Source organism: Ancylobacter sp. Lp-2 (genome assembly GCF_020523795.1).
In the GTDB taxonomy this organism is placed as follows: Bacteria; Pseudomonadota; Alphaproteobacteria; order Rhizobiales; family Xanthobacteraceae; genus Ancylobacter.
Genome location: NZ_JAJALI010000001.1, coordinates 227355 through 284036 on the forward strand (window position 1 = coordinate 227355; position 56682 = coordinate 284036).

At 69.4% G+C, this 56682-nt stretch carries 51 protein-coding genes (2 of these 51 running past the window's edge); 25 read left to right on the forward strand and 26 right to left on the reverse strand.

Annotated elements, in window-relative coordinates; genetic code table 11:
- Together LGR54_RS01105 and LGR54_RS01110 are read left to right on the forward strand one after the other, a co-directional pair.
- Window positions 1-502, forward strand: the 3' end of a protein-coding gene (locus tag LGR54_RS01105) for an efflux RND transporter periplasmic adaptor subunit (protein WP_230360144.1). Its footprint begins 770 nt before the window's first position; only the last 502 of its 1272 coding nucleotides appear in the window; its start codon lies off the left edge, out of view; its stop codon occupies window positions 500-502.
- Window positions 502-3681, forward strand: coding sequence for an efflux RND transporter permease subunit (locus LGR54_RS01110; protein WP_230360145.1), 3180 nt, complete (start codon window positions 502-504; stop codon window positions 3679-3681). Before LGR54_RS01105 ends, LGR54_RS01110 begins: the two co-directional genes overlap by 1 nt.
- A 79-nt stretch (window positions 3682-3760) precedes the next feature.
- On the opposite strand, the gene LGR54_RS01115 is transcribed toward LGR54_RS01110, so the two are convergent.
- The 3 genes from LGR54_RS01115 to LGR54_RS01125 form a co-directional block, all read right to left on the reverse strand.
- A complete protein-coding gene (locus tag LGR54_RS01115) occupies window positions 3761-4432 on the reverse strand; it encodes an LON peptidase substrate-binding domain-containing protein (protein WP_230360146.1) in 672 nt (223 codons plus the stop codon).
- 79 nt (window positions 4433-4511) lie between these two features.
- On the reverse strand, window positions 4512-5435 hold the full coding sequence (trxA, locus tag LGR54_RS01120; protein ID WP_230360147.1) for a thioredoxin: 924 nt from the start codon (window positions 5433-5435) through the stop codon (window positions 4512-4514).
- Between the two features lie 71 nt (window positions 5436-5506).
- Complete coding sequence (locus tag LGR54_RS01125; RefSeq protein ID WP_230360148.1) at window positions 5507-6052, reverse strand: prolyl-tRNA synthetase associated domain-containing protein; 546 nt, start codon at window positions 6050-6052, stop codon at window positions 5507-5509.
- Between the two features lie 94 nt (window positions 6053-6146).
- Here LGR54_RS01125 and LGR54_RS01130 point away from each other — a divergent pair, with 94 nt between their 5' ends.
- Together LGR54_RS01130 and LGR54_RS01135 are read left to right on the forward strand one after the other, a co-directional pair.
- Window positions 6147-6608: a DUF1801 domain-containing protein gene (locus LGR54_RS01130; protein WP_230360149.1), complete on the forward strand. Its 462-nt coding sequence runs from the start codon at window positions 6147-6149 to the stop codon at window positions 6606-6608.
- Window positions 6609-6704: 96 nt separating this feature from the next.
- Window positions 6705-7505, forward strand: a complete 801-nt coding sequence (locus tag LGR54_RS01135; RefSeq protein ID WP_230360150.1) for a gamma-glutamyl-gamma-aminobutyrate hydrolase family protein — start codon at window positions 6705-6707, stop codon at window positions 7503-7505.
- A 26-nt stretch (window positions 7506-7531) separates the two neighbouring features.
- Here LGR54_RS01135 and LGR54_RS01140 read toward each other — a convergent pair whose 3' ends face one another.
- Window positions 7532-8206, reverse strand: a complete 675-nt coding sequence (locus LGR54_RS01140) for a GntR family transcriptional regulator (protein WP_230360151.1) — start codon at window positions 8204-8206, stop codon at window positions 7532-7534.
- A gap of 181 nt (window positions 8207-8387) precedes the next feature.
- Here LGR54_RS01140 and LGR54_RS01145 point away from each other — a divergent pair, with 181 nt between their 5' ends.
- Window positions 8388-8609, forward strand: a complete 222-nt coding sequence (locus LGR54_RS01145) for a Trm112 family protein (RefSeq protein ID WP_230360152.1) — start codon at window positions 8388-8390, stop codon at window positions 8607-8609.
- Window positions 8610-8627: 18 nt separating this feature from the next.
- On the opposite strand, the gene LGR54_RS01150 is transcribed toward LGR54_RS01145, so the two are convergent.
- Window positions 8628-9878 carry a ubiquinone biosynthesis hydroxylase gene (locus LGR54_RS01150; protein ID WP_230360153.1) on the reverse strand — a complete coding sequence of 417 codons (1251 nt, stop codon included), beginning with the start codon at window positions 9876-9878 and terminating at the stop codon, window positions 8628-8630.
- A gap of 84 nt (window positions 9879-9962) precedes the next feature.
- Between LGR54_RS01150 and tesB the strand changes: the two genes are divergently transcribed.
- From tesB to LGR54_RS01200, 10 genes are all read left to right on the forward strand, one after another.
- Window positions 9963-10856: an acyl-CoA thioesterase II gene (gene tesB / locus LGR54_RS01155; protein WP_230360154.1), complete on the forward strand. Its 894-nt coding sequence runs from the start codon at window positions 9963-9965 to the stop codon at window positions 10854-10856.
- Window positions 10857-11159: 303 nt separating this feature from the next.
- Complete coding sequence (locus tag LGR54_RS01160) at window positions 11160-11498, forward strand: P-II family nitrogen regulator (protein WP_213361593.1); 339 nt, start codon at window positions 11160-11162, stop codon at window positions 11496-11498.
- A gap of 52 nt (window positions 11499-11550) precedes the next feature.
- On the forward strand, window positions 11551-12903 hold the full coding sequence (locus tag LGR54_RS01165; protein WP_230360155.1) for an ammonium transporter: 1353 nt from the start codon (window positions 11551-11553) through the stop codon (window positions 12901-12903).
- A 443-nt stretch (window positions 12904-13346) separates the two neighbouring features.
- Entirely contained in the window at window positions 13347-14612 is a 1266-nt protein-coding gene (locus tag LGR54_RS01170) for an aminotransferase class I/II-fold pyridoxal phosphate-dependent enzyme (RefSeq protein WP_370638132.1), read from the forward strand.
- A gap of 39 nt (window positions 14613-14651) precedes the next feature.
- Complete coding sequence (locus tag LGR54_RS01175; RefSeq protein ID WP_230360157.1) at window positions 14652-17276, forward strand: DNA translocase FtsK; 2625 nt, start codon at window positions 14652-14654, stop codon at window positions 17274-17276.
- Window positions 17277-17404: 128 nt separating this feature from the next.
- Window positions 17405-18085 carry an outer-membrane lipoprotein carrier protein LolA gene (locus tag LGR54_RS01180; protein WP_230360158.1) on the forward strand — a complete coding sequence of 227 codons (681 nt, stop codon included), beginning with the start codon at window positions 17405-17407 and terminating at the stop codon, window positions 18083-18085.
- Between the two features lie 160 nt (window positions 18086-18245).
- Complete coding sequence (locus tag LGR54_RS01185) at window positions 18246-19064, forward strand: exodeoxyribonuclease III (RefSeq protein ID WP_230360159.1); 819 nt, start codon at window positions 18246-18248, stop codon at window positions 19062-19064.
- A 108-nt stretch (window positions 19065-19172) separates the two neighbouring features.
- A complete protein-coding gene (locus LGR54_RS01190) occupies window positions 19173-19388 on the forward strand; it encodes a lipoprotein (protein ID WP_230360160.1) in 216 nt (71 codons plus the stop codon).
- Between the two features lie 48 nt (window positions 19389-19436).
- Window positions 19437-20705 (forward strand): diaminopimelate decarboxylase, encoded by a 1269-nt coding sequence (gene lysA / locus LGR54_RS01195; protein ID WP_230360161.1) that lies wholly within the window; start codon window positions 19437-19439, stop codon window positions 20703-20705.
- A gap of 193 nt (window positions 20706-20898) precedes the next feature.
- Complete coding sequence (locus tag LGR54_RS01200) at window positions 20899-23646, forward strand: TIGR02302 family protein (protein WP_230360162.1); 2748 nt, start codon at window positions 20899-20901, stop codon at window positions 23644-23646.
- 485 nt (window positions 23647-24131) lie between these two features.
- Here LGR54_RS01200 and LGR54_RS01205 read toward each other — a convergent pair whose 3' ends face one another.
- From LGR54_RS01205 to LGR54_RS01225, 5 genes are all read right to left on the reverse strand, one after another.
- On the reverse strand, window positions 24132-25169 hold the full coding sequence (locus LGR54_RS01205; protein ID WP_230360764.1) for a proline racemase family protein: 1038 nt from the start codon (window positions 25167-25169) through the stop codon (window positions 24132-24134).
- A 134-nt stretch (window positions 25170-25303) separates the two neighbouring features.
- Window positions 25304-26404: a cis-3-hydroxy-L-proline dehydratase gene (locus LGR54_RS01210; protein ID WP_230360163.1), complete on the reverse strand. Its 1101-nt coding sequence runs from the start codon at window positions 26402-26404 to the stop codon at window positions 25304-25306.
- Window positions 26405-26433: 29 nt separating this feature from the next.
- Window positions 26434-27435 carry a 4-hydroxyproline epimerase gene (locus LGR54_RS01215; RefSeq protein WP_230360164.1) on the reverse strand — a complete coding sequence of 334 codons (1002 nt, stop codon included), beginning with the start codon at window positions 27433-27435 and terminating at the stop codon, window positions 26434-26436.
- An 18-nt stretch (window positions 27436-27453) separates the two neighbouring features.
- Window positions 27454-28692: an FAD-binding oxidoreductase gene (locus LGR54_RS01220; RefSeq protein WP_230360165.1), complete on the reverse strand. Its 1239-nt coding sequence runs from the start codon at window positions 28690-28692 to the stop codon at window positions 27454-27456.
- A 329-nt stretch (window positions 28693-29021) separates the two neighbouring features.
- On the reverse strand, window positions 29022-29918 hold the full coding sequence (locus LGR54_RS01225; protein ID WP_230360166.1) for a dihydrodipicolinate synthase family protein: 897 nt from the start codon (window positions 29916-29918) through the stop codon (window positions 29022-29024).
- Between the two features lie 377 nt (window positions 29919-30295).
- On the opposite strand from LGR54_RS01225, the gene LGR54_RS01230 reads away from it, so the two are divergent.
- Both LGR54_RS01230 and LGR54_RS01235 read left to right on the forward strand, forming a co-directional pair.
- On the forward strand, window positions 30296-30979 hold the full coding sequence (locus tag LGR54_RS01230) for a GntR family transcriptional regulator (RefSeq protein ID WP_230360167.1): 684 nt from the start codon (window positions 30296-30298) through the stop codon (window positions 30977-30979).
- Window positions 30976-32001 (forward strand): aldose epimerase family protein, encoded by a 1026-nt coding sequence (locus LGR54_RS01235; protein WP_230360168.1) that lies wholly within the window; start codon window positions 30976-30978, stop codon window positions 31999-32001. The genes LGR54_RS01230 and LGR54_RS01235 overlap by 4 nt, the downstream gene beginning before the upstream one ends.
- Here the strand turns inward: LGR54_RS01235 and LGR54_RS01240 are convergent.
- Window positions 31998-32891 carry a LysR family transcriptional regulator gene (locus LGR54_RS01240; protein WP_230360169.1) on the reverse strand — a complete coding sequence of 298 codons (894 nt, stop codon included), beginning with the start codon at window positions 32889-32891 and terminating at the stop codon, window positions 31998-32000. The two genes, LGR54_RS01235 and LGR54_RS01240, sit on opposite strands and share 4 nt — an antisense overlap.
- Before the next feature lie 113 nt (window positions 32892-33004).
- Here LGR54_RS01240 and LGR54_RS01245 point away from each other — a divergent pair, with 113 nt between their 5' ends.
- On the forward strand, window positions 33005-34498 hold the full coding sequence (locus LGR54_RS01245; protein WP_230360170.1) for a CoA-acylating methylmalonate-semialdehyde dehydrogenase: 1494 nt from the start codon (window positions 33005-33007) through the stop codon (window positions 34496-34498).
- A 550-nt stretch (window positions 34499-35048) separates the two neighbouring features.
- Here LGR54_RS01245 and LGR54_RS01250 read toward each other — a convergent pair.
- Window positions 35049-35192 (reverse strand): hypothetical protein, encoded by a 144-nt coding sequence (locus LGR54_RS01250; RefSeq protein ID WP_230360171.1) that lies wholly within the window; start codon window positions 35190-35192, stop codon window positions 35049-35051.
- A gap of 96 nt (window positions 35193-35288) precedes the next feature.
- Complete coding sequence (locus LGR54_RS01255) at window positions 35289-35723, reverse strand: hypothetical protein (protein ID WP_230360172.1); 435 nt, start codon at window positions 35721-35723, stop codon at window positions 35289-35291.
- A 96-nt stretch (window positions 35724-35819) separates the two neighbouring features.
- Here LGR54_RS01255 and LGR54_RS01260 point away from each other — a divergent pair, with 96 nt between their 5' ends.
- Both LGR54_RS01260 and LGR54_RS01265 read left to right on the forward strand, forming a co-directional pair.
- The gene (locus LGR54_RS01260) at window positions 35820-36563 is read left to right on the forward strand and encodes a YafY family protein (RefSeq protein WP_230360173.1); all 744 of its coding nucleotides are present in this window, start codon (window positions 35820-35822) and stop codon (window positions 36561-36563) included.
- Between the two features lie 74 nt (window positions 36564-36637).
- Window positions 36638-37048, forward strand: a complete 411-nt coding sequence (locus tag LGR54_RS01265; RefSeq protein WP_230360174.1) for a VOC family protein — start codon at window positions 36638-36640, stop codon at window positions 37046-37048.
- A gap of 237 nt (window positions 37049-37285) precedes the next feature.
- On the opposite strand, the gene LGR54_RS01270 is transcribed toward LGR54_RS01265, so the two are convergent.
- The 3 genes from LGR54_RS01270 to LGR54_RS01280 are packed head-to-tail and all read right to left on the reverse strand — an operon-like array spanning window position 37286 to window position 40322.
- A complete protein-coding gene (locus LGR54_RS01270; protein WP_230360175.1) occupies window positions 37286-38221 on the reverse strand; it encodes a prephenate/arogenate dehydrogenase family protein in 936 nt (311 codons plus the stop codon).
- Entirely contained in the window at window positions 38211-39338 is a 1128-nt protein-coding gene (gene hisC / locus LGR54_RS01275; RefSeq protein WP_230360176.1) for a histidinol-phosphate transaminase, read from the reverse strand. The genes LGR54_RS01270 and hisC overlap by 11 nt, the downstream gene beginning before the upstream one ends.
- A 45-nt stretch (window positions 39339-39383) precedes the next feature.
- The gene (locus LGR54_RS01280) at window positions 39384-40322 is read right to left on the reverse strand and encodes a chorismate mutase (RefSeq protein ID WP_230360177.1); all 939 of its coding nucleotides are present in this window, start codon (window positions 40320-40322) and stop codon (window positions 39384-39386) included.
- A gap of 161 nt (window positions 40323-40483) precedes the next feature.
- Here LGR54_RS01280 and LGR54_RS01285 point away from each other — a divergent pair, with 161 nt between their 5' ends.
- Both LGR54_RS01285 and metW read left to right on the forward strand, forming a co-directional pair.
- A complete protein-coding gene (locus LGR54_RS01285) occupies window positions 40484-41719 on the forward strand; it encodes a homoserine O-acetyltransferase (RefSeq protein ID WP_230360178.1) in 1236 nt (411 codons plus the stop codon).
- Between the two features lie 35 nt (window positions 41720-41754).
- A complete protein-coding gene (gene metW / locus LGR54_RS01290; RefSeq protein ID WP_370638133.1) occupies window positions 41755-42387 on the forward strand; it encodes a methionine biosynthesis protein MetW in 633 nt (210 codons plus the stop codon).
- An 8-nt stretch (window positions 42388-42395) separates the two neighbouring features.
- On the opposite strand, the gene LGR54_RS01295 is transcribed toward metW, so the two are convergent.
- Window positions 42396-43136, reverse strand: a complete 741-nt coding sequence (locus tag LGR54_RS01295; protein ID WP_230360180.1) for a class I SAM-dependent methyltransferase — start codon at window positions 43134-43136, stop codon at window positions 42396-42398.
- A 329-nt stretch (window positions 43137-43465) separates the two neighbouring features.
- On the opposite strand from LGR54_RS01295, the gene LGR54_RS01300 reads away from it, so the two are divergent.
- Together LGR54_RS01300 and infA are read left to right on the forward strand one after the other, a co-directional pair.
- Window positions 43466-45091 (forward strand): DEAD/DEAH box helicase, encoded by a 1626-nt coding sequence (locus LGR54_RS01300; RefSeq protein ID WP_230360181.1) that lies wholly within the window; start codon window positions 43466-43468, stop codon window positions 45089-45091.
- A gap of 194 nt (window positions 45092-45285) precedes the next feature.
- Window positions 45286-45567, forward strand: coding sequence for a translation initiation factor IF-1 (infA, locus tag LGR54_RS01305; RefSeq protein ID WP_013168254.1), 282 nt, complete (start codon window positions 45286-45288; stop codon window positions 45565-45567).
- Between the two features lie 876 nt (window positions 45568-46443).
- Here infA and LGR54_RS01310 read toward each other — a convergent pair.
- The 9 genes from LGR54_RS01310 to ccmA all read right to left on the reverse strand — a co-directional run bounded on the left by LGR54_RS01310 (window position 46444) and on the right by ccmA (window position 54791).
- On the reverse strand, window positions 46444-47241 hold the full coding sequence (locus LGR54_RS01310; protein ID WP_230360182.1) for a GntR family transcriptional regulator: 798 nt from the start codon (window positions 47239-47241) through the stop codon (window positions 46444-46446).
- 90 nt (window positions 47242-47331) lie between these two features.
- Window positions 47332-48024 (reverse strand): thiaminase II, encoded by a 693-nt coding sequence (tenA, locus tag LGR54_RS01315; RefSeq protein WP_230360183.1) that lies wholly within the window; start codon window positions 48022-48024, stop codon window positions 47332-47334.
- Window positions 48025-48128: 104 nt separating this feature from the next.
- Window positions 48129-48545: a F0F1 ATP synthase subunit epsilon gene (locus LGR54_RS01320; RefSeq protein ID WP_230360184.1), complete on the reverse strand. Its 417-nt coding sequence runs from the start codon at window positions 48543-48545 to the stop codon at window positions 48129-48131.
- A gap of 97 nt (window positions 48546-48642) precedes the next feature.
- On the reverse strand, window positions 48643-50079 hold the full coding sequence (gene atpD / locus LGR54_RS01325) for a F0F1 ATP synthase subunit beta (RefSeq protein WP_230360185.1): 1437 nt from the start codon (window positions 50077-50079) through the stop codon (window positions 48643-48645).
- Window positions 50080-50114: 35 nt separating this feature from the next.
- On the reverse strand, window positions 50115-50993 hold the full coding sequence (locus tag LGR54_RS01330; protein ID WP_230360186.1) for a F0F1 ATP synthase subunit gamma: 879 nt from the start codon (window positions 50991-50993) through the stop codon (window positions 50115-50117).
- Window positions 50994-51033: 40 nt separating this feature from the next.
- On the reverse strand, window positions 51034-52563 hold the full coding sequence (gene atpA / locus LGR54_RS01335) for a F0F1 ATP synthase subunit alpha (protein WP_230360187.1): 1530 nt from the start codon (window positions 52561-52563) through the stop codon (window positions 51034-51036).
- Window position 52564: 1 nt separating this feature from the next.
- Window positions 52565-53119, reverse strand: coding sequence for a F0F1 ATP synthase subunit delta (locus LGR54_RS01340; protein WP_230360188.1), 555 nt, complete (start codon window positions 53117-53119; stop codon window positions 52565-52567).
- A 341-nt stretch (window positions 53120-53460) separates the two neighbouring features.
- A complete protein-coding gene (gene ccmB, locus LGR54_RS01345) occupies window positions 53461-54129 on the reverse strand; it encodes a heme exporter protein CcmB (RefSeq protein ID WP_230360765.1) in 669 nt (222 codons plus the stop codon).
- Complete coding sequence (gene ccmA / locus LGR54_RS01350; protein ID WP_230360189.1) at window positions 54129-54791, reverse strand: heme ABC exporter ATP-binding protein CcmA; 663 nt, start codon at window positions 54789-54791, stop codon at window positions 54129-54131. The genes ccmB and ccmA overlap by 1 nt, the downstream gene beginning before the upstream one ends.
- A 220-nt stretch (window positions 54792-55011) precedes the next feature.
- Here ccmA and acnA point away from each other — a divergent pair, with 220 nt between their 5' ends.
- Window positions 55012-56682, forward strand: the 5' portion of a protein-coding gene (gene acnA, locus LGR54_RS01355) for an aconitate hydratase AcnA (RefSeq protein WP_230360190.1). 1014 nt of this gene lie beyond the right edge of the window; only the first 1671 of its 2685 coding nucleotides appear in the window; its start codon is at window positions 55012-55014; its stop codon lies off the right edge, out of view.

Sequence of the window (56682 nt, forward strand, 5' to 3'; positions counted from 1 at the left end):
CGTCAAGGACGGCGCCATCGACCTCAATGCCGAGGTGCCGGAATCGGCGCTGCCGCGCATGAAGCCGGGCATGCCGGTGGCGGTGACGCCGGCCGGCTTCACCGCCCCGCTGGACGCCACGGTGCGCCTGGTCGGCGCCAAGGTCGACCCGGCCACCCGGCTCGCCCGCGTCGCCGTGGCGCTGGCCGACGACCCGCGGCTGCGCCCCGGCGCCTATGCGCGCGGCGACATCGAGCTCGCCCGCCATACCGGCCTCGCTCTGCCGCTCTCGGCGGTGCAGTTCGACAAGGACGGCGCCTTCGTGCTGGTGGTCGAGGGCGACACCGTGCACCGGCGCCAGGTGAAGACCGGACTGATGGGTGACGGCTTCGTCGAGATCGCCGAGGGCATGACGGACGGCGAGAACGTAGTCGCCCGCGCCGGCGGCTTCCTGCGCGACGGCGACCGGGTGAGCCCGGTGCCGCTCCAGGACAAGCCCGGCGCCGCGAAGGACGGTGTGTGATGGCGCTCAATATCTCCGCCTGGTCGATCCGCTCGCCGATCCCCTCCATCGTGCTGTTCGTGGTGCTGACCGCGCTCGGCCTCTACACTTTCGACCGGCTGCCGGTGACGCGCATGCCGAACATCGACGTGCCGATCGTCACCGTCACCGTCACCCAGCCCGGCGCCGCGCCCAGCGAGCTGGAAACCCAGGTGACCAAGCGCGTCGAGACCGCCATCGCCGGCACCCAGGGGGTAAAGCACATCACCTCCTCCATCACCGAGGGCGCCTCGGTGACCACGGTGGAATTCCAGCTGGAGACCCAGGTCGACCGCGCGGTGAACGACGTGCGCGACGCGGTCACCGGCATCCGCTCCGAGCTGCCGCAGGACATCGAGGAGCCGCTGATCCAGCGCGTCGATGTCGAGGGCATGGCCATCGTCACCTATGCCGCCTCGGCACCGCAGATGACGCCGGACGAGCTGTCCTGGTTCGTCGACGACACGGTGATCCGGGCGCTGCAGGGCGTGCGCGGCGTCGCGCAGGTGAAGCGCGAGGGCGGCGTCGACCGTGAGATCCGCATCTCGCTCAACCCGGACAAGCTGGCCGCGCTCGGCGTGACCGCCGCCGACGTCAACCGCCAGCTGGTCGCCACCAATGTCGACCTCGCCGGCGGACGCGGCGAGATCGGCACCCAGGAACAATCGGTGCGCACGCTGGGCGGCGCGCTGACCGTCGCCGATCTCGCCGAGACCCGCATTTCGCTGCCGGCGACCGCCACCTCCTCCTCGCGCCAGGTACGGCTCGCCGACCTCGCCACCGTCACCGACGGCGCCGCCGAGCCGCGCATCTTCGCCCAGCTCGACGGCAAGCCGGTGGTCGCCTTCGGCATCTACCGCGCCAAGGGCTATTCGGATGTCGACGTCGCCAACCGGGTGGAGGAGGCGCTGCGCCAGCTGGAGGCGGCGCATCCCGAGGCGCGGATCACCCTGATCGACTCGATGGTGCGCTATACCGAGGCCGACTACACCTCGGCGATGCACACGCTGATCGAGGGCGCGGTGCTCGCCATCATCGTCGTGCTGCTGTTCCTGCGCGACTGGCGGGCGACCATCATCTCGGCCACCGCCATTCCGCTCTCCATCCTGCCCACCTTCTGGGTGATGGACATGCTCGGCTTCTCGCTCAATGGCGTGAGCCTGCTGGCGGTGACGCTGGTGACCGGCATCCTGGTCGACGACGCCATCGTCGAGATCGAGAACATCGTGCGCCACATGCGCATGGGCAAATCCGCCTATCGCGCCGCCATCGACGCCGCCGACGAGATCGGCCTCGCCGTGGTGGCGACCACGCTGACCATCGTCGCGGTATTCGCCCCGGTGAGCTTCATGGGCGGCATCGCCGGGCAGTATTTCCGCCAGTTCGGCATCACCGTCGCCGTGGCGGTGCTGTTCTCGCTGCTGGTGGCCCGCCTGCTCACCCCGATGCTGGCCGCCTATTTCCTGCGCGAGCACGGCCATCGCGAGAAGCCCGACAGCGCGCTGATGCGCGGCTATGTCCGGCTGCTGCGCGCCAGCGTGCGCCACCGCTTCGTCACCGTGGCGGCCGGCATCCTCCTGTTCATCGGCTCGATGTGGCTGTCGACCCTGCTGCCGTCCGGCTTCATTCCCAATGCCGACGTCTCCCGCTCGGTGCTGGCGCTGGAGCTGCCGCCGGGCTCGACGCTGGATTCCACGCGCCGGGTGGTGAACGAGGTCACCGTGCTGCTGGAGAACCAGCCGGAAGTGGCGAGCGTGTTCGCCACCGCCGGCGGCGGCGCGACCGCGGGACCGATCAGCGCCGCCGGCGAGGTCCGCAAGGCGACGATGATCGTCAACCTCAAGCCGCGCGCCGAGCGCCAGGATACCCAGAAGCAGTTCGAGGCGCGGATGCAGCGGGAAATCGCCGCCATCCCCGATTTGCGCTTCAATTTCGGCGCCTCCGGCGGCGCCGGCCCCGGCGGGCGCGAATTCACCGTCATCCTCTCCGGTTCGGACGGGGTGGCGGTGGAGCAGGCGGCGCTCAAGCTGGAGCGCGAGATCCGCGCCGACGTGAAGGGCCTCACCAATGTGGTGACCTCGGCGGCGCTGGAACGGCCGGAACTCCGGGTGATGCCGCGGCTGTCGGAAGCCGCGCAACTCGGCGTCTCCGTCGCCGACATCGCCCAGACCGTGCGCATCGCCACCATCGGCGACATCTCGCAGAACCTCGCCAAATTCTCCGCCGGCGACCGGCAGGTGCCGATCCGGGTGCAGCTCGACCAGAACGCCCGCACCGACCTCGCCACCTTCCGCACCCTGAAGGTGCGCACCGCCGCCGGTGCCGCGGTGCCGCTCGATTCGGTGGCCGACATCTCCTTCGCCACCGGCCCGACCAGTCTCGACCGCTATGACCGCGCCCGGCGCATCGCCATCGAGGCCGACCTCTCCACCGGCACCGAACTCGGCGAGGCGCTGGCCGAGGTCTATGCGCTGCCGGCGGCGAAGAACCTGCCGGTGGGGGTGACGCTGAAGGAGGCCGGCGACGCCGAGATCATGGCCGAGGTGTTCGGCGGCTTCGCTACCGCCATGGGCGCCGGCGTGATGATGGTGCTGGCGGTGCTGGTGCTGCTGTTCGCCAACCTCCTGCAGCCCATCACCATTCTCGTCGCGCTGCCGCTGTCGGTGGGCGGCGCCTTCGTGGCGCTGCTGATCACCAACAACGCCATGACGCTGCCGGTGGTGATCGGCTTCCTGATGCTGATGGGCATCGTGACCAAGAACGCCATCCTGCTGGTCGATTTCGCCATCGACTCGGTGAAGGCGGGGCACGACCGCACCACGGCGCTGATCGAGGCTGGGCGCAAGCGCGCGCAGCCGATCGTCATGACCACCATCGCCATGGCGGCGGGCATGGTGCCCTCGGCCATGGGCCTCGGCGAGGGCTCGGACTTCCGCGCGCCGATGGCGATCGCGGTGATCGGTGGCCTTCTGGCCTCGACGCTGCTGTCGCTGGTGTTCGTGCCGGCGGTGTTCACCCTGATGGACGATTTCGGACGCTGGCTGGCCCGGCTGTTCGGCCGCTTCGTCGGCCCGCGCGACGAACCGGAAGAACCGGTCTCTCCCGCCGCGCCGGCCGCGACGCTGCACACCATGCCGCACCCGCCGATGGCGGCGGAATGACCGGCGGGCGCCACGCTCCCATGGAATGAAAAGGGCCGGATCGACGATCCGGCCCTTTTCATTTCGATGCCATAGACCGCTATTGCAACGGCGCCTCGGTGTCGCCGTCGCCGCCACGCGCCAGCGCCATCTCGGTCACCGCGATCAGCATCTCCGCCCGATCGGACAGGGTGGCGGCTTCGAGCAGCGCCTGCTTCTCACGCGCGCCGAAGGGCGACATCATGGCGAGCGCGTTGACCAGCGCCTCGTTCGGCGCGTCCTTGATGCTTTCCCAATCGGCTTCCAGCCGGTTGGCATCGAGATAGGCGGCGAGCGTCTTCAAGAGACGGCTGCGATCCACCGCCTCGGCACCGACATTCGCCGTGAAATCGTCCTCGAAGCGGGAAAAATCCAGACCCGCCTGCCGGTAGGGCGTAGTCGCCGCGACCTCCTCGGCGAGGTGGAAACGGGCGATGCCGGTGAGGGTGATGAGATAGCGCCCGTCGCCGCTCTCGGCGAATTCGGTGATGCGGCCGAGGCAGCCCACCGCTTGCAGCGCCGGATTGGCGGTGGTGACCAGCGCCGGCACCGGCTGGATGATGCCGATCACCCGCTCGCCCTTCAGCGCGTCGTCGATCATGGCGAGGTAGCGCGGCTCGAAGATGTTGAGCGGCAGCTGGCAGCGCGGCAGCAGCAGCGCGCCGTCCAGCGGGAACACCGGCACGACGGAAGGAAGCTCCGCCGGCCCGCCATAGGGGCGATTGATCGCCATCGGCCCTCCAAAAGCGCCGGCCGGGCGGCCGGCCGTCAGTCATGCGAAAAGACGGGGGCGGCCCTCGGCGGGCCGGCCGTCAGGAAAACAGGACGGAGGAGAGGCGGCGGCGGCCGAGCACCGTCATCTCGTCGGTCGGCCCCCACGCCTCGAAGAACTGCACCAGCTGCTTGCGGGCGCCGTCCTCGGCCCACGTGCGGTCCTTGCGCACGATGACCAGCAACTGGTCGATCGCCTCCTCGCGCTTGCCGCGGGCGTTGAGCGCCAGAGCAAGGTCGAAGCGGGCCTGGTGGTCGGCGGCATTGGCGGCGACCTTCGCCTCCAGCTCCCGCACGTCGCCGAGGGCGGCCGCGGCCTCCTCCAGCTCGATGGCGGCGCGCACCGCGGCCACCGCCGGGTCGGCGGCACCCGCCTCGGGCACCAGGGCAAGGGTCGCCTTGGCCTGTTCGAGGTCGCCGGTGGCGAGATGGGCGCGGGCGATGCCGGCCAGTGCCTTCACATTGTCGGGCTCCTCCGCCAGCACATGGGCGTAGAGCTCGGTGGCGCCGGCGGCGTCGCCCTCGGCCAGGGCGGCATCGGCGCTGGCGAGGATCTCCGCGAGGTCGGGACCGCCGCCGGCATTGCCGACCAGGCGGTCGACCAGCGCCTGCACCTGCGATTCCGGCTGCGCGCCCATGAAGCCGTCGACCGGCTGGCCGTTGACGAAGGCGTAGACGGTGGGCAGCGACTGGATGCCGAGCTGCTGAGCGACGGAGGGATGCTCGTCGGTGTTCATCTTGGCGAGACGCACCTTGCCCTTGGCGGCACGCACCACCTTCTCGATCACCGGGGTGAGCTGCTTGCAGGGGCCGCACCAGGGCGCCCAGAAGTCGACCAGCACCGGCCGGCGCTGCGATTCCTCCACCACGTCCTTCATGAAGCCGCGGGTGGTGGTGTCGATGATGACATCGTCACCGGCCTCAGCGCCGTTGGCGGCCGGTGCGGTGGACTGGTTGAGCAGCATGTGACGTCCTCGGAAGCAATCGATACTCGGTCGGTGACTAAAATGGTCGGTCGGGCGACGATTGCAACCGCTCAGGCAGCTCCCGAAGCCGCTTCGGCCTCGGCGGGCACGTCCACGCGGCGCGGCACGGCAAGGATCAGCGGCTCATGGCCGGTGGCGCGCAGGAAGTGGATCAGATCGTCGCGGGCGATGGCGGTGGTCGCGGTGTTGACCAGCGGATGGCAGTTGATCAGCGCGTGCTCCATCAGCTCCGCGTCGATGATGACGCGGACCCGGCCGGCCACATCGTTCGCCGGCGCGAAGGCGGTCACCGAGCCCGGCTTCACCCCCAGCACCTCCTCCAAGAGCTCGGCGCTGCCGAAGGACAGCCGGCTGGCGGCGCCGAGCGGGCCATGCAGGCTCTTGAGATCGACCGGCACGTCCTGCCCGACCACGACGAGGAACAGGTTGCCCTTCTTGTCCTTGAGGAACAGGTTCTTGGTGTGCCCGCCGGGCAGCGCCTCGATGACCTCCTGCGATTCCGCCACGGTGAACACCGGCGGGTGCTCGACGGTGCTCGTCTCGATGCCGAGCTCGGCGAGGCGGGCGAAGAGATCGGGGGGCGTCAGCATGGACATGGAAGGATCCTTCAGAAGTCCGCCGCTTCTAGGCTCCATTCGCAAAATTGCCTAGCCTGTCGATCGGACCTTACGGAAGACCAGGGAGGCCGACATGCCGGATCGCAAGCCCGCGAGCCGAAGCGCGACGCCGGTGCGGCCGGGCGCGGCCACGGCCCCCCTCCTGTCCGGCGGCAACCCACAGATACCCAAGGGCGACGGCGACGCGCCGGTTCAGGCCTATATCGCCGCCATGCCGGGCTGGACGCAGGCTCTCGGCCGGCGGCTCGACGCGCTAATCGTCGAGGCAGTGCCCGGCGTGCGCAAGGCGGTGCGGTGGAACTCGCCCTTCTACGGCGTCGAGGGACAGGGCTGGTTCCTGTCGTTCCACGTCTTCACCCGCTACGTGAAGGTCAGCTTCTTCGACGGCCTGTCGCTCACGCCGGTGCCGCCGGGCGGCACGCCGCGCGGCGGACAGGTGCGCTGGATCGACATCTGCGAGGATGGTCCGCGCGACGAGGCACAGCTGGCGGACTGGATCCGCCAGGCCGCCGCCTTGCCCGGCTGGACACCCTGAGGCAGCAGCCGGCAGCGGCGCCTTGATCGAAAGAGCCGTTGACAGGATGGGGGCGGCGATCCCACATCTGGGCTACCAACCGCGAAAGTGATCACAATGCGTCCTGTCATCGGCGTCATCTGCGACGTGAAGGCTTCCGGCGGGCACGTCGTGCATGGCGTGACCGAGAAATACATCTACGCCGTGGCGAACGGCGCGCAGGCGCTGCCAGTGCTGCTGCCGGGCACCGTCTCGGCGGTCGATGCATCCATGAAGCCGGAACGGCTGGTGCTGGACGAGATCTTCGACCTCGTCGACGGCATCTTCCTGCCGGGCAGCCCCTCCAATGTCGCGCCGCATCTCTATGGCGACGCGCCCTACAACCCGCCGCTGCCCTCCGACCCGCACCGCGACGACCTGTCGATCCCGCTGATCCGCGGCGCCATCGAGCGCGGCGTGCCGCTGTTCGGCGTGTGCCGCGGCTTCCAGGAGATGAACGTCGCGCTGGGCGGCTCGCTGTTCCAGAAGGTCTATGAGCAGCCCGGCCATTTCGACCATCGCGAGGATTCCAGCCTCGACATCGCCGGCCAATACGCCCCGGTGCACGACGTGGTGCTGGAGCCGGGCGGGCTGCTGGAAAGCCTCGCCGGCGCGTCGCACTGGCGGGTGAACTCGCTGCACGGCCAGGGCGTCAACCAGCTGGCGCCGTCGCTGACGGTGGAGGCGCACGCCGAGGACGGGCTCGTCGAGGCGTTCCGGGTGACCGATGCGCCGGGCTTCACCCTCGCCATCCAGTGGCACCCGGAATGGCGCTTCTGGGACGACAAGCTGTCGAGCGCGGTGTTCACCGCCTTCGGCGCCGCCGCGCGCCAGCGGGCCGAGCGGCGCGGCGGCCGGACGCTGAAGGCGGCGGAGTAGCCCCGCCACCAACCGGCGCTGTCGCGTCAGCCGAGCTGGGCGCGCAGATGGCCGATGCCGTCGCGGATATCGGCCTCGATCGCCCGGCGCAGCGCCTCTTCGTCGCCGGCGGCCAGCGCCGCCAGCGCCTCGCGGTGACGATCGACCCGGTAATGCTCCTCGAGATCGGTCAGCGCGAGGCGCATGAACGGGCCGATCTGCAGCCACACCGATTCGATCAGCGGCATCAGCACCGAATCCGGGCGGGTGCTGTAGAGCGCGGTGTGGAAGGCAAGATTGCTCTCGATCATCGCCTCGATGTCGCCCTGCCGCCACGCTGCGTCCGACACGCTGTCGAGCGCGGCGAGCCGCTCGCAGAACGCCGCGTCGGCGCCGGGCAGGGCACGGGCGGCCGCCTCGCTCTCCAACAGCGTGCGGGCGGCGAACAATTCGTCGAAACGCTCCGCCGTCATCTCCGGTACCCGGACGCGGCGATTGTCCAAGAGCACCAGCGCCCGCTCGGCGACGAGGCGCCGCAATGCCTCGCGCACCGGCATGGCCGAGACCCCCAGCGCCTCGGCGAGGCCGCGTATCGTCACCGCCTGGCCGGGCGGGAAGCGCCCGCTCATCACGGATCGCCGCAACCGGCGGAATACCCATTGCTGCACGGTCTCCCCGGGCAGGCGCGGCTCATCGGCGAGGGCGAGGGAGGCGGTATCCATCGGCGCGGGAAGGGTCCTGAGGCTGGAAAGGCGGATCGAGAGGCGAACCGGCCCGGCGGCGCACGGGGCGGTCACATTCTTCTGGCATGCTGACGCGCGATTGTCAGGATCGCCCCCTATAACGGCGCGCCGCGTCGGCTATAAGCGGGCGCTGGCTTCCACACTGTCACGGAATCGACACATGACCGAGACCGCCACCCACCGCACCGGATATGAGCTCGACGCCAAGCTGCTGGAAATCCTGGTCTGTCCGGTAACCAAGGGGCAGCTGGACTATGACCGGCAGGCACATGAGCTGGTCTCGCGCGCGGCGCGCCTCGCCTACCCGATCCGCGACGGCATCCCGATCATGCTCGCCGACGAGGCCCGCCAGATCACCGAGGAAGAAGCCGCCCGGCGCTGAGGTCTGCGCACCGGCCCGTCAGAGCGCCTCGCCGCGCAGCAGCCGCGGCGGCTGGCCGCCAAGCCCGGCGGCGCCGCGGATGAGATGCCCCTTCAGCCCCGGCAGGCGGTCGACCACGCCCATGCCGATGTCGCGCATCAGCCGCAGCACGTCGGAGCGCTGGCCGAACAGCCGGTTGAGTCCGTCCGTCGCCACCCCCATCGACACGGTGTCGAAGCGCCGCCAGCGCTGGTAGCGCTCCAGCACGTCCGGCCCGCCGATATCGAGCCCGAGCCGGGCAGCGTCGGTGACCGCTTCCGCCAGCGCCGCGACGTCGCGCAGGCCGAGATTGATGCCCTGCCCGGCGATCGGGTGGATGGTGTGGGCGGCATCGCCGACCAGGGCGAGCCGGTCGGCGACGAAGCGCCGCGCGATCTGGAAGCCGAGCGGGAACGCCTTCGGGGTGTCGAGGATCTCCAGCGCCCCGAGCTCGAGGCCGAATCGCTGCTCCAGCTCGTCGAGCAGCAGCACGCGCGGCAAGGCGAGCAGCCGCTCGGCGGCGCCGCTCTCCTCGGTCCAGACGATGGAGGAGCGGTTGCCGGTGAGCGGCAGCCGGGCGAAGGGGCCGGCAGGCAGGAAATGCTCCACCGCCTTGCCCTCATGCGGCCGCTCATGGCCGACCGTCATCACGATGGCCGACTGGCGATAGGACCAGCCGATGGTGGTGATGCCGGCGAGGCTGCGCAGCCGCGACTGGCCGCCGTCACAGGCGGCGAGCAGCGCGGCGGTGGCGGCGCCGCCGTCCTTCAGCGTCACCGAGACGCCGGAGGCCTGCGCGGAATAGGCCACGACCGGGGCCGGCAGCCGCACGATCCCGGCGGCGCGGGCCACCTCGGCCAGCGCGTCCTGCAGCGCCGCGTTCGGCACCATATGGGCGAAGGGCTCGCCCGGCTCCACCTCACCGTCGAAATGCAGGAACACCGGCCGGGCGGCATCGCCGAGCCGGCTGTCAGTGATCTCCATCGCCAGCATGGGCTGCGCCTCGGCGGCAACGCGCTCCCACACGCCGACCGTCTCCAGCAGGCGGCGGGCGCCGGCGGCGAAGGCGGAGGCGCGCAGGTCGGCGCTGCGCGGCGAAGGCGCGGCGAAGGCCGGGTCGGCCACCGCCAGCCGCGCCCCGTCCCCGAGCCCGTGCCGCAGGGCGAGCGCCAGCGACAGGCCGGCGAGACCGCCGCCGGCGATGACGACGTCGAAGCCCGTGCTTCCGGCGCCTTCGGCTTGCTGCGGCATGACGACCCTTCCTTCGTGGCACTGTACCGGCGGCATCTTATGCCTTAGCTACCGATCAAAGAACACCGTGCGGGGACTGCGGACATGACGCCCATCGCCGAGCTCGTCCAGCTGCTCGATCTCGAGGTCCTGGAGGTCAACCTGTTCCGCGGCCACAACCCGCCGGAATCCTGGCCGTTCCGCACCAGGGTGTTCGGCGGGCAGGTGCTGGCGCAGGCGCTGGTGGCGGCGCAGCGCACGGTGGAGACGGCGGTCGCCCACTCGATGCACGCCTATTTCATCCTCGCCGGCGACCCGCAGATTCCCATCGTCTACCAGGTCGAGCGGGTGCGCGACGGCCGCAGCTTCGCCACCCGCCGGGTGGTGGCGGTGCAGCACGGACGGCCGATCTTCATCATGTCGGTGTCCTTCCACATCGCCGAGGAAGGCCTCGACCACCAGATGGCGATGCCCCAGGGCGTGCCGGCGCCGGAGGAGGTGCCCTCCGCGCGCGACCTGCCGGCGGAGCTGCTGGAGTCGCTCGCTCCCGCGGTGCGCAATTACTGGACCCGGCCGCGCCCGGTGGAACTGCGGCCGGTGAACCTGATGCAGCGGCTGCGCGCCGGCAACGCCACGCCGCCGGCCGAGCCGCAGCAGCAGGTGTGGTTCCGTGCCGACGGCGTGCTGCCGGACGACCCCGCCTTGCACCGGGCGGTGCTGGCCTACGCCTCCGACATGACGCTTCTGGAAACCACCACGGTGGTGCACGGCACCAGCGTGCTCGGCGACCGCATCCAGGCCGCCAGCCTCGACCATGCGCTGTGGCTGCATCGCCCGCTGAAGGCGGACGACTGGCTGCTCTACGTGCAGGACAGCCCCAGCGCGCATGGCGCGCGCGGGCTGGCGCGCGGGCTGATCTACGACCGGGCCGGCCGCCTCGTCGCCTCGGTGGCGCAGGAAGGGCTGATTCGGCCGGTTTCGCCTAGGACGGCAGCATAAGATCATTTTTTAGGCAATTTTTGCCCAGGATTCGACGCCGCCCGAACCGCCTCCGCACGGCAGATCAAGAATTAAGCAGCACAACTGCGCCGCGCGATCGGCGTTTGGCACGCGGCCGCCGATCGAAAGCGCCCGAAATCGGCGTTCGACCCCGCGCAACCCCGCACCGTTGCACGGTTGGCACGCGACTTGATTCCTGTTTGTCGGCTTGTCCTTGGGGTTGGGAAACCCGCCTGGCCGAGTCCGACATGAAACGCCCGGGATTCGCCTGTTGCGATCCGGGGCCAAGCGGGGACAGGAACCATGAAGATCGTCATGGCTATCATCAAGCCTTTCAAGCTTGAGGAGGTCCGGGATGCGCTCACCGGTATCGGAGTGCACGGACTGACCGTCACGGAGGTCAAGGGATACGGCCGGCAGAAGGGCCATACCGAGATTTATCGCGGCGCCGAATATGCGGTGAGCTTCCTGCCGAAGCTCAAGATCGAGGTGGCCGTGGCCGCCGACCAGGTCGCCAAGGTGATCGACGCCATCTCCACCTCGGCCAAGACCGGCCAGATCGGCGACGGCAAGATCTTCGTCTACGCGATCGACCAGGCCGTGCGCATCCGCACCGGCGAGACCGACGCCGACGCCCTCTAAAGCCCGCGCCATTGATCCCGACATCGTACGTTTCCGACGGAGCACTCAACCCATGACGATCAAGACTTGGATGCGCGCGGGCCTTCCCGCGCTGGCGACGACGGCGCTGTTCGCCGTTGCCGCCCTGGCGCAGGAGGCCGCGGCCCCGGCGACCGACGCGGTGGCCGACGCCGTGACCGTGGACAAGGGCGACATCACCTGGATGATGGTGTCCTCCATCCTCGTGCTGTTCATGACCGTGCCCGGCCTCGCGCTGTTCTATGGCGGCCTGGTGCGCGCCAAGAACATGCTGTCCGTGCTCATGCAGGTCACGGTGATTGCTGCCGTGATGATGCTGCTGTGGGTGTTCTACGGCTACTCGCTGGCCTTCACCTCGGGCAACGCCTTCATCGGCGGCTTCTCCAAGGCCTTCCTCTCCGGCGTGACCACCGAGAGCCTCGCCGACACCTTCTCCAAGGGCGTGAAGATTCCTGAATACGTCTTCATGGCGTTCCAGATGACCTTCTCGGCCATCACCCCCGCGCTGATCATCGGCGCCTTCGCCGAGCGCATGAAGTTCTCGGCCATCGTGCTGTTCTGCATCCTCTGGGTGACGCTGGTCTATTACCCGATCGCCCACATGGTGTGGTTCTCCGAGGGCTACCTGTTCGGCCTCGGCGCGCTCGACTTCGCCGGCGGCACCGTGGTGCACATCAATGCCGGTATCGCCGGCCTCGTCGGCTGCATCCTGATCGGCAAGCGCACCGGCTTCGGCAAGGAGCTGATGCCTCCCCACTCGCTGCCCTTCGCCATGGTCGGCGCCAGCGTCCTGTGGGTTGGCTGGTTCGGCTTCAACGCCGGTTCCAACCTCGAAGCCAATGCCGGCACCACGCTGGCGCTGGTGAACACCTTCGTCGCCACCGCCGGCGCCATCGTCGGCTGGACGATCATCGAGTGGCTGGCCAAGGGCAAGCCCTCCATGCTCGGCGCCATCTCCGGCATGGTTGCCGGCCTGGTCGCCATCACCCCCGCCGCCGGCCTCTCGGGCCCGATCGGCGCCATCGTGCTCGGCTTCGTTGCGTCCATCATCTGCTTCTTTTTCTGCACCACGGTGAAGAACGCGCTCGGCTATGACGACAGCCTCGACGTGTTCGGCGTCCACGGCATCGGCGGCATCGTCGGCGCCATCGGCACCGGCGTCGTCGTCGCCCCGGCGCTCGGCGGCCCCGGCATCGCCGACTACGCGATGGGCCACCAGGTGTGGGTGCAGGTCCAGGCGGTTGCCGTCACCCTGGTGTGGGGCGGCGTGGTTTCGGCGATCCTCTACAAGGTCGTCGACGTCATCGTCGGCCTGCGTCCGTCGGTGGAGAAGGAGCGCGAGGGTCTCGACATCGTCGAGCACGGCGAGCGCGCCTATCACAGCTGACCGGCACGCCGGTTCCGGCGCGGGTTTATCGCCCGCGCCGTCTTCTCCTGCCTCGCGCAGGCGCAGCCCCGGCTTCGGCCGGGGTTTTTGCGTTTTGGAGCACGCCTTCCGGCCGCATAGGAGGATAGCCGGGCCGCGGACGGAGAATGGCAGGTGGCAAACCGCGAATATCGGTGACTGCCGGGCGCCGCCAGATGCCACGATGCGTCCTCGCCGCGCGACGGCCCCCTACCGATCGGCCGGGAAGACGCGCTGGGAAGCATGGCCCCCTGGGCATATCGCGACCGCTTCCCCGCCGTTTCGCACGCCCTCGCCGACGCGCGGGACAGCTTCGCGGGGGCATCTAGCCCGTTCGCCGGTCGTCGCCCCGCTATGGTCATGGTTAAGGGCGCCTTTACCGCTCGGCGCTATTTTGAATCGCTCACCATGATGGACGAGACGTGATCCCCGTGCCCGCAGCATCGTCGACCGACCCCACCAGCCTCCCGCCGCCGGACGCCCTCCGGCCGGATCCGGGACCGGCGGCGCGCTCGCCTTTCATCCGCCTCGGCGAACTGCTGGCCGACATCAAGCCCGGCAAACCGCCGCTCAGCCTCGCGGTCGGCGAGCCGCGCCACGCCATTCCGCCCTTCGTCGGCGAGGTGCTGGCCGCCCATCTCGACGGCTTCGGCCGCTATCCGGCCGGCAAGGGCCTGCCGGAATTCCGCACCGCCGCCGCTGAATGGTGCGCGCGCCGCTACGCCCTGCCGCGCCCGCTCGACCCCGAGCGCGAGGTGCTGGTGCTGAACGGCTCGCGCGAGGGGCTGTTCCTCGCCGCCATCCTCGCCCGCCGGCTGGTGTCACCGGCCAAGGCGAAGGCGATCGCCGAGACCGGCGGGCCGGCCATCCTGCTGCCCAACCCGTTCTACGCCGCCTATGGTGCCGGTGCCGAGGCCGCCGGCTGCGAGAGCGTGCCGCTGCCGCTTCCCGCTTCCGGTGGCTGGCTGCCGGATCTCGATGCGCTGGATCCGCGCCTGCTGGCCCGCACCGTCGCGCTGTATTTCGCCTCGCCCGCCAACCCGCAGGGCACCATCGCCCCCCGCGCCTATCTGGAGCGGCTGGTGGCACTCGCCCGTGCCCACGAAATCCTGGTCTTCGCCGACGAATGCTATTCGGAGATCTGGCTCGGCGACGCGCCGCCGACCGGCATATTGGAAGTCGGCGGCCCGGACTATGCCGGGGTGGTGACGTTCAACTCGCTGTCGAAGCGCTCCAGCCTGCCCGGCCTGCGCTGCGGCTTCTGCGCCGGCGACGCCGCCTTCATGGCCGCCTTCGCCGACCTGCGTAACGTCGCCGCGCCGCAGGTGCCCGAGCCGTTGCAGCATGTCGGCATCGCCGCCCTCGCCGACGAGGCGCATGTCGAAGCCAGCCGCGCGCTCTACCGTGCCAAGTTCGACATCGCCGATCAGGTGTTCGCCGGCCGCTTCGGCTATGAGCGGCCGGATGGCGGCTTCTTCCTGTGGCTCGACGTCTCCGGCGTCGGCGGCGGCGAGGAGGCGGCGCGCATTCTGTGGCGGCGCGAGGGATTGCGCACGGTTCCCGGCGGCTATCTGTGCCGCTCGGAGAGCGACGGGCGCAATCCGGGGGCGAATTATCTGCGCCTCGCACTGGTGCAGGACCTCGCCACCACGCAAGCGGCGCTGCCGCGCGTGGTGGCCGGACTAAGCTGAGCCGAACCTTTGGGTGGCAAGCGGGAACGGGGCGGGAAGATGGGCGGGCAGACTCAGTCGACGGGCCGGACGCCGCGGACGCGGCAGGCACAGCCTCGCGCCGCCGATGTCCTGCCGCGCCAGACCCAGCGGTCGAAAGCCGGCGCCTCGGTGCGCGGACGCGGCGCCCGCCGCCGGCTGCTGCCGGAAGAAGTGCGCAGCGTGCTGCACCGGCGCGTCGCCGAGCTCGTCGGCCTCGCCCTGGTCGGCCTGTGCGGCCTGATCCTGGCGGCGCTCGCGACCTGGTCCGCCAACGATCCCAGCCTGTCGCGCTCCAGCGCCGCCACGCCGCATAATTTGCTCGGCGTGCCCGGCGCGGTGGTCGCCGACCTGATGATGCAGCTGTTCGGCATTGCCTGCCTTGCGGTGGTGCTGGCGGTCGGCGTCTGGGGCTGGCGCCTGCTGACCCATCGCCCGCCGCACCGGCTCAGGGCACGCATCCTCGCCCTCGCCGCCGGCACCGCCTTCGCGGCGGGTTTCGCCGCCTGCCTGCCACGCTTCGGCACCTGGCCGTTGCCGAGCGGGCTCGGCGGCGTGCTGGGCGAGGCGATGCTGATCCTGCCTTCGCTCATCCGTTCCGGCTGGCTGACCTCCTTCGACTACACCATCGCCGGCGCCCTATGCCTGTTCGGCGCGGTGATGACGCTGCCCCTCGCCTTCGGCCTCGGGCTGAAGCGCCCGGAAGAGCCGGAAGAGGACGTCGCCGGCTTCGAGGACGACGAGCCAGCCCGCTTCGGCCTGCTGTCCCTCGGCGCGCTCGCCCATTGGTGGCTGTCGCTGAAGGCCTGGCTGCAGCCGGGCCGCGCCGCCTATCCGCGTCGCCGTCGCGGCATGATGGCCCGCCTCGGCTCGCTGGTCGGTGTGGAGGACGAGGACGAGCTGCTGCCGCGCGGCGCGCGCCGCGAGCCGAATTTCCGCGGCCAGGACCGCGACGACGACGAGCGGGAATGGGATGCCGACGAGCGCGACGAGGCTGGCTTCCTCGACGCGCCGGACGACGACCTGCCGCCGCACCCGGTGCCGGAGAAGACCCGCACCGGCCGCCGGCCGCCGCTGCGCTCGATCCGCGGCGGCCGCGCCGAGCGCGACGCGGAGCGGCTGCGCTACGCCCATCCCGGCCTCGACCTGCTGGCGCCGCCGCCGGCACGCAACACGCCGGCGCTCGACGACGAGGCGCTGGAGCAGAATTCCCGCGACCTCGAAAGCGTGCTCGACGATTTCGGCGTGCGCGGTGCCATCGTCCACGCCCGCCCCGGCCCGGTGGTGACGCTCTACGAGCTGGAGCCGGCGCCCGGCATCAAGTCGAGCCGCGTCATCGGCCTTGCCGACGACATCGCCCGCTCGATGAGCGCGGTGTCCGCCCGCGTCGCGGTGATCCCCGGCAAGAACGCCATCGGCATCGAGCTGCCCAACCCGAAACGCGAGAAGGTTCTGCTGCGCGAGATCATCGCCGCCAAGGATTTCGGCGAGGCGGCGCACAAGCTGGCACTGGCGCTCGGCAAGACCATCGGCGGCGAGCCGGTGATCGTCGACCTCGCCCGCATGCCGCATCTGCTGGTCGCCGGCACCACCGGCTCCGGCAAGTCGGTCGCCATCAACACCATGATCATGAGCCTGCTGTACCGGCACCGCCCGGACCAGTGCCGGCTGATCCTCATCGACCCGAAGATGCTGGAACTCTCCGTCTATGACGGCATCCCGCATCTGCTCTCCCCCGTCGTCACCGACCCGAAGAAGGCGGTGGTCGCCCTCAAATGGGCGGTGCGCGAGATGGAGGAGCGCTACCGCAAGATGTCGAAGGTCGGCGTGCGCAACATCGACGGCTTCAACGCCCGCATCGCCGAGGCGATGGCCAAGGGCGAGCAGATCGTGCGCACCGTGCAGACCGGCTTCGACCGCGAGACCGGCGAGGCGATCTACGAGCGCGAGGAAATGGACCTCACGCCGCTGCCCTACATCGTCATCGTCGTCGACGAGATGGCCGATCTGATGATGGTTGCCGGCAAGGATATCGAGGGCGCCATCCAGCGCCTCGCCCAGATGGCCCGCGCCGCCGGCATCCACCTGATCATGGCGACGCAGCGCCCCTCGGTCGACGTGATCACCGGCACCATCAAGGCCAACTTCCCGACCCGTATCTCCTTTCAGGTCACGAGCAAGATCGACAGCCGGACCATTCTCGGCGAGATGGGCGCCGAGCAGCTGCTCGGGCAGGGCGACATGCTCTACATGGCCGGCGGCGGGCGCATCTCGCGCGTGCATGGCCCGTTCGTCTCCGACCCGGAGGTCGAGCGCGTCGTCGAGCACCTGAAGACGCAAGGCCAGCCCGACTATCTCGACGCCGTCACCGTCGACGAGGACGAGGGGTCGGCGGGCGAGGACAGCGCGGTCTTCGACAAAGGCGAGTTCGGCGGCGAGGCCGGCGGGCTCTACGAACAGGCGGTGGCGGTGGTGATGCGCGACCGCAAGGCCTCGACCAGCTACATCCAGCGCCGGCTGCAGATCGGCTACAACCGCGCCGCCTCGCTGATGGAGCGGATGGAGAACGAAGGCCTCGTCTCCCCCGCCAACCATGCCGGCAAGCGCGAGATTTTGGTGGAACCGCGCGACGCCGAAGTGGGTTGATCGGGTCGGATGACGCAGCGCCCACGGGCGGGACGGCATAGCCTTATCCTCGCCACAGCGAGCGCCTACCGCCTATAAGCATGACACGACGTCCCGCTTCGCGCCGCCCGCGCCGACGAGAGTGCCCAATGCGCCCGATCCTACCCGCCTCCCTTTGCGTCGCCCTCGCCTTCCTCGCGGCTCCGGCGTTCGCGCAGCAGTCCAACGAGGTGCCGCTGCCGCCTTCGGTGCAGGCCGCCGTCGATGGCCAGCCGGCGGTGCAGGTGGCGGCGGCTTCCGGCCAGAAGGCGGCGCAGCAGACGATCCAGCGCATCAATACCTATTTCAACAGCTTCAAGAGCATGACCGGCAATTTCGTGCAGGTCGACCCGGACGGCACCCGCCGGCAGGGGCAGTTCTACATCCTCAAGCCCGGCCGGGTGCTGTTCGAATACGACCCGCCGAGCCGGGTCGAGCTGGTGGCCGACGGTCGCTCGGTGGCAGTGCGCGACAAGAAGCTGAAGACGCAGGACATCACCCCGCTGTCGGCGACGCCGCTGCGCTTCATCCTCGCCGAGAATTTCGACCTCGCCCGCAATGCCAACGTCACCGGCGTCTATCAGGACGACGTGTTCGCCACCGTGGTGCTGGAGGAGAAGCAGCCGATGATCGGCACCTACCGGCTGATGATCATGTTCGACGCCAAGACCATGCAGCTCAAGCAGTGGACGGTGACCGACCCGCAGGGCTTCGACACCACCGTGGCGGTGTCCAACCTCGACACCTCCGAGCGGCCGGACCCGATGCTGTTCGTCATCAACCGGAAGTGACGGCAGCTCCCTCGCCGGCGGCGGGCGGCATCGCCGCGCGGGGAACCGGACATTCTCCGGGCCGCGGACCCTTCATCCCGGGGCGCTGGATTGCTAGAAGGGGCTGATACCCCTCCCGCCGTGCTCCTCGCCCGGCCGCGATCGCGTAAGGTCCCGCCCCGTGCCGCTCTCCATCGCCACCTGGAACATCAACTCGGTGCGGCTGCGCATCGAGCTCGTCGCCCGCCTTGCCGCCGAACTCCAGCCGGACGTCATCTGCCTGCAGGAGACCAAGACCCCGGACGACCGCTTCCCGCTGAAGGACGCGGCGAAGTTCGGCTACCCGCATGCGGCGATCCACGGCCAGAAGGGCTATCACGGCGTCGCGATCCTCTCGAAGCGCCCCTTCGAGAGCGTCAGCCGGCAGGGCTTCTGCGACATGGGCGACGCCCGCCACATCTCGGTGGTGCTCGGCCGGGAAGCCGGGCTCGACGCGCCGGTGACCGTGCACAATTTCTATATTCCGGCCGGCGGCGACATTCCCGACCCCGAGATCAACCCGAAGTTCAAGCACAAGCTCGCCTTCCTCGACGAGGCCACCGCCTGGGAGACGCTGCACCCGACCGCGCCGGGCGCCCGCTCGGTACTGGTCGGCGACCTCAACATCGCGCCGCTGGAGACCGACGTGTGGAGCCACAAGCAGCTCCTCGACGTGGTCAGCCACACGCCGATCGAGGTGGAGCGGTTCGGGCGGCTGCAGGCCGCCGGCGGCTGGGTCGACGTGATGCGTAATTTCGTGCCGCCACAGGAGAAGCTCTACACGTGGTGGAGCTACCGCGCCGCCGACTGGGAAGCCTCCAATCGCGGCCGGCGGCTCGACCATGTGTGGGCGAGCCCGGCGCTGGCGCCGACCGCGCAGGCCATGACCGTGCTGCGCGAGGCCCGCGGCTGGGAGAGGCCCTCCGACCACATCCCGGTCATGGTGACGTTCGACGCCTGAACCCTTACGGGTGCCGGGAAGACCATGCGGCGTCATGACTTTCGCCGGTCTCGCCTTTCGCCGATTCGCCGCTATAGTGCGCTCGCCCATTTGTTCCGAGGACGTTCCGTGCCCCGCCCGAACCGACTGCCTGCCGCGCTCCGCCTTCTTCCCGCCCTGCTCGCGCTCGGCGGCGCGCTCGCCATGGCCGGCTGCGGCGTGAAGGGCCCGCTGGAGCCGCCGCCCGGCACCGCGCTCGGCACGCCCGGCCCGGACGGCAAGATGCCGAAGGACACCGGCCCGGTGAAACCGAACAAACCCTTCATCCTGGACGGCCTTCTCTGAGTCCCGGTCTTCTCTGAGCTTCCGGCTTCGCCAACCTTCGGGCCCGCCATGCATCACTTTACCTATCGCGACGGCGTCCTCCATGCCGAGGACGTCAGCCTCGCCGACATCGCCCGTGAGGTCGGCACCCCCGTCTATGTCTATTCGACCGCCACGCTGGAACGGCACTACAAGGTGTTCGCGCAGGCTTTCGCCGACACCAGGGCGACGGTGTGCTACGCGCTGAAGGCCAATTCCAACCAGGCAGTGATCCGCACGCTGGCCCGGCTCGGCGCCGGCGCCGACATCGTCTCCGGCGGCGAGCTGAAGCGGGCGCTGGCGGCCGGCATCGACCCGCACAAGATCGTGTTCTCCGGCGTCGGCAAGACGCGCGAAGAGATGGCCGCCGCGCTCGACGCCGGCATCATGTGCTTCAATGTCGAGAGCGAGCCGGAACTGCTGACCCTTTCCGAGGTCGCGGTGAGCCACGGGGTGGCGGCGCCGGTGTCGATCCGCGTCAACCCGGATGTCGACGCCAAGACCCACGCCAAGATCTCCACCGGCAAGTCGGAGAACAAGTTCGGCATCCCGGTGTCGCGCGCCCGCGAGGTCTACCGCCACGCCGCCGGGCTGCCGGGCATCCGGGTCACCGGCGTCGATATGCATATCGGCAGCCAGATCACCGATCTCGAGCCGTTCGACAATGCCGCCGCGGTGTTGGCCGAACTCGCCCGCGACCTGCTGGCGGAAGGCTTCCCGCTGACCCATCTCGACCTCGGCGGTGGGCTCGGCGTGCCCTATGTCGCCGGCGAGCCCGACCCGCCGCTGCCCTCGGCCTATGCGGCGCTGATCAAGCGGCACACCCACAATCTCGGCCTCGGCCTCGTCTTCGAGGTCGGACGGCTGATCGTCGCCAATGCCGGCGTGCTGCTGGCGCGCGTGCTCTATGTGAAGGAAGGCGAGGGCAAGACCTTCGTCATCGTCGACGCGGCGATGAACGACCTGATCCGCCCGACGCTCTACGACGCGCATCACGAAATTTTGCCCGTGCGCGAAGTGGCGGCCGGCGAGACCGGCATGCTCGCCGACGTGGTCGGGCCGGTGTGCGAATCCGGCGACTTCCTGGCGCTGGGACGGCGGCTGCCGGGGCTGAAGGCGGGCGACCTCATCGCGGTGATGACCGCCGGCGCTTATGGTGCGGTGCAGGCCAACACCTACAACACCCGCCCGCTGGTGCCCGAGGTTCTGGTGCGCGACGGCGACTATGCCGTGGTGCGGCCGCGCCTCGATGCCGAGGCCCTGATCGCCATGGACAAGGTACCCGGCTGGCTCGGCTGAGCCGGACACCGGCCCGCCACATTTCCCCTCCTGCGGCGCGCCCGGCGCTCACGCAGCGATGAACGTATGGGCATGCCCGTTTTTGTGGCGGGGGTAGCGCCCCCGCGCATAGCTGCTAAGGTGACGTTGGGGATTGGCCGAGACGACCGAGAGGCGTGGCTGACAGGGGCTGGTGTGTCGGAGGCTTGAGCGCGTGACGGCAGCACCGGAAGACCATACGCAATCCGCTGGCGAGACCCGCCGGGCGGCGATCGTCGAGCGTGCCGAGGCCCGGCTGGCAACGGCATTGCGCCGGGCCGGCGCGGCGCTGATGTGGGAGCGCATCTGGCCGGCGCTCGCCACCGTGCTCGGCGTCCTCGGCATCTTCCTCATCGTCTCCTGGCTCGGCGTCTGGCTGATGGTGCCGAGCTATGTCCGCGTCATCGGGCTCATCCTCTTCGCGCTTTTGTTCGCCGCCACGCTGATCCCGGCGCTGCGCATCCGCCGCCCCTCCGAGGACGAGTCGCTGGCGCGGCTCGACCGCACCAGCGGCATTGCCCACCGCCCGGTGACCGCGCTCGCCGACCATCTCGCCACCCGCCCGGACGACCCGGTGGCGGCGGCGCTATGGCGGGCGCATCTCAGCCGCGTCGCCGGCCAGCTGGGCACGCTGAAGGCCGGCCTGCCGTCGCCGCGCCTCGCCGCCCGCGACCCCCGCGCCTTCCGCGCTCTGGTGCTGCTCGGCGTCATCGCCAGCTTCTTCATCGCCACCGGCGATCATATGAGGCGCGTCGGCGCCGCTTTCGACTGGACGGCGGCGATCGCGCCCAAGCCCTACCGCATCGACGCCTGGGTCAACCCGCCGACCTATACGATGCGCCCGCCGGTGATCCTGCCCGGCCTGCGTTCCGAGGAAAGCCGTGATACCGCTGCTGCCGCCGCCGAGCCGGAGACCCATAGCGCCGCCGCGATGAGCGTGCCGGCCGGCAGCGAGCTGGTGGTACGGGTGACCGGGCTGTCCGGCTCGCCGCTGTCGGTGTCCGGCGGCATCGCCGCGCCCGCGCCGAAGGAGGACGAGCAGGCCGCCGCGCCGGAAGGCGCCGCCAAGCCTGCGGAGCCTACCGCCGCCAAGCCGCCGCATCCGGAAGCCGGCGAGCAGCGCTTCGTCGTCGCTGGCGACGGCACCGCGCGCATCGTCGGGCCGGACGGCCGCAGCCTGACCTGGCAGTTCACCGTCGTGCCGGACAAGCCGCCCACCATCGCCTTCGCCAAGGAGCCCGGCGCCTCCGGCCGCACCGGCCTCGTGCTCGCCTACAAGGTGGAAGACGACTATGGCGTCACCGGCGCCGAGGCGCGCTTCACCGCCGTGCCGCCGGCAGCGGCGCTGTTCGCGCTGAAGAACGCGCCGGCCAAGCCCGCGCCGCACCCGCTGGTGGAGGCGCCGAACTTCCCGCTGCCGCTGCCGGGCGGCCGGCCGAAATCCGGCACCGGCCAGACCACCAAGGACCTCACCGAGAGCCCCTGGGCCGGCACGCGGGTGACGCTGACCCTCGTCGCCAAGGACGATGCCGGCAATCTCGGCTCCACCGCGCCGAAGAGCGTCACGCTGCCCGCCCGCGCCTTCAACAACCCGCTGGCCCGCGCGTTGGTCGAGCAGCGGCGGATCCTCGCCTTCGACGCCAACCAGCGCCAGCAGGTCGCGGTGGCGCTGGAGACGCTGGCGATCGCGCCGGAGCGTTTCACCCCCGACCCGGCGCATTATCTCGGCTTGCGCACCGCCTTCTGGCGGCTCGAGGCCGCGCGCAACGACGACGAGCTGCGCGGCGTGGTCGACTATCTCTGGGAAGTCGCGGTCCGCATCGAGGACGGCGACATGTCCGACGTCGAGAAGAAGCTGCGCGACGCCCAGCAGGCCTTGCAGGACGCGCTGGAGAACGGCGCCAGCGACCAGGAGATCCAGAAGCTGGCGCAGGAGCTGCGCAAGGCGATGGAGGACTTCATGAAGGCGCTCGCCCAGGAGGCGCAGCGCAATGGCGACACGGCGGAGGCGCCGCCGGATCCCAATGTCCGCACGGTCCGTCCGCAGGACCTGCAGAAGATGCTCGACGACATCGAGAACATGGCTCGCAATGGCGCCCGCGATTCCGCGCGCCAGATGCTCAGCGAGTTGCAGAACATGCTGAACGGCCTGCAGGCCGGCCGCCAGCAGCAGCGTCGCCCGGGCCAGAGCCAGATGTCGCAGGCCATGGACCAGCTCGGCGACATGATCCGCCGTCAGCAGCGCCTGCGCGACCAGACGTTCCGCCAGGGCCAGCAGGGACAGGACGGCCAGCAGGGGCAACAAGGTCAGCAGGGACAACAGGGCGAGCAGCAGGGTCAGGATTTCGGCCAGTTGCAGCAGAACCAGCAGCAACTGCGCGACCAGCTCAAGCAGCTGCGCGAGAAGATGCAGCAGGCGATGCGCAATCGCGGCCAGCAGGGTCAGCAAGGGCAACAGGGGCAACAGGGCGAAGGCCAGCAGGGTCAGCAGGGCCAGCAAGGGCAAGGTCAGCAGGGACAGGGCATGCCCGGCGATGGCGGCCTCGCCGAAGCCGAGCAGGCAATGCGCGAGGCCGAGCAGGCGCTCGGCAATGGCGACGGCACCGGCGCGGTGGACGCACAGAACGAGGCGCTGCAATCGCTGCGCCGCGGCGCCCAGCAGATGGCCGAGGCGATGCAGGGGCAGCCGGGGCAGCAAGGTGGGCCGGGCTCGCCCTCCGGCCAGCAGGCCGAACGCACCGACCCGCTCGGCCGGCCGCTGCGCTCGCGCGACTATGGCGACGACACCACGGTGAAGGTGCCGGACCAGATGGACGTGCAGCGCGCCCGCCGGGTGCTGGAGGAACTGCGCCGCCGCTTCGGCGACCCGCAGCGCCCACAGCTGGAGCTGGATTATCTCGAACGACTGCTCAGGGATTTCTGAGCACCGGCCGGCCTGGCGCTCTTGCCGTCATCCCAGCCGGAGGCGGAACTCGCATCCAATCGTCTGTGAGGGTGGAGGCGTAAGGGTGGAGGCTCCCTTTCCGCATCGGAGTGAGGGCGGGGTGAGGGGTCTTTGATGCCTCCCACTGCCTCCTCCCGTCATCGACCCGCTGGGCGGGCTACTTCTCCTTGTTGGGGAGAAGACATGACCGGGCGAGACCCGCGATCCCGACCGGAACGCGGCTTCGAGCCGGAATCGCTCGCGAACTGTCATGCGATCCGGATCATCCTTCGGAGGGCCGCCAACCCGCTGGTCCGGCGCCGCTTTATCCGTCTCCATTGAGAGAGGTCGGTTCGGAGGGTTGGGAGTGGGGAGCCCGACTGTGGAAGCTCTCGGTTCCGGCAAAACCCCTCCCCCCAAGAGGAGAGGAGGAAGGCGCCGTCCGGGATGCCCCGCCGGTTTTCGCGTGTCGGTTGCTCCCGCCGCTACTCCTGCCGCCAGAGCGGCCAGGTGTCGGTGAGGCGGTAGCCGGTCGGCCAGGGGTCCTCGGGGTCGAGCATCAGCTGCGCGGTGTGGGTGACGAAGGCGCGGCCCATGATCGAGGGCCGGATCGCCGGGCGCCCGCCGATGGTCGTCTCCTCCTCGATGCGGCAATCGAAGCGCGAGCCGATGATCGAGCGGCCAATGAACGGGTCGCCCACCTTCAGCACCCCCTTGGCATGCAGCACCGCCAGCCGCGCCGAGCAGCCGGTACCGGTCGGCGAGCGGTCGATCTTGCCGGGGCGGATCGCCACCGCATTGGCGCCGGAGGCGACGCCGTCCTCATAGGTCAGCGGCGCGGCGAACTGGCAGAACGAGATGTGATCCCAGTCGGTATTCTCCGGGTGGCGGAAGCCGAGCTGGGCATTCGCCGCCTTGACGATCCTCATGCCGGTCTCGGCGAGATCCTTCGCCTCGTCGGGCTGGATGGAGAAGCCAAGCGCATGGGCGTCGACGATGACGAAGCTGTCGCCGCCATAGGCCGTGTCCACCGTGAGCGTGCCGAGGCCTTCGACTTCGAGGCGGGCATCGAGCCGGTCGGCGAAGGAGGGATGGTTGACCACCTTGATCCGCTCGGCCTTGCCGCCCCGGCAATAGGCGGTCGCCTCGATGAGGCCGCCCGGCGCCTCCAGCACCATGCGGGTCTCCGGCTCCGTCATCGGCACGATGCCGGTATCGACCAGCACGGTGGCGACGCAGATCGAGTTGGAGCCGGACATCGGCGGCGTGTCCTCCGGCTCCATGATGATGAAGCCGGCGACCGCGCGCGGGTCCTTGGGCGGCACCAGCAGGTTCACATGGCGGAAGACGCCACCGCGCGGCTCCTGCAGCACGAAGTTGCGCAGATTGTTGTCGGCGGCGATGAAGCGCGACTGCGCCCACAGCGTGTCGCCGGGCGGCGGGGCCACGCCGCCGACTATGACGTCGCCGACCTCGCCTTCCGCATGACAGCCGACAACATGGACGATCTTGGTGGAGCGCATGGGTGCCTCGATCATTGGAGCGACGAACTCCCTCTCCCCGACGGGGAGAGGGTTTGGGGGGAGGGTGTTGCCCGCCCCGCCCCCTGATCCGGCGGCTACGCCACCACCTTCTCCCCAATGAGGAGAAGGAAAGATCACACCACCAGCACCGGCGCGCCGAGCGCCTCGAAGATCGGCGTGATGCCGAGGCCCGGCGTGTCCGGGGCGGTCATGAAGCCGTCGACACGCCTGGGCGCGCCCTCGGCGATATCAATCGTGCCGTAGCTGTTGAAGTCGGTGGCGGAGAAGCAGAACTCCTCCGGCGTCGAGCGGGCGAGATGGGCGATGGTCGCGGTGACGATGTCGCCGCCCCAGGTGTCCTCGATGGTCATCGGCGTGCCGGAGGCGACGCAGATGTCGCGCATCAGCCGCGCCTTGGTGAGGCCGCCGACCTTGGAGATCTTCAGGTTGATGATGTCCATGGCGTCGTCGGCCAGCGCCTTCAGCAGCGTGGGAACGCCGTCGATCACCTCGTCCAGCACGAAGGGGCGGACGGTGCGGGCGCGCACCGACAGGCACTCCTCATAGGTCGGGCAGGGCTGCTCGATATACACGTCAAGATCGGCCACCGCGGCGGCGATGCGCGCCGCCTCGGCCCGCGTCCAGCCGGTATTGGCATCGGCGACCAGCACGTCGGCCGGGTCGAGAATGGCGCGGGTGACGCGGATGCGATCAATGTCCTGATCGGCGTCGCCGCCGACCTTGAGCTGGAACTTGGTGTAGCCCTGCGCCTTGTAGCCGGCGATCTTCGCCGCCATCGCGTCGGGCGCCTCCTGCGAGATGGCGCGGTAGAGCGCGACCTTGTCCTGCGCCGCGCCACCGAGCAGCTTGTAGACCGGCAGGCCGGTCACCTTACCGAGGATGTCCCAGCAGGCGATGTCGATCGGCGCCTTCACATAGGGGTGCCCGCGCAGCACCCCGTCCATGTGGCGGTTCAGCACGTTCAGGTGGGTGGGGTCGAGGCCGATGACCTTGGGCGCGATCTCGGCGAGCCCCGCTCGCACGCCGGCGGCATAGGCCGGCAGATAGGCCGAGCCGAGCGGGCAGCATTCGGCATAGCCGGTGATGCCGGCATCGGTCTCCACCGCCACCACGGTAGAATCGAACACCTCGACGAAATTGCCGTTCGACCAGCTGTAGCGGCCTTCCTTCAGCGGCAGGTCGACCTGCCACGCCTTGATGCCGGTGATCTTCATGGACAGGCGCTCCGCGACAGGAAAAGGGATCAGGTCACGATGAAACCGTGCGCGAAGGGATCGCGGTCGTCGATGAAGATGGTGTTGTAGCCGGTCATCCGCGCCCAGCCGCCGATGGAGGGCACGATGCCGTCATAGTTGCCGACCTTCGCCGCCGCCTCGACCCGGCCCTTGAACAGCGAGCCGATGATGCTCTCATGCACGAAGGCGTCACCGACTTTCAGCCGCCCCTTGCCGGTGAGCTGCGCCATGCGCGCCGAGGTGCCGGTGCCGCAGGGCGAGCGGTCGATGGCCTTGTCGCCGTAGAACACCGCGTTGCGGGCTTGCGCCTCAGGATCGCGCGCGGCGCCGGTCCAGAGGATGTGCGACAGGCCGCGGATCTCCGGCTTTTCCGGATGGACGAACTGGTATTTGGCGTTGAGCGCCGCGCGCAGGCCGGGACTCATGCGCACGAGGTCGCCGGCGGTGAAGTCAGCCATGTCGCGATAGGCGGCCTGCGGCTCGACGATGGCGTAGAAATTGCCGCCATAGGCGACGTCGACGGTGATCTCGCCGAGGCCGGGGCACTCCGCCGTCAGCCCGGTCGAATGCAGAAAGCCGGGCACGTTGGTGAGGCGGACCTCCTCGACATATTGCCCTTCCTGCCGGTACTCGGCGACGACGAGGCCGGCCGGGGTGTCGAGCCTCAGCACGCCGGGCGTCTTCGGGGTGACGAGGCCGTGCTCGATGGCCATGGTCACCGTGCCGATGGTGCCGTGGCCGCACATGGCGAGGCAGCCGGAGGTCTCGATGAACAGGATGGCGACGTCGCAATCTGGCCTTGTCGGCGGGTAGAGGATCGAGCCGGACATCATGTCGTGCCCGCGCGGCTCGAACATCAGGCCCTTGCGGATCCAGTCATACTCGGCAAGGAAATGCGCCCGCTTCTCGATCATGCTGGCGCCCTGAAGATTGGGGCCGCCGCCGGCCACCAGCCGCACCGGGTTGCCGCAGGTGTGGCCGTCTATGCAGAAAAAGCTGTGTCGCGCCATGATGATGAGATCCGAGGACTAGAAGCGGTCCGCCCGCAGCGGGGCGATGTCGATGGAGGGCCGGCGCCCCATGAGAAGGTCGGCCACCAGCCGCCCGGTGCCGGCGCTCTGGGTGAGGCCGAGATGGCCGTGGCCGAAGGCATAGACGATGCGCTCGCTCGCCCGCGAGCGGCCGATCACCGGCAGTGAATCCGGGATGGACGGGCGGAACCCCATCCACTGCGCGCCGCCGCCGGTCCTGAGGCCCGGCAGGAAGGCGGCGGCCTTTTTCAGCATCGCCTCGGAGCGCTTGAAATTGGGCGGCAGCTTCAGGCCGCCGAGTTCCACCGCGCCGCCGACGCGGATGCCGGTCGACAGCGGCGTGACGACGAAGCCGTGGCCGCCGAAGGTCAGCTGGCGGCGCAGGTCGAAGGCGCCGGGCGGCAGGGTGGTGTTGTAGCCACGCTCGGTCTCCAGCGGGATCGCGTCGCCGAGCCCGGCAGCGAGCGGACGCGACCAGGCGCCGCCGGCCACCACCGCCTGCGCGGCATCGAGGGCCGTGCCGTCGCGCAGCTTTACCCGCACGCCGCCTTCCGCCGGAGCCACCGAAGTCACCTCGCCATGGGTGACGGTGCCGCCACGCGCCATCACCGCGTCGAACAGAGCGAGGGCGAAGTGATAGGGGTCGTCGACGGTCTTCCAGTGCGGGGTGAAAGTGCCGGCGACGAAGCGCGGCGACAGGCCGGGCTGCAGCTCGGCAAGCCGGGCGCCACGCACATGCTCGAAGGCGATGCCGGCGCGGGCCCGCTGCTCCCAGCCCTCCTGCGCGCCCGCGAGTTCGGCCTCGCTCTCATAGAGCTGGAGATTGCCGTCCGCGCGGACACGATCCGACAGGCCGGCGTCGCGCACCATCGCCTCCATCGCCCCGGAGGCGACCCGCATCAACTCACCCTGCACCACGAGGCTGCGACGGTAGCGATCCGGCCGGCTGGCGCGCCAGAACCGCAGCAGCCACGGCGCGATGGAAGGCAGGTAGGAGGGCGGGATGGCGAGCGGCCCGAGCGGGTCGATCAGCCATCTCGGCGCCTTGCGCATGATGCCGGGCGAGGCGAGCGGCAGGATGTCGGTGAAGGCGAAGGCGCCGGCATTGCCGCGGCTGGCCCCCTCGGCCACGCCGCCGCGCTCGACGAGGCGCACCCGTCGCCCCTCGCCTTGCAGGTGAAAGGCGACGGCGAGGCCGACGATGCCGGCCCCGACGATCACCACCTCGTCACTCATGATGCCTGTCTTCTCATGGTCTCTCGCGTCCGATGCGGCCGCCGTCACATTCGGCAGGACCGAAATTTGGAAGCGCCCGCATTCGGTGGGAGAGGTAGCTCCGTCAGCCATTAACGTTCCTCTCCCCGTTGGGGAGAGGTGGCCCGCACAGCGGGTCGGTGCGGGGAGACGACATCGGGAAGCCGAGAGCCCCCTCACCCCACCCCGCTCCGGTCACCATCGGAGGCTTCCAATGGTGACCCTACACATGCCGAACTTGGGCAACAGCCAAGTTCGGGGCGGGGCGGGGGAGCCCCGGTCGATCAACCCGAAGCGCGGCTTATCAGGGCTCACGCTGCCTTGGCGAGCATCGGCCGGCGGGCCAGCGCCTCGGCGACCAGCCGCTCGACCTCGGCGCGGCGCGCGCCTTCCAGCGGCAGGCGCGGGGCACGCACGCGCTCGCTGGTGCCGGTGACCAGCGCCTCGACGAGCTTGAGGTTCTGCACGAGGTAGGAAGATACATCGAGATCGAGCAGCGGGCGGAACCAGCGATAGATGGCCAGCGCCTCGTCATAGCGCTTGGCCTGCATCAGCCGGTAGATCGCCACCGTTTCCTCCGGGAAGGCGACCACCAGGCCGGCGACCCAGCCGACAGCGCCGGCGGCCAGCGCCTCGAAGGCGAGGTTGTCGACGCCGGTGAACACGTCGAAGCGGTCGCCGAAGCGGTTGATAATCTCGGTGGTGCGACGGATGTCGTCGGAGGATTCCTTGATCGCCACGAAATGCTTGTCGGCGGCAAGCTCGTCCATGATCTCCAGCGTCACGTCGACCCGGTAGGCGATGCGGTTGGAGTAGATCATCACCGGCAGGTCGGCGCTCGCGGCGATGGTGCTCAGCGTCGCCACCGTCTCCTTGGCATTCGTGTGATAGACGAGGCTCGGCACGATCATCAGGCCCGAGGCCCCGGCCTTGGCGGCGCGCTCGGCGAGGCTGGCGCAGTCGCGGGTGGCGGCGTCGGCAATGGTCATCAGCACCGGCCGGCCGCCGGCGACGCTCTTCGCCACATGCAGCACGTCGAGACGCTCGTCATGCGACAGCATCGGGCCTTCGCCGAGCGAGCCGTTGACGATGAGACCGTCCACGCCCGAGGCGATCTGCCAGGCGAAGCAGCGCTCCATCTCCTTGATGTCGAGCGTGTCGGTCTCGGTGAACTTGGCGGTGACGGCGGGCAGAATGCCAGACCACATGGCGGTAAGCTCCTGTCGGATCAGAGAAATTCAATAGCGGATCAGCGAAAGGCCGCGATGTGCGGCGTGTTCGGATGGCCAAGCCCTGGATCCTTGCCAGGGCCGGCGGCCGGCGTCGCGGGTCTTCCCCTGGTGAAAGCACGGCCCGGTCGGGAACCTCGCGGGCGAGGGCGGAGGCACGGGCGATGCGGATCATCGCCATCCCCCAGCCAATGGCAAGAGCTTCGCTTTTTTGGATCCAATATGCAATATCCTTTTCACAGGCAGTGTGCGAGATTGTTGGGCAGTTCGCCGGACACCGCGCGCCGACGCCCGATTGCGGGCCGGCGCCGCAGCGGGTAGAGCGGTTTGGCGGACGGGGTGGGAGGCAGCGGCAGGTGAAAGTGAAGGCAACCGACATCGCGCAGATGCCGTCCCCCGCCGACGTGATCTTCGACGCGCTGCGCGAGGCGATCGCCAAGGGCGACATCTCGGAAGGCCAGGTGCTGCGGCAGGATCACATCGCCCGCATGTTCAACGTCAGCCGGATACCGGTGCGGGAGGCCCTCACCCGCCTCGAGGAGCAGGGCCTCGTCTCCACCCAGCGCTATCGCGGCGCGGTGGTGACCACGCTGTCGATCGCGGAAATCCGCGAGGTGTTCGAGTTCCGCGCCCTGCTGGAACCGGAAATCCTGCGCTATTCCATCGAGCGGATGTCGCCGGAAGCCCTTGAACACGCCAAGGAATTCGCCCGCGCCTTCGCCACCGAGCCGGATTCCTCGCGCTGGGGCGATCTCAACCGGCGCTTCCACTACAGCCTCTACGAGCCCGCCGACCGGCCCTATTACCTGCAGACCGTCTCGACCGCCCTCGACCGCGTCGACCGCTATCTGCGCGCCCAGCTAGTGCTGACCGACGGCATGGCGCGGGCGCGGCGCGAGCACCAGGGCATTCTCGACGCCTGCATCGCCGGCGATTCCGAATTGGCGGCGCAGCTCACCCGCGAGCATATTCTGGGCGCCGCCGATTCACTGGTCGCCTTCCTGACCCGAACCCGTGCGCAGGAGAACTCCCAGCCATGACCACCGCCGGCCAATTGCCCAGCAATGTCAAGAGCATCGGCAGCTTCGAGGGCGAGGAGCTCTTCGAGATCGGCCTCACAGCCGCCTCCGGCGCCCGCGCCCGTGTGCTGAGCTGGGGGGCGACGCTGCGCGATCTGATGGTGCCGGGGCCGGACGGCGCGCTGCATCGCGGGGCGCTCGGCTTCAGCGATCTCGACAGCTATCTCGCCAACCCCTCCTATCTCGGCGCCACCTGCGGGCGCGTCGCCAACCGCATCGGCGGCGGGCGGTTTTCGCTGGACGGCAGGGAATACGCACTGGCCCGCAACGAGCGCGGCGTCACCCATCTGCATGGCGGCGCGCGCGGCTTCTCGCATCGGCCGTGGAAGATCGCGGCGGTGGACGCGGACACCGTCACCTTCACCCGCACCGCGCCGGACGGCGAGGAAGGCTATCCGGGAAACCTCGATCTTTCATGCACTTACCGGCTTCTCTCGCCCGGCGTGCTACGGGTGGAGATGGAGGCGCGCTCGGACGCGACGACGCCGGTGAACCTGGCGCACCACTCCTATTTCACTCTCGATCCCGGCCATTCCTCACATGAGCTCACGGTGGAGATCCCCGCCCGGAGCTACACCGCGCTCGACGCCCTGAAGGTGCCGACCGGCGAGATCGCTCCGGTCGAGGGGACCGGCTACGACCTGCGCACACCCCGCCGTCTCGGCGACAGTGGCATCACCTACGACATTAATTTCGTTCTGGATCAACCACTTGGTGGGATACGATTCGCCGCGCGCGTCGCCTGCCCGCGCAATGGGCGGACCCTGGAGGTGTGGACCACCGAGCCGGGATTGCAGCTCTACGACGCCTCGATGCTGGCGGAGACCGACAAGGGGCTCGACGGCCTAACCCACGGCAAACACGCGGGAATCTGCCTCGAAGCGCAGAATTTCCCCGACGCGGTGAACCATCCCGGCTTTCCCTCGCCCTGGCTCCGGCCCGGCGACGTCTACCGTCAGGTCACCGAATACCGTTTCGCCTAGGAACCATCGGCGACGAAGCTGTGGCGGGCGGCGCGCACTGCCTCGACGATGCAGCTTTCCACCTCGCGGATGCGGCGCAGCTCATGCACGTCGGCATGGGCGACCAGCCAGTAGGAGCGCCGAAAACTGTGCTCCGGCAATAGCTTGACTAGCTCCGGGTGCCGCTGCGCCGCGTAGTCGTGGAGGATGCCGACCCCGGCACCGGCGCGCACCGCCTCCATCTGCCCGACCACGCTGGCGCATTCGATGCGCCGCGCCTCGATGCCGCGGAAGGTCTCGAAATAGTCGAGCGCGGGTGAGTAGAGCAGGTCCTCGACATAGGTCACCAGCACGTGGCCGGTGAGGCCAGTGAGGTGGACGATGGGGCCAGTGCGGGCGAGATAGTCCGATGAGGCGTAGATGCCGAGGCTGTAATCGGTGAGCTTGCGCGCGACCAGCCGTCCCTCATGCGGTCTCTGGAGCGTCACCGCGATGTCGACCTCGCGCTTCGGCAGCGAGAAGCTCCTCGGCAGCGGCGCGAGCTGGATGGTGAGCCCCGGATAGCGCTCGGCGATCTCCCCCAGCCGGGGAGCGAGGAAATACACCCCGAAGCCGTCCGGCGCACCGATGCGCACCGTGCCCGACAGAGCGAGGTTGGCGTTGCCGAGCGCCGACTGCGCCTGCAGGAGCTCGGTCTCGATCTTCTCGGCATGCTCGAGCAGCCGCTCGCCAGCGGGGGTCAGCGCGCTGCCGGTGGTGCGCCGCTCGATCAATTTGGCGCCGAGCCCGGTCTCCAGCGCGCCGATGCGCCGGCCCACCGTGGCGTGGTCGAGCCCCAGCTGGCGGGCGGCGGCCAGCATCTGGCCGGCGCGCGCCACCGCGAGGAAGACGCGCAGATGATCCCAATCCATGGCTCTTCGATCTGATATGGAAATTCCGCACAACGGATGCGGCAGCATGGTCGTTGAGTTGATCCGTTTTCGCAAGCACAACAGCGGCGAACAAAGCTCCGGAGGAGGCATCCATGGCGGTGATCGGGCATTACATCGACGGCAAGCAGGTGAACACGGCGGGACGCACGTCCCCGGTGTTCAACCCCGCGACCGGCGCGCAGTCGGGCGAGGCGCTGCTGGCCTCGGCCGCCACGGTGGGCGAGGCGGTGGCCTCCGCCAAGGCCGCCTTCCCGGCCTGGGCCGACGCCCCGACGCTGACCCGCGCCCGCATCATGTTCAAGTTCAAGAACCTGCTGGACCGCGACATCGACAAGCTCGCCGAGGCGATCACCCTCGAGCACGGCAAGACCTTCGAGGACGCCAAGGGCGAAGTGACCCGCGGCATCGAGGTGGTCGAGTTCGCCTGCGGCATCCCGCATCTGCTGCGCGGCGACTTCACCGAGCAGGTGGCGCGCGGCGTCGACGTGCTCTCGGCCCGCCACCCGCTCGGCGTGGTCGCCGGCATCACCCCGTTCAACTTCCCGGTCATGGTGCCGATGTGGATGTTCCCGGTGGCGCTGGCCTGCGGCAATACCTTCGTGCTGAAGCCTTCCGAGAAGGACCCGACCCCCTCGCTGATGCTGGCCGAGCTGCTGGTCGAGGCCGGCCTGCCCAAGGGCGTGTTCAACGTGGTGCAGGGCGACAAGGAAGCCGTCGACACGCTGCTGACCCATCCGGACGTCGCGGCGGTGAGCTTCGTCGGCTCCACCGCCATCGGCGAATATGTCTACAAGACCGCCTGCGCGCACGGTAAGCGCGCCCAGGCGCTGTGCGGCGCCAAGAACCACCTGGTGGTGATGCCCGACGCCGATCTCGACAAGACCGTCGACGCGCTGATGGGCGCCGGCTACGGCTCGGCCGGCGAGCGCTGCATGGCGGTGTCCGTCGCGGTGGCGGTCGGCGGTGTCGGCGACGCGCTGATGGAGAAGCTGGTGCCGAAGGTGCAGGCGCTGAAGGTCGGCCCCGGTCTCGACAAGGACAGCGAGATGGGCCCGCTGGTCACCCGCGAACACCTCGCCAAGGTGCGCGGCTATGTCGATGACGGCGTCGCCGCCGGCGCCAAGCTGGTGGTGGACGGGCGCGGCCTCAAGCTGCAGGGCTATGAGGACGGCTATTTCCTCGGCGGCTGCCTGTTCGACGACGTCACCACCGACATGAAGATCTACAAGGAAGAGATCTTCGGCCCGGTGCTCTCGGTGGTGCGCGTGCCCGACTATGAGGACGCGCTGAAGCTGGTCAACGACCACGAATACGGCAACGGCGCCGCCATCTTCACCCGCGACGGCGACGCCGCCCGCGCCTTCGACCGCGACGCCAAGGCCGGCATGATCGGCATCAACGTGCCGATCCCGGTGCCGGTGGCGTTCCACTCCTTCGGCGGCTGGAAGCGCTCGGTGTTCGGCGACCGCAACGTCTACGGCATGGAAGGCGTCGGCTTCTACACCAAGATGAAGACCACCACCGCCCGCTGGCCGACCGGCATCCGCGCCGGCGCCCAGTTCGTCATGCCGACCACCGGCAGCTGAGGCACGGCCCCGGATCGCCGGATGCGACTCCGGCTAACCAATGCGAATGCCCGGTGATGAGCCGGGCATTTTCGTTTGGGGATGAGCCCGAAGCAGGATTGCGAAGGGTGGCCTTGCCGGATGCCGCCCCCTACATGCCCGGGAGGAAGCCCTCGCGCCGGCGGTCCCGGCGCGAGGGAGGTTATCCGTTACCGACAATTTTGCCGGCAAACGCCTCCCCGCTCGCCGCAACGGCGGCGAGAGCGACGGCGGTAACGAACATCCACGCACGAAGTTTCGTCATCGTCAGTGCCTCCGGTAAAGCAGCAAGCTTCCCTCGACATCTCGTAGCGTCAGGGAGCTGCACGGCAATTTCAGGGCACAACCACGCGCGATTTGCGACATTTTCTTGCGGGATTATGTATCGACGCACCATCTTGTCGGGTCGCGATGTCGAAGGGAGCACCCGGCACAACGAGACGGCGGGCGGGCTCGGCCATGGCGGCCCGTACACGGCATCGTCGACGGCACGGGATGAGGGTTGCACCGAGTGGGACCGGCGCGTCCGGCCTTACTCGCTTTGCGTGGCGGGAGGCGTTCCTGCGGGGGGAGCCATGCGGCTGAAGGTGACGGCGATGACCATGCTGCCGGCCACCGCGATGACCAGCAGCGCCATCGCCGCGATGAAGAGGCTGTTGCGGAGACGTGACTGCATCGGATGCTCTCCGTTCGGCCGGACCGCGAGGCGCGCCCGTCATCGGGCCTGCGCCACGGCATGCCGGGGACGCGCCCCGGCCCGGTCCATCCTGTCCTAGCGCTTCATGTCCGGGCAGACATAGGGCACCTTCGCCACCGCATAGCGGTGCTCGACCGTGTCCTTGCCCGTCCGGACCTTCAGCGTCAACTGCGTCGGCGACACCGACGCCACCTTCGCGGCGATCGTCGCGCCGTCCTCGTCCCACGCGATCGCGTCCGGCGCCGTGCGGGTCCATCGGCGCAGCGCATAGGTCTCCCAGCAGGAATCCATGATGAGCGTGCCGTCCGGCAGGAACACCAGCATGGTGCCCGGCAGGCCGGAAGCCGGCTTCGCCTCCACCCAGACGCGGCCGACCAGCGGATCGGCGGCGGGGCGGGGGGCGGTGGTGGCGGCTGACGCGACGCCTGCACCGGCGAGCGACAGGCCGAGCGTGAGCAGGAGGCCACGGCGCGTGACACGGCCCTTGGCGGCTCCGACGGGGTTCGGCATGGACGGCTCCTGGTCGACAGGGGAAAGACGGATATCGCCGGGAATCGGCGACGCTGCTGCCAGTATCCGTCAGCAGGGCTGCGGCTATAATGCGGCATGTCCCGTTCCGAACGCCTGTTCGACCTGTTGCAGGTGCTGCGCCGCCACCGCCGCCCGGTGAGCGGGCGCGCGCTTGCCGACGAGATCGGCGTGAGCCTGCGCACGCTCTATCGCGACATCGCCAGCCTGCAGGCTCAGGGCGCCACCATCGAGGGCGAGCCCGGGGTGGGCTATGTGCTGCGCCCCGGCTTCCTGCTACCGCCGCTGATGTTCACGCCGGAGGAGATCGAGGCGCTGGTGCTCGGCTCGCGCTGGGTGGCCGGGCGCGCCGACGGCCGGCTCGCCGAGGCGGCGCTGAGCGCGCTCGCCCGCGTCAGCGCGGTGCTGCCGCCCGATCTGCGCGAGGAGCTGGAAGGCTCCTCGCTGTTCATCGCGCCGGGCGCGCCGATCCCCGCCGACGCCATCGACCCGGCGCTGCTGCGCAAGGCGATCCGCACCGAGCGCAAGCTGCGGCTGAGCTACAGCGACGCCAATGGCGCGGCGAGCGAGCGGGTGGTGTGGCCCTTCGCGCTCGCCTTCTTCGACCAGGTTCGGCTGATGATCGGCTGGTGCGAATTGCGCAGCGACTTCCGCTCGTTCCGCACCGACCGCATCGCCCGCGCCGAGATGCTGGAGGCGCGCTACCCTACCCGCCGGGCCGAACTGGTGCAGCGCTGGAAGCAGTGGAAGCACGCTCAGCCGCCGCGCGAGCCGGGGGAGCTCCCGGCGGCCTATGCCGAGGAACCGACCGACACCGCATGATGCTGCCGGAAATTGGCAGCATGAGCGTGTAGGCTGCCATGATTCATCGCAGCACGAATTTTCGGGGGCCGATCATGATCGATGCCAGCAACCTGTTTCTTTATGTGAACGACCCCCGCGCCAGCGCCCGCTTCTATGGCGAGGTGCTGGAGCGCGCGCCGCTCGAAACCAGCGCCGGCCACGCGCTGTTCGCGCTGGCGCCGGGGCTGCGGCTCGGCCTGTGGCGGCGCGACGGGGTGAAGCCGACGCCGCATCTGCGCTCCGGCGGCAACGAGATCGGCTTCAAGGTGGCGGACGCCGCCGCCGTCGACGCCACCTATGAGCAATGGGCGAAGAAGGGCGTACCGATCGCGCTGCCGCCCACCGATCTCGATTTCGGCCGCAGCTTCGTGGCGCTCGACCCCGACGGCCACCGGCTCAGAGTCTACGCCAAGCTGGAGAGCGAGGCGACGGCACCGGAAGCGACCGAGGCCGAGGCGGCGTGAGGAGCGCCTGCCTGCGGCGGAGCTCCCTCTCCCCGTCCGGTCCCGGCCGTTGCCGCGTTCGGTTCCGGCAAGGCCGAAGCCGGCAACAACCGGCCTCGACGGAGAGATGGCCCGCGGCGCGGGTCGGTGAGGAGAAGCAGCGATTGGGAGGCCGGAAGCCCGCTCAGCCCGGCCCTCTCCCCGCCGGGGAGAGGGGGCCGTGCGGCGGTCGGTCGACCCGAAGCGGATCCGTCGCCGCTACCCGCGCTCGCGGCCGAAGTCCGGCGCCGCGGTCTCCTGGCCGACCTCGATGATCGAGCGGCGGATAGCGCGGGTGCGGGTGAACAGGTTGAACAGCGTCTCCCCTTGCTCCCAGCGGATCGCCCGCTGCAGCGCGATCAAATCTTCGGTGAAGCGGCCGAGCACCTCGATCACCGCCTCGCGGTTGTTGAGGAACACGTCGCGCCACATGGTGGGATCGGAGGCGGCGATGCGGGTGAAGTCGCGGAAGCCGCCGGCCGAGTACTTGATCACCTCGGAGGAGGTGACCTTCTCGAGATCCGCCGCCGTGCCGACGATGTTGTAGGCGATGAGATGCGGCACATGCGAGGTGATCGCCAGCACCAGGTCGTGGTGCTCGGCGGTCATGATCTCGACATTGGCGCCCAGCGCCGTCCACAGCGCCGTCAACGCCGCCACTGCGCCTTCCTCCGCGCCCTCGGGCGGGGTGAGGATGCACCAGCGGTTCTTGAACAGCGTCGCGAAGCCGGCGTCGGGGCCGGAATATTCGGTGCCGGCCACCGGATGCGCCGGCACGATGTGCACGCCCGCCGGCAGATGCGTCGACAGCGCGGAGAGCACCGCGCCCTTCACCGAGCCGACATCGGAGACGATGGCACCCGGCTTCACATGCGGGGCGATCGCCTCGGCGACCGCCGCCATGGCGCCGACGGGCACGCAGAGAATGATGATGTCGGCATCGCGCACCGCCTCGGCGGGGGAGGAGGCCACCTCGTCGGCGATGCCGAGCTCGGCGACGCGCGCCCGCACCTCCGGCGCCGCGTCATAGGCGACGCTAACCTCGGCGAGCTGGCGGGCATCGGCCGCGCGCAGGATCGACGAACCGATCAGGCCGATGCCGATGACGGCGAGCCGGCCGACCATCGGGCGCGGCAGCGGCGGATCAAGCACCATGACCAGGCTCCCTCTTGCCGAGGAACTCGGCCAGCACGGCGACCAGCAGGCGGTTGGCCTCCTCGGTGCCGATGGTGATCCGCAGCGCGCCCGGCAGGCCATAGGCATCCATCCGCCGCAGGATCAGGCCCCGCGCGGACAGGAAGGCGTCGGCGTCGCGGGCGCGCTGGCCCTCGACATCCGGGAAATGCGCCAGCACGAAATTGCCGACGCTCGGCGTGACGGTGAGGCCGAGCGCGGTCAGCTCGTCAGTGACCCAGGCGAGCCAGACGTCGTTATGGGCGACGGCCGCCTCGACATGGGCGGTGTCGCCGATGGCGGCGGTGGCGGCGGCGATGGCGGCGGAATTGACGTTGAAGGCGCCGCGGATGCGGTTCACCGCGTCCACCACCTCGGCCGGGCCGTACAGCCAGCCGACGCGCAGCGCCGCGAGGCCGTGGATCTTGGAGAAGGTGCGCAGCATCGCGACGTTGCGGGCGGTCGCCACCAGCTCGATGCCGGATTCATAGTCGTTGCGCCGGACATATTCGGCATAGGCGGCGTCCAGCACCAGGAGCACGTGCGGCGGCAGGCCGCGCTGCAGCCGGCGCACCTCGTCGAACGGCAGATAGGTGCCGGTCGGGTTGTTCGGGTTGGCGAGGAAGACGATGCGGGTCTTCTCGGTGACCGCCGCCAGCAGCGCGTCGACATCGGCGGTGAGGTTCTTCTCCGGCACCACCACCGGGGTGGCGCCGGTCGCCAGCGTGGCGATGCGGTACACCAGGAAGCCGTATTGCGAATAGATCACCTCGTCGCCCGGACCGGCATAGGCGGCGGCGATGAGGGTGATCAGTTCGTCCGAGCCGGTGCCGCAGACGAGGCGGCCGGCGTCGAGCCCATAGGCGCCGGCGATGGCCTCGCGCAGCTTGGTCGAGGAACCGTCCGGGTAGAACTCCAGCGCGTCGGCGGCGTGGAAGGCCTCGCGCGCCTTCGGGCTGGGGCCGAGCGGGTTCTCGTTGGCCGACAGCTTGTAGGTCTTCACCGCGCCGCCCGCCTGCGCCTTGCCGGGCACATAGGCCTCGATCGCCAGCACGCCGGGACGCGGGACGGGACGATCGGCAACGGGGGTGGTCGACATGGCGGAACTCCGGCAGCGGACGGAAGGGATACGAACGGATGGAGGCTAGGGCGCGGGGGCGATCGACGACGCCGGCGCACGCGCGGAGCGGCCGGCGTCGTGGCTATATCGGCCCGCATGCGAGCCGATGAGCGCGGCGGAGCGCACCGAGGCGCCGCAGGCCCGGAGCGCGCCGAGCACGGTGTCCAGGCCGACGGCACCGGCCAGCGGCAGCGAGATCAGCAGCGCCGCGCCGTCGAGGCCGCGATCCGGCACCGCCAGCGTCTCGGCGAGCGGGGCGAGCGCCCGCGCCGCGCCGGCGTTCCAGCCGGCAACGCGCACGCTCCACACCTCGACCTCGGTGACGGCGCCCTCGGTCACCGGATGGGCGATGCAGAACACCGGCAGGCCGGCGGGATGGTCGGCCCGCTCGACGAAGGGCAGCCGGGCGATGATCTTCGGCGCGCTGTCGCCTTCGAGCGCGGTCCACCACGGCCCGGCACCCGGCGGGGCGAAGGCTGGCACCAGCCCGAGATCGCCACGCGAGCCGGCGACCGCGCTCACCACCGCGCCCGCGCCCATATGGGCGAGGAAGGGCACGGTGAAGCCGAAATGGAAGCGCGACGTATCGCGCATCGCCGCCTCTCCGGAGGCGAGGTCGGCATGCACGGCATAGGGCGCCTGCACATAGGTGAAGGTGGAGATGATGACGCGCCAGATGCTCTCGACGGTGTCCAGCGGCAGGATGCCGCGATGCCGGTCGACGATCATCCGCATCATCGAGGCCTCGCGCGCCGGGCGGAACGCCGAGCCGCCCTCGGTGGCGCGCGCGCGCTTCACCTCGACCAGCCGATCGATGATCTCGCCGCGCTCGATCAACAGCGCGTGCATGGCGGCATCGATGCGGTCGATCTCCGCGCGCAGAACCGCCAGCGACGCCGCCGGATCGGCAGCGACGGCAGGAACGGCGGCGCTTCGGGCAAGCGAATGGTCGGGCGCGGTCATGCCCCGCTCTCTAGACCCGCGCGGGCGTGCTGCAAAACGAAATCTGCACGGCCCGGCGCCCGGCTGGACGCAAATCCGGCCGCCGGCTATTGACAAGATGGTGCTGTGGGATCATCGGATCGTCCGTTATAACGAACTGTTCGTCCGGTAAGACGGTTGAGATGTCCGAGAGCGAGACGGTGAACGACCCGAACCCGACCGAAGCCGGCGGCCAAGAGCGCCCGGTCGGCCCAGGCCGCGCCTATGAGGCGCTGGCGCGGGCGCAGGCGGACTTCCCCCAATCCGAAGTGGTGCGCTTCGGGCCGGAGCGCTCGCTGACGCTGGACGCCGGCGTCACGCTCGGTCCGTTCCAGATCGCCTACCAGACCTATGGTACGCTGAACGCCGACAAGTCGAACGCCATCCTGATCTGCCACGCGCTGTCCGGCGACCAGCATGCCGCCAACATCCACCCGGTGACCGGCAAGCCGGGCTGGTGGGAGACGCTGATCGGCCCGGGCAAGCCGATCGACACCACGCGCTTCTTCGTCATCTCCTCCAACGTGCTCGGCGGCTGCCTCGGCACCACCGGCCCGTCCTCGATCAATCCCAAGACCGGCGTGCCCTACGGGCTCGACCTGCCGGTGGTGACCATTCGCGACATGGTGCGGGCACAGGCGATGCTGGTCGACCATCTCGGCATCGACCGGCTGCTCGCCGTGGTCGGCGGCTCGATGGGCGGCATGCAGGTGCTGCAATGGGCGGTGAGCTATCCCGAGCGGGTGTTCGCGGCGATGCCGATGGCCGCCGCCGCCCGCCACTCGGCGCAGAACATCGCCTTCCACGAGGTCGGCCGCCAGGCGGTGATGGCCGATCCCGACTGGCGCGGCGGGCGCTATCTGCTCGAAGGCACCAGCCCGCGCCGCGGCCTCGCGGTGGCGCGCATGGCGGCGCACATCACCTATATGTCGGACGGCTCGCTGCACCGGAAATTCGGCCGGCGGCTGCAGGACCGCGACGGGCGCACCTTCTCCTTCGACGCCGACTTCCAGGTGGAGAGCTATCTGCGCCACCAGGGCGAGGCCTTCGTCGACCGTTTCGACGCCAATTCCTATCTCTACGTCACCCGGGCGATGGATTATTTCGACCTCGCCGCCGACTATGGCGGCGTGCTCGCCAACGCCTTCAAGGGAGCGAAGACGCGGTTCTGCCTGGTCTCCTTCACCTCCGACTGGCTGTTCCCGACCTCGGATTCGCGGGCGGTGGTGCATGCGCTCAACGCGGCCGGCGCCTCGGTGTCCTTCGCCGAGATCGAGAGCGACAAGGGCCATGACGCCTTCCTGCTCGACGAGCCGGAGCTGACCGCCATCACCCGCGGCTTCCTCGATTCCGCCGCCCGCACGCTGGGGATCGCCTGATGAGTCCGCGCGAGGCGCTGCTGCACGACCTCACCATGAAGGAAGCCGCCCGCGCCGCCTCCGGCGCCCGCGTCGACCTGCTGCTCATCGCCGAACTGGTCGAGCCCGGCTCGCGGGTGCTCGATGTCGGTGCCGGCGACGGCGAATTGCTGGAGCTGCTCGCCACCACGCGCGGCTGTGACGCGCGCGGCATCGAGATCTCCCGCGCCGGGGTGAATGCCGGGGTGGCGCGGGGTCTTGCGGTGATCCAGGGCGACGCCGACATCGACCTCGCCGACTATCCCGACGACGCCTTCGACTACGTCATCCTGTCGCAGACGCTGCAGGCGACGCGGCGGCCGAAATGGGTGCTGGAGCAGATGCTGCGGGTGGGCCGCCGCGTCATCGTCTCCATCCCGAATTTCGGCTTCTGGCGGGTGCGGCTCGACCTGCTCTTGAACGGGCGCATGCCCTCCACCGAGAACCTGCCCTATAGCTGGTACGACACGCCGAACATCCATTTCTGCACCATCCGCGATTTCGTGGCGCTGGTCGGCGAGGTGGGCGCGCGCATCGAGCACGCCACGGCGCTGAACGGCTACGGCCAGAAGGTACGCCTCAACCTGCCCTGGGCGGTGTGGAACCTGCTCGGCGAGCAGGCGGTGTTCCTGCTGTCGCGGGGCAAATAGCGGCGTCCTCACCCGCCCGCCGGCTGCGGGGCGAGCACCGGCTCCAGCACCGGCGACAGCACCTGGATGCGGGCGCGGCGCTTCACCGCCACCGGCTTGTAGACCTGCTTGGTCGCCTCGACGATGTGCACCCCGGCGAAGGGCGAGGCGAATACCCCGCCCGCCCGCTCCCACGCCACCGCCGAGCGCAGGAACCAGCTGCGCGTCACCGGCGGCATGTACAGCGCCTCGCCCCAGCCCACCGGGGTGAACAGCGCCTCGCGCAGCAGCGCGATGACCTGGCTGCGCGAATAGGGCCGGCCATGGCCGAACGGATTGTTGTCCACCCGCGCCCACACGCCGCGCCGGTTCGGCACCACGCAGAGCAGCCGTCCGCCCGGCGCCAGCACCCGCCACACCTCGCGCAGCACCTCGGCGGCGTCCGGCGTGTGCTCCAGCAGGTGCACCGCGATCACCCGGTCGATCACCGCATTGGGCAGCGGCAGCTCGCTCTCGTCGACCAGCGCCGCCAGCGTCGGCGCGCGCGAGGGCCAGCGGGTGACGCCCTGCGCCGCCGGCATGAAGGCCAGCGCCCGCTCGCATTCCTCGCGGAACACGCCGAGATAGGGCGTCGCATAGCCGATGCCGAGCACGGAGAGCCCGCGCACATTGTCGAAGCGCTGGCGCACCGCCCGGCCGACCAGCCGGCGCGCCACCACGCCGAGCGGCTGGGCGTAGAAGCTGCGCAGATCGACGACGTCGGGATACATGGTGCTCCTGGGGTGGCCGGGCCGAAAAGGCGCCGCTGCGGCAGCGACCTCATCTATATAAGCGGCGATGCCTTGAAATCCTCGCCTTTTTGCGCCACATAGGCGGTGCATGCGAGACGGACGGGCGGAAGAGCCTGTGAAAGCCGTGCTCGTATCGGGGCCGCGTCGCTCGATTTCCGCTTCGGCATACTGCTCGCTCATGCGAGCGCCGCGGCAGTCTTCGGCCCCTGATCAACCGGTTTCACCGACGTCCCAGGCCACGCGGGGTGTCCACCATCCCCGCGACGGGCGGTGCGCATCATCATGGCGCATGGCCGGACGTCGCCCCCATGAAAGAATGTTACTTGACCTCTTTTTCCGAGCTCGGCCTCGCCGAGCCCATTCTGAAGGCGCTGGCCGAAGCTGGCCACGACACCCCCACCCCCATCCAGGCCCAGGCCGTACCCCAAGTGCTCGCCGGCCATGACCTCGTCGGCATCGCCCAGACCGGCACCGGCAAGACCGCGGCCTTCGCGCTGCCGATCCTGCAGCACCTCGTCACCGAACGCCGCCGGCCGGAACGCCGCACCGCCCGCGCGCTGATCCTCTCGCCCACCCGCGAGCTCTCCGGCCAGATCCTCGAAAGCTTCCGCAAATACGGCAAGCATGTGCGGCCCTCCACCGCGCTCGCCATCGGCGGCGTGCCGCTCGGCCGGCAGGCGCGGGCGCTGATGAACGGCGTCGACGTGCTCGTCGCCACTCCCGGCCGCCTCGTCGACCTGATCGAGAACGACGCGGTGCGGCTGAACGAGGTCGAGGTGTTCGTGCTCGACGAAGCCGACCAGATGCTGGACATGGGCTTCATCCACGCCATCCGCGCCATCGTCGCCCGCCTGCCGGCCAAGCGCCGCAACCTGTTCTTCTCGGCCACCATGCCGAAGGAGATCGAGAAGCTGGCCTCCGCCCTGCTCACCGACCCGGTGCGCGTCGCGGTGACGCCGGTCGCCAAGACCGCCGACAAGATCGAGCAGAAGGTGTTCTTCACCGACCGCGCCGGCAAGCCGGACCTGCTGATCGAGGTGCTGCAGGGCGACGGCCTCGACCGCGCGCTCGTCTTCGCCCGCACCAAGCACGGCGCCGACCGGGTGGTGAAGGGCCTTGCCGGCGCCGGCATCGACGCCGAGGCCATCCACGGCAACAAGTCGCAGCCGCAGCGCGAGCGGGCGCTCGCCGCCTTCCGCGAAGGCAAGGTGAAGGTGCTGGTGGCGACCGATATCGCCGCGCGCGGCATCGACGTGCCCGGCGTCAGCCACGTGATCAATTACGACCTGCCCAACGTGCCCGAGAGCTATGTCCACCGTATTGGCCGGACGGCCCGCGCGGGCGCCGACGGCATCGCCGTCTCGCTGTGCGACGGCGAGGAGCGCGCCTATCTGCGCGACATCGAACGGCTGATCAAGCTGACCATCCCCAGCGTCGACCGTCGCGGCGAGAGCCGCCGCGAAGGCCGGCCGGTGCGCGAGGGCTTCCGCGACGAGCGCCCGCCGCGCGAGGAGCGTGGTCCGCGTGGCGGCCGCGGCGAGCGCCCGCGCCACGAGGGTTCGCGCAACGAAGGCGACCGCGGGCCGCGTCCCGCCGGGCGTCCCGGTCGTCCGGGCGGCCGCCCGGAATATCGCGGCGGCGAAGGCCGTCCCGAGGGGCGTTCGGAAGGCCGCGCCGGCGAGATGAGCGGCGTCGGTTTCATGCAGCCGGCGCGCGGCGAGCGCCCGCGTCACGAGGGGCCCCGCCCCGAGGGCGCCCGTCATGAGGGCCATCGTCATGAAGGTCCTCGTCACGAGCGTCCGCGCCATGAGGGTGCCCGCCATGAAGGGCCCCGTCACGAGGGTTCCCGTCACGAGCGCCCGCATCATGAGGGGCCCCGCCCCGAGGGTGGTCGCGGCGAGCGTCCGTCGCGGTCGCGCGGCCCGGCGCGCTGAGAAACGGTTCCGACGGCGTCCATGGCACCCCGCCATAGGACGCCGGCGGCACCAACGCATGGTTGCCGGAAGCACTTTCCTGTCGATCGGACGATTTGAGCCGGCAGGAACGGGCTTTGGGCGAGACAAAGCGCTGGAGTCAGGGTATTTGCCCTGACGACAGCTCGAAAAGGCTTCGGCAAGGAGAGCCAGGAATGGCGAAAGAGGAACTGCTCGAGTTCGACGGCACCGTCACCGAGGTGCTGCCCGACGGGAACTTCCGCGTCGTGCTCGACAACGAACATGAGATTCTCGCCTATGCGGCGGGCAAGATGAAGAAGAACCGCATCCGGACCATCGTGGGCGACCGCGTGGTGGTGGAGATGTCGCCCTACGACCTCGAGCGCGGGCGCATCAATTTCCGCCACAAGACCGGCGGCCCGACCCCTCCGATCGGTTCCGGCCAGCGCCGCCCGCCCCCGGGCCGCCGCCGCTAGGCATCGGCACGCAGGCATCCGCGCGGCGCCCGATTCCGGGTCGCCGCGGTGGCTGATGGCTTCCGTTCCTCTTCGATCGTCGACCGTCCCGCCGGATCCCGGATCCGCGCGGGCGTTTTACGTTACGGCGACGGCCGGTGGGCGACCAGACATCGGGCGGGCGGCCATTGCGCAGGTGGCTGGGACGTGCGCTCGGCGGGGATCGTCAGGCAGGCGCGCCCATGAAATGCGGCTGGGATTGCGGCGGGCAGCCTCCGAGCTCCCGGGAATGAGCCTCTGATGGAACGTGATGATCCGGGCGACGCGAAGTGGCGGCGGATCGACCCGCTGCTGCCGAACAGGCCACCAAGCGGCGAGGTTGCAGCCCGGCTTGCGATCGACCGGATTGGCGGGCGCGCACCGGCTCGCCCTGGCGAGGTCCACCGAGCGGCCCCGGACCACCTCACATCTGACCTTCGTGACAATAGATCGGCAACGGCCGGCGGACGGCCGATGATGTTCGAGGCTCGGGCAACGCCTTCGCCGCCGCATCGGGTCGGGGCCTCCATCATGCCGGCGACCAGCATGCGGCCGGCGAAACCAGGCATCGGGCTCACCCCATCGGCCTGGTCGCGTGGCGGACAAAGCGCCGGGATCAACGCCCTGCCAAGACAGGCCGCCCGCCGCTCGAAGCCGCACCCTCGGCGCCGGGCTGCGGAGGGCGCCGTCGTGGCGCGACCGACGGCGATCACCCCGCCGAGTTCCCGGTCACCGACCGCGACACCGACAGGTGACAACGCCGGGGCCGCCTCGACCTGCCCCGCTCGCGCAACAGGCAGACTCCCCCACGCAAAAGCACGGCGAGGTTCCGCGATCCGTCGATCCGGCCCGTCCGGCCTAGCCGCCCGTGCCGGGCGCCGGGACTCGGCGCGAGCGTCCCGCCGGCTTGCCGGTCCGGCCCGGCAGGCCCCCCGGCTCGAGCCCGAGTGCCTCGGCCAGCCCCAGCCGGCGCTCGGGCGGCTCGGACAGATCCATCTCGTCGGCGACGTGGGCGATATGGGCCCGCATCAGCCGGGCGGCCAGCTCGCTGTCGCCCGCCTCGATGGCGGCGAGGATGTCGCCGTGCTCATGCGGCGGGCAGGCGGCGTGCTCGCCGCGCGCATAGAGCAGGATGGCGAGCGAGGACAGCGCCTGCAATTCGGTCAGCAGCCGCACGAACACCGGATTGCCCGCCGCCGCGGCGAGCGCGATGTGGAACTCGCCGGTGAGCCGCACCAGCGTCGCCCGCTCACCGGCGGCGCGGGCCTCGTTCTCCATCGCCACATGACGCCGTAGCCGCCCCACGGCGGAAGCCGAACAGCTGCAGGCGGCGGAGGCGGCGATCTCCGGCTCCACCACCGCGCGGGCGTCGAGCACATGACGGGCATCGGCGCGGCTCGGCGCGGCGACAAAGGCGCCGCGATTGGGCTGGTGCTCGACGATGCCGTCCTGGGCGAGCCGCGCCAGCGCCTGGCGCACCACGGTGCGGCTGACGCCGAACAGCTCGGCGACGCGCTCCTCGGTCAGCTTCTCGCCGGGATGCAGGCGCCGCTCGAAGATCGCCTGCAGGATGCGGGCGCGAATCGGCGCCTCCGAGCGCCCGCGTTCCGACACGGGGCTTGCGGCGACCGGGCTATCGGCGACGGGCTGGTCCATATTCCTCCGCGGCGCAGGCCGGCTGGTTCCAGAATAACCACCTTCCGGGCGCGCGCGCCATGCCATGCAACACGCAGGCCGGAGCACGCCTCAGATCGGCCAGTCGGCCTCCCGCCAGGCCGAATCCCAGAACATCCATTCGAGCTTGCAGGCATGCGCATAAGCGCGGTGCATGCGCGCCCGCAGCGTCGGCGAGGAAGCATCCGCCGCGCGGTCGGTGCTGGCGATCACCGCCCGCACCGCCTCGTGGAACTCCTCGCCGGCATAGGTGTCGATCCAGGCGTCATAGGGATTCGGGCGGGTGGCGCGGCCCAGAATGTCGCGGCCGATCTCGGCATAGATCCAGAAGCAGGGCAGCAGCGCCGCCAGCACCACCGGATAGGGCTCGGCATGGGCGCTGGCGATCAGGAAGCTGGAATAATGGTGGCAGACCGGCGACATCTCCGTCGCCTCGAAATCCGCCGGCGCGATGTCGAACGAGCGGAAGAAATCGGTGTGCAGCGAGCGCTCGACGATGACGGCTACCTTCGCCGCCTCGGCGAACTGCACCAGCCCGTCGGCATCGTCGGCCTTGGCGGCCGCCACCGCCAGCGCGCGGCCGAAGGCGATGAGATAATGCGCATCCTGCACCATGTAGTGGCGGAAGCGGCTCACCCCGAGCGTGCCGTCCGCCAGCGCCTCGTTGAACGGCATGGTGCGGATCGCCTCGTAGACGGCGAGGTTGCGCTGCCAGGCCTCCCGGCTGAAGGAGGGGGCGAGGTCGAGCGACGCGGCGGCGGTCATCGCATGTCTCCCAGAAAAGCGGGGGTCTCCCGGACATGAAAAAGGCCGTCTTGCGGACGGCCTCGTTTCGTCTTGTCTGTTCTAGCCCGCCGGGCGGGCGGCGATCAATGCGCGGTGCGCCCGTCGGCCTCTATAGCGGCGGCGGTCGCCTTCAGCGCGTCGAGCACGGTCTGGCGCTTCAGCCGGGTGGCGTCGTCCTTGGCGTCCTCGACGTCTTCCTGCGCGTCCTTGATCATCTGGCCGAGCTTGCCGCCACCGAGATCGGACAGCGGCACCGCCGTCTCGGCGAGCACGGTGAGGCCCTGCGGGTTCGCCTCGGCGAAGCCGCCGCGCACGAACAGCTTCTGCACCTTGCCCTCACCCTTGATGATGAGCACGCCCGGCTTCAGCACCGACACGAAGGGCGCGTGGCCGGCGAGCACGCCGAACTCGCCCTCGGCGCCGGGAACGACCACTTCGCTCACCGAGCCCGAATAGACGAGCTTCTCGGGCGAGACGAGTTCGAACGGGAAGTTGGCCATGTATCCTCCAGCGCCAGCAAACTAAAGAGGCACGATTCCGGCGGCCCGACGGCCGGCCCTCACGGGGAGGACCGGGACTCCGTCACGCCGCCCGGTATCACGCCGCCTCGGCGGCCAGCTTCTTGCCCTTCTCGATCGCCTCTTCGATGGTGCCGACCATGTAGAAGGCCTGCTCCGGGAGGTGATCATACTTGCCTTCCACCAGGCCCTTGAAGCCCTTGATGGTGTCGGCGAGGTCGACGAGCTTGCCCGGCGAACCGGTGAACACTTCGGCGACGTGGAAGGGCTGCGACAGGAAGCGCTCGATCTTGCGCGCGCGGGCAACGGTGAGCTTGTCCTCTTCCGACAGCTCGTCCATGCCCAGGATCGCGATGATGTCCTGCAGCGACTTGTAGCGCTGCAGCGTCTGCTGCACCTGGCGCGCCACGGTGTAGTGCTCGTCGCCGATGATCAGCGGCGACAGGATGCGCGAGGTGGAGTCCAGCGGATCCACCGCCGGGTAGATGCCCTTTTCCGCGATCGAGCGCGACAGCACGGTCGTGGCATCGAGATGCGCGAAGGAGGCGGCCGGGGCCGGGTCGGTCAGATCGTCGGCCGGCACGTAAATGGCCTGCACCGAGGTGATCGAACCCTTGGTGGTGGTGGTGATGCGCTCCTGCAGCGCGCCCATGTCGGTGGCCAGCGTCGGCTGATAGCCCACCGCCGACGGGATGCGGCCGAGCAGCGCCGACACTTCCGAACCCGCCTGGGTGAAGCGGAAGATGTTGTCGACGAAGAACAGCACGTCCTGACCCTGGTCGCGGAAGTGCTCGGCGACGGTGAGGCCGGTCAGCGCCACGCGGGCGCGGGCGCCCGGCGGCTCGTTCATCTGGCCGTAGACCAGGGCGCACTTCGAGCCGGCGGAGGAGCCGTTATGCTCGTGCGGGTCGACGTTCACCTTGGACTCGATCATCTCGTGATAGAGATCGTTGCCCTCGCGGGTGCGCTCGCCGACGCCGGCGAACACCGAGTAGCCACCATGCGCCTTGGCGATGTTGTTGATCAGCTCCATGATCAGCACGGTCTTGCCGACGCCGGCGCCGCCGAACAGGCCGATCTTGCCGCCCTTGGAATAGGGCGCCAGCAGGTCCACCACCTTGATGCCGGTGACGAGGATCTCGGCCTCGGTCGACTGGTCGGCATAGGACGGCGCGTCCTGATGGATGGCGCGCTTCATCTCGCCCACCACCGGGCCAAGCTCGTCCACCGGCTCGCCGATGACGTTCATGATGCGGCCGAGGGTCGCCTCGCCCACCGGCACCATGATCGGCGCGCCGGTATCGGACACCGGAGCGCCGCGCACCAGACCTTCGGTGGAGTCCATGGCGATGGCGCGCACGGTGTTCTCACCGAGATGCTGCGCCACTTCCAGCACAAGGCGGTTGCCCTGGTTGGTCGCTTCCAGAGCGTTGAGGATCGCCGGCAGGTGGTCGTCGAACTGCACGTCGACGACGGCGCCGATGACCTGGGTGATGCGTCCGTTCGTGTTCGCCATCTTCATGCGTCCTTGTGTCCTTAACCGCGCTATCGTCAGAGCGCTTCGGCGCCGGAAATGATTTCGATCAGTTCTTTGGTGATCTGGGCCTGACGGGTGCGGTTATAAATCAGCGTCTGCTTCTTGATCATGTCGCCCGCATTGCGGGTAGCGTTGTCCATGGCGCTCATGCGGGCGCCCTGCTCCGACGCGCCGTTTTCCAGCAGCGCCGTGAAAATCTGCACCGCGAGGTTGCGCGGCAGCAGGTCGGCGAGAATCTCGTTCTCGTCCGGCTCATATTCGTAGGTCGCCGCAGCACCGGCAGCCGCCGCGACGGCCGGGAAGGTCGCCGGGATGATCTGCTGCGCGGTGGGGGTCTGCGAGATCACCGACTGGAAGCGGCTGAAGAACAGCGTCGCGACGTCGAACTCGCCGGCCTGGAACATGCCGGTGACCTTCTCGGCGATCGCCTGGGCGTCGGCAAAGGTGACGCCCTTGTTCGCGCGCAGCTCGACGAACTCGACGATCTGCTTCTCGAACTGGCGGCGCAGCGGCTCATAGCCCTTGCGGCCGACACAGAAGATCTTGACCGTCTTGCCCTGCGCCATCAGCGAATTGGCGCGCTCGCGGGCAAGGCGAACGATCGAGGAGTTGAAGGCGCCGCACAGGCCGCGCTCGGCGGTGAGCACGAGCAGCAGGTGCACATTGTCCTTGCCGGTGCCGGTGAGCAGCAGCGGCGCATCCGGCCCGCCGGAAACGGCGGACGCGATGTTGCCGAGCACGCTTTCCATGCGCTTGGCATAGGGACGCGCCGCCTCGGCGGCGGTCTGGGCGCGCCGCAGCTTGGCGGCGGCGACCATCTGCATCGCCTTGGTGATCTTCTGCGTCGCCTTCACCGAAGCGATGCGGTTGCGCAGTTCCTTGAGGCTGGCCATCTACCCTCGGCTCCCGTACCCTCGACGCCGCTTCGCCCGATCAGGCGAAGGTCTTCGCGAAGGCGTCGATCGCCTTGACGAGATTCGCGGTGGTGTCCTTGGACAGTTCCTTGGACGTGCGGATGCTATCGAGAATGTCGGCGTGCTTGGTGCGGAGGAACAGCAGCAGCCCGTCCTCGAAGGCGCGCACCTTCGACACCGGCAGGGTGTCGAGATAGCCGTTGGTGCCGGCATAGATCACCACCACCTGCTCCTCGACCTTCAGCGGCGCGAACTGCGACTGCTTCAGGAGCTCGGTGAGGCGGGCGCCGCGGTTGAGCAGCTTCTGCGTCGAAGCGTCGAGGTCGGAGCCGAACTGGGCGAAGGCGGCCAGCTCGCGATACTGGGCGAGCTCGCCCTTGATCTTGCCCGCGACCTGCTTCATCGCCTTGATCTGCGCCGAGGAGCCGACGCGCGACACCGAGAGGCCAACATTCACCGCCGGGCGGATGCCCTGGAAGAACAGGTCGGACTCAAGGAAGATCTGGCCGTCAGTGATCGAGATCACGTTGGTCGGGATGTAGGCCGACACGTCGTTGGCCTGGGTCTCGATGACCGGCAGGGCGGTCAGCGAGCCGGCGCCGTTCTCGTCGTTGAGCTTCGCGGCGCGCTCGAGCAGACGCGAGTGGAGATAGAACACGTCGCCCGGATAGGCTTCGCGGCCCGGCGGGCGGCGCAGCAGCAGCGACATCTGGCGGTACGCCACGGCCTGCTTGGACAGGTCGTCATGGATGATGAGGGCGTGCATGCCGTTGTCGCGGAAGAACTCGCCCATGGCGGTGCCGGCGAACGGCGCCAGGAACTGCATCGGCGCGGCGTCGGAGGCGGTCGCGGCGACGACGATGGAGTATTCCAGCGCGCCCTGCTCTTCCAGCACCTTCACGAACTGGGCGACGGTGGAGCGCTTCTGCCCGATCGCGACATAGACGCAATAGAGCTTGGCCTTCTCGTCGGTGCCGACGTTGATCGACTTCTGGTTCAGGATGGTGTCGAGCGCGATGGCGGTCTTGCCGGTCTGGCGGTCGCCGATGATCAGCTCGCGCTGGCCGCGGCCCACCGGGATGAGGGCGTCGATCGCCTTCAGGCCGGTCTGCATCGGCTCGTGCACCGACTTGCGGGGGATGATGCCCGGCGCCTTCACATCGACGCGGCGGCGCTCGGAGGACTCGATCGGGCCCTTGCCGTCGATCGGGTTGCCGAGAGCATCGACGACGCGGCCGAGCAGGCCCTTGCCGACCGGCACGTCGACGATGGCGCCGGTGCGCTTGACGGTCTGGCCTTCCTTGATCTCGCGGTCGGAACCGAAGATCACGACGCCGACATTGTCGATTTCGAGGTTCAGCGCCATGCCGCGCGTGCCGTTCTCGAACTCGACCATCTCGCCGGCCTGGACGTTGTCGAGGCCGTAGACGCGGGCGATGCCGTCACCGACGGACAGGACCTGACCCACCTCGGAGACTTCGGCTTCCTGGCCGAAATTCTTGATCTGTTCCTTGAGGATCGCGGAAATTTCTGCGGCGCGGATATCCATATCAGCGAACCTCTTTCATCGCAGTGCGGATCGAATTGAGCTTGGTCTTGAGCGAGGCGTCGACGAGACGCGAGCCGATCTTGACCTTGAGACCACCGAGCAGGGACGGGTCGACGGTGACGGCGAGCTGAGCGTTCTTGCCGGTCATCTGGTCGAGCGCGCCCTTGAGGGTGGCGGCGTGAGCATCGGAAAGCGGCTGGGCGACCGTGACCTCGGCCACGATCTCGCCCTTCTCAGCCGCCGCCAGCGCGTCGAAGGCGCGAATGATCGCCTCGATCGCGAACAGGCGCCGATTGGCCGCCACCGTCTTGAAGAAATTGCCGGCGAGACCGCCGATCCCGACCCTGTCGAGCACCGCGGCCACCGCGTGCTCCTGCTCCTCGGAGGAGAAGACCGGGCTGCGCACCAGACGCTTCAGGTCATCGCTCTCGGCGATGAGGGCGCCGAACCGGTCGAGGTCGACCTTCACAGCGTCGATGGCCCCGGCCTCGCGCGCGAGCTCGAAAAGAGCCGTCGCATAGCGCCCTGCCACACCGGATACGTAGGTCTCCGCCACCGTGCCTCTCTCGGGCTTCTCGGGTTGTCCACCACAGCCGGGACGGCTGGGGGTCGAACCCGGATTTACAAGGGTTTTGAACTGAACTGGGAGAGCCGACCGAGCGGGCCCCCCAATCAGGTCGGGCGGTTCCCTAACACGGCTCTTCCCGTGCTGCAACACGATGAAAGCATGGATTCGGGCAGGCAAATGACGTAGCGCCCCATTGGCGCCCCGCTGGTGCCGCCTTGCCACGCTGCCACGGGGTTCCGGGCGGCGTTTCAACGGCTTGCCGCTACCTGCGGCGCATTGCTGCACCTGGTATGCCAGAGCCCACCGATTCGTCGGAATGGAAATATTTTTCATTCCCGCGCGGCGCGCAGCGCCGCCGCCGCCGCAACCGGCCCCAGCACCAGCGCCCCCAGCGACAACCCGGCGAGGATGCGGAACGGCGCGCCGAACGGCACGGTGCCGCCGATCGCCGCCCCGGTCGCCGCCACCCCGAAGATCAGCACGGGAATGGTCAGCGGCATCACCAGCACCGCCACCAGAAGCCCGCCGCGCCGGAACGCCGCCGCGAAGGCGGCGCCGACCAGGCCGAGAAAGGTCACCGCCGGGGTGCCGACCAGCAAGGTGAGGCAGAGCGCGCCGATCGCCGCCGGCTCCAGATTGAGCAGCAGCGACAGCACCGGCGCCGCCACCACCAGCGGCAGGCCGGTGGCGAGCCAGTGGGCGAGGCCCTTGGCCGCCGCCGCCAGCTCCACCGGCAGCTCGCTCATGAACATCAGATCGAGCGAGCCGTCCTCGGCATCGGCGGCGAACAGCCGGTCGAGCCCGATCAGCGAGGCGAGCAGCGCGCCGATCCACAGGATCGCCGGGCCGATGCGGGCGAGCAGGTTGAGGTCCGGCCCGATGGCGAAGGGGGTGACCACCACCACGGCGAGGAAGAACACCACGCCGAGCCCGGCGCCGCCGCCGGCACCGAGGGCCAGCGCAAGGTCGCGGCGCACCAGCGCGAGAAAGGCACGGATCACGACGCCACCTCTTCGGTCCATGCGGCCCCGGGCGGGGTTCGCGCCGCATGCGCGCCGATGTCGAGCGATTCGCTCGGCCCGAGATCGAGCGGTGCATGGGTGGCCGCGACCAGCAGGCCACCTTTTTCGACGTGCGCGCGCGCGAGTGCCGCGAACAGCGCCTGTGCCCGCGCGTCGAGCGCGGTGGTCGGTTCGTCGAGGATCCACAATGGCCGCTCGGTCACCAGGAGGCGGGCGAGGGCGAGCCGGCGCTTCTGCCCCGCCGACAGCACGGCGACCGGCAGCCCGCCGAGGCCGCCGAGGCCGACCGCCTCCAGCGCGTCCTCGACCTTCAGCGCCGCGCCCTGGTCGACGCCGCCGAGCAGGTCGCGCCAGAAGCCGAGATTGGCGCTCGCGCTCAGCGCCAGCTTGTGGGCGTCGAGATGGCCGAGATAGTGCACTTGCTCACGATAGGCGTCCGGCTCCGGCGCGCCCTCCAGACGGATGGAGCCCGATACCGGCGAGGCCAGCCCCGCCAAAAGTCTTAGGAGCGAGGATTTGCCGGCGCCGTTCGGTCCGGTGACCACGAGCGCGCGCCCCGCCGGGACGGTGAAACCGAGGCCGCGAAACAGTTCGCGCGCGCCCCGCCGGCAGGCGACTTCCCTAACGACCAGCTGCATCGACCGTCTCCGGAGCGGCCGTATCGCCCCCGCCTTGCACTATTTTGCGCTGCACCCCGTCAGACCCCTAGGATCGTCGTTTGAAATCGCTCTATATAGAAAACTGAACGATGCGCCGTGGCCTCAGGCCGGGCCGCGCGAGCTATAGCCCGCGCAACCGCTTCCTGTCCAAGGTCGTAAAGAGCGTGTCGAGTCCACTCTTACCGAGGACCGGCCAACCGTGACGTCGCTCGACAGCTTCAAAAGCCGCAAGACCCTCACCGTCGGAAACAACAGCTACACCTATTACAGTCTGCCGGACGCCGAGAAGAACGGCCTCGACGGGGTGTCGGCGCTGCCTTTCTCGATGAAGGTCCTGCTTGAAAACCTGCTGCGCTTCGAGGACGGGCGCTCGGTGACCAAGGACGACATCGTCGCCATCAAGGACTGGCTGGTGAACCGCGGCAAGGCCGAACGGGAGATCGCCTATCGCCCGGCCCGCGTGCTGATGCAGGACTTCACCGGCGTGCCGGCCGTGGTCGACCTCGCCGCCATGCGCGACGCCATGGTGCATCTCGGCGGCTCGCCGACCAAGATCAACCCGCTGGTCCCCGTCGACCTCGTCATCGACCACTCGGTGATCGTCAACTTCTTCGGCAATGCCGACGCCTTCGGCAAGAACGTCGAGGAAGAGTACAAGCAGAACCAGGAGCGCTACCGCTTCCTGAAATGGGGCCAGTCGGCCTTCGACAATTTCCGCGTCGTGCCGCCCGGCACCGGCATCTGCCACCAGGTGAACCTTGAGTACCTCGCCCAGGCGGTGTGGACCAAGGCCGAGGACGGTACCACCGTCGCCTATCCCGACACCTGCGTCGGCACCGACAGCCACACCACCATGGTGAACGGCCTCGGCGTGCTGGGCTGGGGCGTCGGCGGCATCGAGGCCGAGGCGGCCATGCTCGGCCAGCCGGTCTCCATGCTGATCCCGGAAGTCATCGGCTTCAAGCTGACCGGCAAGCTGAACGAGGGCATCACCGCCACCGACCTCGTGCTGACCGTCACCCAGATGCTGCGCAAGAAGGGCGTGGTCGGCAAGTTCGTCGAGTTCTTCGGCCCCGGCCTCGAGCATCTCTCGCTCGCCGACCGCGCCACCATCGGCAACATGGCCCCGGAATACGGCGCCACCTGCGGCTTCTTCCCGGTCGACGAAGAGACCATCGCCTATCTCGACGAGACCGGCCGCGATCCCGATCGCGTCGCGCTGGTCGCCGCCTATTCCAAGGCGCAGGGCATGTGGCGCTTCGACGGCATCGCCGACCCGGTGTTCACCGACGTCCTCGAGCTCGACATCTCCACCGTGCTGCCCTCGCTGGCCGGCCCGAAGCGCCCACAGGACCGCGTGCTGCTCTCCGGCACCAAGCAGGGCTTTCTCGCCGCGCTGGAAGGCGAGTTCAAGAAGCCCGGCGAGGCCGGCAAGCGCGTGCCGGTGGAAGGCGAGAGCTTCACGCTCGGCCATGGCGACGTGACCATCGCCGCCATCACCTCCTGCACCAACACCTCCAACCCTTCGGTGCTGATCGCCGCCGGCCTTCTGGCCCGCAATGCGGTGGCCAAGGGGCTGAAGTCCAAGCCGTGGGTGAAGACCTCGCTGGCGCCCGGCTCGCAGGTGGTGGAAGGGTATCTCGCCGCCGCCGACCTGCAGAAGGACCTTGATGCCGTCGGCTTCAACCTGGTCGGCTTCGGCTGCACCACCTGCATCGGCAATTCCGGTCCGCTGCCCGAGCCGATCTCGGAAGCCATCAACAAGCACGACCTCGTGGCCGGCGCCGTGATCTCCGGCAACCGCAACTTCGAGGGTCGCGTCAACCCGGACGTGAAGGCGAACTACCTCGCCTCGCCACCGCTGGTGGTC

Coding starts and splice junctions, on each gene's coding strand:
- LGR54_RS01110 (WP_230360145.1), top strand. CDS start 502: ATGGCGCTCAATATCTCCGCCTGGTCGATCCGCTCGCCGATCCCCTCC.
- LGR54_RS01115 (WP_230360146.1), bottom strand. CDS start 4,432: ATGGCGATCAATCGCCCCTATGGCGGGCCGGCGGAGCTTCCTTCCGTC.
- trxA (WP_230360147.1), bottom strand. CDS start 5,435: ATGCTGCTCAACCAGTCCACCGCACCGGCCGCCAACGGCGCTGAGGCC.
- LGR54_RS01125 (WP_230360148.1), bottom strand. CDS start 6,052: ATGTCCATGCTGACGCCCCCCGATCTCTTCGCCCGCCTCGCCGAGCTC.
- LGR54_RS01130 (WP_230360149.1), top strand. CDS start 6,147: ATGCCGGATCGCAAGCCCGCGAGCCGAAGCGCGACGCCGGTGCGGCCG.
- LGR54_RS01135 (WP_230360150.1), top strand. CDS start 6,705: ATGCGTCCTGTCATCGGCGTCATCTGCGACGTGAAGGCTTCCGGCGGG.
- LGR54_RS01140 (WP_230360151.1), bottom strand. CDS start 8,206: ATGGATACCGCCTCCCTCGCCCTCGCCGATGAGCCGCGCCTGCCCGGG.
- LGR54_RS01145 (WP_230360152.1), top strand. CDS start 8,388: ATGACCGAGACCGCCACCCACCGCACCGGATATGAGCTCGACGCCAAG.
- LGR54_RS01150 (WP_230360153.1), bottom strand. CDS start 9,878: ATGCCGCAGCAAGCCGAAGGCGCCGGAAGCACGGGCTTCGACGTCGTC.
- tesB (WP_230360154.1), top strand. CDS start 9,963: ATGACGCCCATCGCCGAGCTCGTCCAGCTGCTCGATCTCGAGGTCCTG.
- LGR54_RS01160 (WP_213361593.1), top strand. CDS start 11,160: ATGAAGATCGTCATGGCTATCATCAAGCCTTTCAAGCTTGAGGAGGTC.
- LGR54_RS01165 (WP_230360155.1), top strand. CDS start 11,551: ATGACGATCAAGACTTGGATGCGCGCGGGCCTTCCCGCGCTGGCGACG.
- LGR54_RS01175 (WP_230360157.1), top strand. CDS start 14,652: ATGGGCGGGCAGACTCAGTCGACGGGCCGGACGCCGCGGACGCGGCAG.
- LGR54_RS01180 (WP_230360158.1), top strand. CDS start 17,405: ATGCGCCCGATCCTACCCGCCTCCCTTTGCGTCGCCCTCGCCTTCCTC.
- lysA (WP_230360161.1), top strand. CDS start 19,437: ATGCATCACTTTACCTATCGCGACGGCGTCCTCCATGCCGAGGACGTC.
- LGR54_RS01205 (WP_230360764.1), bottom strand. CDS start 25,169: ATGCGCTCCACCAAGATCGTCCATGTTGTCGGCTGTCATGCGGAAGGC.
- LGR54_RS01210 (WP_230360163.1), bottom strand. CDS start 26,404: ATGAAGATCACCGGCATCAAGGCGTGGCAGGTCGACCTGCCGCTGAAG.
- LGR54_RS01215 (WP_230360164.1), bottom strand. CDS start 27,435: ATGGCGCGACACAGCTTTTTCTGCATAGACGGCCACACCTGCGGCAAC.
- LGR54_RS01220 (WP_230360165.1), bottom strand. CDS start 28,692: ATGAGTGACGAGGTGGTGATCGTCGGGGCCGGCATCGTCGGCCTCGCC.
- LGR54_RS01225 (WP_230360166.1), bottom strand. CDS start 29,918: ATGTGGTCTGGCATTCTGCCCGCCGTCACCGCCAAGTTCACCGAGACC.
- LGR54_RS01235 (WP_230360168.1), top strand. CDS start 30,976: ATGACCACCGCCGGCCAATTGCCCAGCAATGTCAAGAGCATCGGCAGC.
- LGR54_RS01240 (WP_230360169.1), bottom strand. CDS start 32,891: ATGGATTGGGATCATCTGCGCGTCTTCCTCGCGGTGGCGCGCGCCGGC.
- LGR54_RS01245 (WP_230360170.1), top strand. CDS start 33,005: ATGGCGGTGATCGGGCATTACATCGACGGCAAGCAGGTGAACACGGCG.
- LGR54_RS01250 (WP_230360171.1), bottom strand. CDS start 35,192: ATGCAGTCACGTCTCCGCAACAGCCTCTTCATCGCGGCGATGGCGCTG.
- LGR54_RS01255 (WP_230360172.1), bottom strand. CDS start 35,723: ATGCCGAACCCCGTCGGAGCCGCCAAGGGCCGTGTCACGCGCCGTGGC.
- LGR54_RS01260 (WP_230360173.1), top strand. CDS start 35,820: ATGTCCCGTTCCGAACGCCTGTTCGACCTGTTGCAGGTGCTGCGCCGC.
- LGR54_RS01265 (WP_230360174.1), top strand. CDS start 36,638: ATGATCGATGCCAGCAACCTGTTTCTTTATGTGAACGACCCCCGCGCC.
- LGR54_RS01270 (WP_230360175.1), bottom strand. CDS start 38,221: ATGGTGCTTGATCCGCCGCTGCCGCGCCCGATGGTCGGCCGGCTCGCC.
- hisC (WP_230360176.1), bottom strand. CDS start 39,338: ATGTCGACCACCCCCGTTGCCGATCGTCCCGTCCCGCGTCCCGGCGTG.
- LGR54_RS01280 (WP_230360177.1), bottom strand. CDS start 40,322: ATGACCGCGCCCGACCATTCGCTTGCCCGAAGCGCCGCCGTTCCTGCC.
- LGR54_RS01285 (WP_230360178.1), top strand. CDS start 40,484: ATGTCCGAGAGCGAGACGGTGAACGACCCGAACCCGACCGAAGCCGGC.
- metW (WP_370638133.1), top strand. CDS start 41,755: ATGAAGGAAGCCGCCCGCGCCGCCTCCGGCGCCCGCGTCGACCTGCTG.
- LGR54_RS01295 (WP_230360180.1), bottom strand. CDS start 43,136: ATGTATCCCGACGTCGTCGATCTGCGCAGCTTCTACGCCCAGCCGCTC.
- LGR54_RS01300 (WP_230360181.1), top strand. CDS start 43,466: ATGAAAGAATGTTACTTGACCTCTTTTTCCGAGCTCGGCCTCGCCGAG.
- infA (WP_013168254.1), top strand. CDS start 45,286: ATGGCGAAAGAGGAACTGCTCGAGTTCGACGGCACCGTCACCGAGGTG.
- LGR54_RS01310 (WP_230360182.1), bottom strand. CDS start 47,241: ATGGACCAGCCCGTCGCCGATAGCCCGGTCGCCGCAAGCCCCGTGTCG.
- tenA (WP_230360183.1), bottom strand. CDS start 48,024: ATGACCGCCGCCGCGTCGCTCGACCTCGCCCCCTCCTTCAGCCGGGAG.
- LGR54_RS01320 (WP_230360184.1), bottom strand. CDS start 48,545: ATGGCCAACTTCCCGTTCGAACTCGTCTCGCCCGAGAAGCTCGTCTAT.
- atpD (WP_230360185.1), bottom strand. CDS start 50,079: ATGGCGAACACGAACGGACGCATCACCCAGGTCATCGGCGCCGTCGTC.
- LGR54_RS01330 (WP_230360186.1), bottom strand. CDS start 50,993: ATGGCCAGCCTCAAGGAACTGCGCAACCGCATCGCTTCGGTGAAGGCG.
- atpA (WP_230360187.1), bottom strand. CDS start 52,563: ATGGATATCCGCGCCGCAGAAATTTCCGCGATCCTCAAGGAACAGATC.
- ccmA (WP_230360189.1), bottom strand. CDS start 54,791: ATGCAGCTGGTCGTTAGGGAAGTCGCCTGCCGGCGGGGCGCGCGCGAA.